The following is a 57,671-nucleotide window of genomic DNA, read 5'->3' as shown; positions in this document are numbered from 1 at the left end:
GCTCCTGCTATTAGCCTTTGAACCGTGGCTCTGCGATTCCGCGCACGCCCAAGCCGTGAACCGCCACCGTCATACCGGCTTCGTGTTCCCGGTGATACCGGCCCTTGAATGGCCGCGCCATCGAGGTGACGAACGCAATATCAAGATTGGGTCCCCCGAAACTGATGCTGGTCGAGGAGAAGACCGGCAGCCCGACCACCCGGTCGATGACGCCATCCGGATTGAAGCGCACCAGCCGCCCGGCATAGACCTCGACGCTCCAGACATATCCCTCGGAATCGACCGTGGCACCGTCCGGGTAACCTTGCAACTCCGCAAAACTGCCGAAGGCGCGCTTTGAGCGCACGTCGCCGGTCGCAGTGTCGTAATCATAGGCAAAGATAATCTTGGTAAAGCTGTCGGTGAAATAGAGTGTCTTGCCGTCTGGGCTGAAGCAGGGACCGTTCGAGCAGATGATCCCGGAATCGAGTTCACTCACCTTCAGATCGGGATCCAGCCGGAACAGTTTGCCCACCGGATCGCTTTCGCAATAGTCCATCGAGCCCGCGACGAAGCGCCCCTGCCGATCGACCTTCCCGTCGTTGAGGCGCGGCCGCAATTCGCCGGGCTGCGTTTCATTGATGCGCGTGACCTTGCCGCTATCGAAATCGAGAAAATGAAACCCGCTGCGCAGGGCAAGGACAGCGCCGCCCTGCTCACGCAAAGCCAGAGAGCCGATCGGCTCCGGCACCGTCCAGCTCCGGCGATCACCACCCTTGAGATCTGCGCGGTGAACAGTCGGCCCGTAGGAATCGATCCAATAGAGCCGCTCCTCCTTGACGTCCCATAACGGCCCCTCGCCAAGGGATTCTTTGCGGTCACTGAATATCTCGATACGCAGCATGGCATCCTCCTAGAACTTGACTCTTTCAGCACCCTTGAGATTCAGCATCGCGCGCGCCTCATCAGGTGTCGCGATTTCGAGACCCAGCCCTTCGATCAGCTTGCGCGCGGCCGTTACCTGCTCGGCATTGGATTTGGCAAGACGCCCCGGACCTGCCCAAAGCGAGTCCTCCAACCCCACGCGCACATTGCCGCCCATCGCAACCGACATCGCCGCAATCGGCATCTGGTTGCGCCCGGCACCCAGCACCGACCACTGATAGGCATCGCCGAACAACCGGTCGGCCGTGCGCTTCATGTGCATGACGTCCTCCGGGTGCGGACCGATGCCGCCCAGAATGCCGAACACCGTCTGCACAAAGAGCGGCGGCTTCACCAGCCCGCGCTCCAGGAAGTGGTGCAGATTATAGAGATGGCCCACGTCATAGCATTCGAATTCAAAGCGAATATCAGTGCTGTTGAGCGTGTTCAGCGCGTATTCAATATCCTTAAACGTGTTGCGGAAGATGAGATCGCGCGAATTCTCCAGCGCCTCCCGCTCCCAATCATGCTTGAACTCCTTGAACCGCTCCAGCATCGGATAGAGTCCGAAATTCATCGACCCCATGTTGAGCGAGGCGACCTCCGGCTGGAACGTGACAGACGGCATGATGCGCTCCTCGATCTTCATCCAAGGCGCGCCGCCGGAGGTGAGATTTACGATACAGTTCGAGCGCTGCTTGATGATCTTCAGGAACGGTTCAAAGGCCTGCGGCGTCTGGTCCGGCCGGCCGTCCTCTGGGTTGCGTGCATGGAGATGGACGATGGCCGCACCCGCTTCGGCAGCGCCCACCGACGCATCGGCGATCTCTTCCGCACTCACGGGCAAATAGGGCGACATCGAGGGCGTGTGGATAGCGCCGGTGACGGCACAGGTAATGATGACCTTGCGATTCTTCGCCATGTCGTTCATTTTCCTTATGATCCGATTTCGCCTGCGGCCTTGCGCTTATGGGCCGCCAGCGCCATCAACCGACGGTCCCGCCATGCCTGCCGCTTTTGCAAACCGGCCTCCGGTACTCGCGCACGACGTTCGTCTTCGACGGTGGCAAGCACAGGACCCGCCCAGTCGACGCGACGCTGCATGGATGGGAATAGACGTTCATAGACCTTCTGATAGCGCGCCACGTAATCTCGCACACCGCCCGGCGCGTTGAGGTCGATGGTTTCGAACGGCCCCATGAAGGACCAGCGCAGGGCGAGGCCTTCGCGGATACCGATATCGACATCTTCAACCGAGGCATAGCCGTCCGCTACCAGTCGAAAGGCTTCCTCCAACAACGCACCCTGCAGACGGTTCATGACGAACCCGTCGATCTCGCGCCTCATGACAATGGGCGACTGACCGACAGCTGCGAGCAAGCGACGCGTGCGATCGATGGCCTCGGGCGCGGTCCACGGCGCCGGCACGATTTCCGCCGCTGGGATGAGGTAAGGAGGGTTGATCGGATGGACGACAAGGCAACGTGCGCGACCAGCTAGGTCTGCGGTAAAATACGATGGCAGCAGCGCCGAGGTTGAGCTTGCCAGGATCGTATCGGGGGCCGCTGCGGCATCCAGCTGCGCAAACACCAGCTTCTTGCTGGCAAGGTCCTCCGGCGTGTTCTCCTGCACATAGGCTGCATCAACCAGAGCCGCCGCCAATGTAGGAACTGACTTTAATCGCGCCGCGACCTGTTCAACCGACTGGCCATCGAGCAGGTCTTCCACCGCCAAGGGCGACAGCGCTTCGGTCGCAAATTCCTTTGCCTTATCGGCGGCACCGACGAACGCATCATAGATGCGGACCTCATGGCCGGCGCGAGCAAAAGTGATAGCCCAGGCCCTACCAATGAGGCCGGCGCCGACGATTGCGATCACTGCCATGTCAACTTCTCCTAAAGTGTCTCGACGTTGCCATCGACGCCCAAAGACTGGCCGGACAGATTGTCCCCCATCGGCGACAGTAGGAAGGTGACCATGGCGGCAACGTCATGCGGTGTCACCATGCGGCGCAATGAGACTTTTTCCAGGTACCGCTCCTCCATCTCGTCATAGGGCAGACCAAGCTGTTCCGCACGCGCACGGATGACAGCATCCATACGGGGACCTTCGACGATGCCCGGTAGGATCGCGTTGACGCGGATGTTATGCGGCCCCAATTCCTTTGCCAAACTCTGGGTGAGGCCGATGACGCCGAACTTTGCCGCCGCATAGGGTGTCCGGAAGGCATAGCCATGCCGCCCCGCCACCGATGACATGTTGACGATGGCGCCGCCGCCCGCCTTCTTCAGCATCGGCACCGCAAAATGTGCACACAGGAACTGGCCGGTAAGGCCCACATCGATGCAGCGCCGCCAGTCGGCAGTGGCGATCTCCTCGATGCCGCCGGTCGGTCCGGCCACCCCGGCGTTGTTGATCAGCGCGTCTAGACCGCCGAGCATCGCCTGGGCTTCGCCAAAGACGCGCGCCACGTCGGCGTCGCTCGACACATCCGCCAGCACGGCGCCGTGACCCTGATGCTGTTTCTTGAAATCATCGAGCGAACCTTGCGCGACGTCGCAGATGAAAACCTTGGCGCCGTGCAGTATCAACATATCGGCAATGGCGCGGCCGATACCCGAGGCGCCTGCCGAAATGAACACGCGCAGGCCCGGCTTGATGCCGTCGATAATTTTGCGACCAGTGGGTGTCGCCATGTTCTTCTCCTAACCTTCTCGTTCGCGCAGGGTCACGACTGCCGCGAGGACAACCAGCCCGAAAATGATGATACGGGTGGCATAGGGCAGCATGGTTCCTGCCAGCAATGTCTGCAACGCGGTTAGCAGCAGCACGCCGCCGACCATGCCGACATAGCTGCCGCGCCCGCCGGTGATCAAAGTGCCACCGACCACCACCACCGCGATTGACGGCAGCAGATAGTCGTCACCCATACCGAGGCTTGCCTGGCCGGAGAATCCGGTCAGCATGCAGCCAACCAATGCCGAGCAGAAGCCGGACAGCATATAGACCAGCATGGTGGTGCGGTTGACATTGATGCCGGACAGTGCCGACACCCGCTCGCCATTGCCTAGCGCATAGATCCGCCGGCCGAAAGAAGTACGCTTGTGCAGTACCACCGCAGCGACCACGAACAGCAGGATGAAGATCACGACGGGCGTCACGAATTCCTCCTTCGAGGTCATGAACCAGCGCATCAGCGGTGAGGAAAAGCCGGCCGGTGTCCCTTGCGAATAGAGAAGCGCCACCCCCTGCAGGATCCCGTTCATGGCAAGCGTCATGACGATGGGCGAAATTCCTAGCATGGTGATGCCGAAGCCGTTCACCAATCCGATGGCGCAGCCAATCGCCAACACGATGGGCAGAGCGTAGATCAACGGCCCGTTTTGTCCGTTGACGATGCCGGCCAGCAGGATGCCGCACAGCGCTATCGTCCATGGCACGGAGAGATCAAGACCGCCAGTGAGGATGACCGTACCCTGCCCCAGCGCCAGAACCAGCAGGAAGGAGGACAGCACCAGAAGCGAATTGTAGTAGCCGCCATGGAACAGCGCGTTGCCCGTGACGAACTGCGTCATCAGCACGACGAGCACAAAGCAGACATAGGCTGGCAGAGCATAGCGGATCGTCTCGGCATGTCGCGCAGTGAAGGACGGCAGGGCACCAGCCGCTCTGCCGCCACCAATGCCCGGCAATACCAGTCGCTGCGGCAGACGATTGCTCTGGCCAGGCAGCGTTCCCGCATGGCGGGCCTTTAGGCGGGCGACGAACCGGCGTAAACCGCGCGCTGCCGGCGCATGACGCCCCAGCGCCCCCGCAAGCACGGCGAGGATCAGGATGCAGCCTTCGGCAACGGTGGAATAATAGGCGGAGACATTGAGCACGAGCAGGATATTGACCACGATCATCAGGATATAGGCACCGACGATCGAGCCCACCGCGCCGCCGCGCCCGCCCCCCAGCACCGTACCGCCGACGACGACGGCGCCGAACACCTGCAGCAACATCGAATTGCCAACCAGCGGATCGCCGGCGCCGGTCTGTGCCGAGACGAACACGCCGGCAAAGCCATAACAGCCGCCTGCAAGCACATAGACCATGAACTGCACCCAGCGCACGCGGATGCCCTGGGCGCGCGCCGCATCCATGTCGCTGCCGATGGCGTAGACTGAGGTGCCGAAGCGCGTGTTCTTCAGCCACAGCCAAAGCAGGATGAGAATACCCAGCACGACCACGGGCATCGGCAGGACATTCGGGATCGCATCGTAGACCAGCACTTCACTGAGGCCTGCCGGCACCATGCCGCCTGGCTTGTCGAGCACCAGGAGCGTGAGGCCCTGCGTAATGAACATGGTCGACAGTGTCACGACGATCGGCTGCAGACGAAAAAAGGCGATGAACAGGCCGTTGAACGCACCGATCGTCATACCGATTCCGATGCCAGCCAGCGACCAAAGGAAGATCCCCATGGGCGTGTCCGGCATGTTGGTGGCGAGCAGCACATTCACCAGCGAGATCGCGGCGCCCGCCGAGAGATCGAATCCACCGGTCAGGATGACCAGCGTTTGCCCGGCTGCGGCGATGGCAAGCGTCGCCCCACCGGTCGACATGAAACTGAATTCGAAATAGCTCATCGGCCCCGGGCTCATCAGATTGTTGAGCAGGAGTAGCAGCGAAAACACGATGAGTGCGATGATCAGGCCGCGATAACGGCCAAGCCTGAATGAACGGGGCCGGAACGAATGGTCGGCTGTCGCTTTCATCACGCGGCTCGCACGGAAATGTCGCTACCCAGGGCGGCGCGGACGATATTGTCTTCATTGAGATCCGCCATCGCGATCTCGCGCACGATCTGCCCCTGATAGAGCACGATAGCGCGGTCGGCGAGATGGACCAGTTCGGGAATTTCGGTGGAATAGAGGAGGATGGCACCACCCGCCTCTACATATTGCCGCATCAGGCGATAGAGCTCGTGCTTGGTGCCGACATCGATGCCGCGTGTGGGATCATAGAGCAGCAGCACGCGGCTCTCCGCCAGCAGCCATTTGGCAATCGCGATCTTCTGCTGGTTCCCGCCGGAGAAGGCGCCGGCCCTGGTCCACAGCGCACGATCGGCGATCTCGACGCGCTGGAACACATCGGCCACCGCCCGCCGCTCGGCATCAACGTCGATGAAACCATAGCGTGAAAACCGCTCAATCGACGGGATGGAGGCATTTTCGGTGCCGGACAGTTTCAGGAAGAGGGCCTCGGTCTTGCGATCCTCCGGTACCAGGCTGATGCCGATATCGGCCCGCACCGCATCGGCAGGCGAGGCGATCACAACAGGCTTGCCATCAACATAGAGCTGGCCTTTGGTGATTTCCGCCATACCGAAGCAGGAGACGAAGAGGTCGAGTTGTCCCATGCCCTGAAGCCCCGCCACACCCAGGATCTCACCCTTGTGCAGGCTGAACGAGGCGTTGACCAGCTTACCATCGGTGGCAAGATCCTCGGCGCGCAACACTTCGGGCCCCGATTGATGGGTGCGGACGGGACGCGCCGGAAACGCCTGGCCGATCGAGCGGCCGACGATCATGCGGATCACCTCCTCGTCGTCAAACTTCGCCACGTCGCCGCTGGCGATGTGTTGGCCGTTGCGCAGAACGGAGAGAGTATCGCAGAAATCGCGCACTTCCTTGAGCCGGTGCGAAATGAAGATAATCGTGACGCCCTTGGCTTTCTCGCGGGCAATGATCTCGCCCAGCCAGTCGACATCGCGCCCGGTCAGCGACGACGTGGGCTCGTCGAGGAGCAGCAGCTTTGGCTTGCGATAGAGGGCGCGTGCGATCTCGATCTTCTGCTTGATGGCGAGGTCGAGACTGGAGACCTCTTCCTGCAGGTCGATATTCTGCAGGCCCAGCGTCGCGAAATGCGCCCACACGTCCTCTTCGGCAGCGCGGCGGCGGATGAGGCCCAGCCCGTTGACCGGCGCATAGGGCATCAGCACGGATTCCAGTACGGTCAGATCGCGCACCAGCGTCATTTCCTGGAAGGCGGTCTGAATCCCGAGTCCATGCGCCGCGCGCGGCGATGCCAGCGCGGCTTCCGTTCCAAAGATACGGAACGATCCGCTATCGGGCATCAGCAACCCACTCAGCAGCTTGACGATGGTCGATTTGCCAGCGCCATTTTCACCCAATAGGGCATGGACCCGGCCGGCCCGCACCTGGAACGACACATCGTCGACGGCGATCGTCGCCCCGAAAGCCTTACGGACATGGTTGGCTTCGATGGCGTAATTGTCTTGCACAGTCACCTAGCGGCGCCCTCAGAATGCGATAAAAGCGAACAGCCCGAAGCCGTCGAACCTGGGTGATAAGAATTTGGCGCCTTCTGTCGCCAATCCCTTCACGACGGGCTCGCGCTGACCAGGACCGCCATCAGAAGCGCCGTCTCCTTGCCGCGATTGACCCACGCATGGTTGGTGCCGCGCTGCACGACGGCGTCGAAGGGCTTCAAATCGACTTCACCTTCGTCCAGCACCAGGGTGATCTCGCCGGAGAGCAGGATGATGTAATCAGTCGTCGGCGTCTTGTGCATGCCCGGATCGCGCGACGTATCGACCAGAAGATGCGATCCTTTCATTTCGGCGAACCATGCCGCGGCGGCTTGATAGCGTTCTTCTTTGGAGAGATGGGCGTTTTGCGACTCAGGTTCGATCTCGAAATAGCGGAACAATGTACCGCCGGCGGGTGGTTCCAGGCACTTCGAGAGCTCGGCATTGTCGACGTCGCCGGTGTTGTTGGCCGGCGATCGATCGGTGATCCAGAGCTCCGTCAGGACTGAAAATGTGTTGGTCGCATAGCCATCCTTCAGGATACGCGACCGCCCCGTCTTGTCGTTTGTTGTAACAATCCGACGTATCGGCCTTAGCCCCATTTAAACCTCCCAGAATCTCGTTCTTGCGCCTCGGACTATGTGACCGATAGCGCAGACGATTTTTTGTCATCGCGGGCATGACCATTGCCGCGCCCGCGATTTAGCCTTTTATTCTTCGGGTTGACCGACGAGCGCGGCGTTAAGCCCAACTTCCGGCGTGTCGGCAGAGAAGATCGAGGCAAACCAGCCTGGATTGGCAATGATGGCAGGTTGGAATACGTTGCAGCCGGCCTTCATCTCAGCCCAGGTGCCTTCGCTGCAAAGCTTGATGGTCTCGTTGGTGACGATGTTCTGCGGCACATCGGTCAGAGCTGGAATATCTTTGCCCTCGAGTTTGTCAACGGCAAGCCTAAGTGCCAGAGCTCCGGTGAAGTTCTGCGAACCTGAGGACCATCGCGGAGCGCCCATTGGTCGATAGGTTCCGCTGGCGCCTTCGGCTTCCGTTCCGACCGGCAGCATCTGGATTCGGCCACCATTCGAAGCCTCGCCTGCGCAAGGCAACAGCTTGTCATCTGCGATACCTGCTTCGCTTTGCATGGAGTTGGCCGTGTAGCAGCCAGCCTGCATCCACAGGCCATCGATCTTGTCCCAGGATTGGGTTGCCAGGACTTTGGAAAGTTCCGTCCGAGCGACCGCCTGGCTCCACATGCCGTTGGCCTCGGCGACAACATGGATACCGGGGTGCTTGGCGAATACTTCCTTGGCCCCTTCGTTCCGCAATGTGTCGACGGTCGTGCCCGGCACGCCCGTGACCATCACGACATTGCCTTTTCCGCCGAGCTTCTCAACCAACCATTCGGCCGATTTAACGCCCCAAGCCTTCTGGTCGATATGTACGTTGTAGGCACATGGTTCGGAAATGATTGAATCATACGCGATAACGATGACGCCCTTGTCACACGCATTCTTGACGGCCTGGTTCAGCGCTGTCGGCGAAATCGGATACACGATGATCGCCTGGGCCCCCGCCTGCACCATGGCGTTGATCTGCTGAATCTGTCGCTGCGCGTTGGGTCCGGCGACCTGGACCTGCAAGTCGACCTTGTCCCGATAAGTGGAACTGGCCGCCATCGCCTTTACCATATTGGCTGCCTCAGCCTGCCAATCATTGCCGATATAGCTCATGCTGAGGAAGATCTTGAACTTGTCGTCCGCATCCGCCGGGCCTGCGAGCAGGCTGCAACTCACCGCCACGACGGCCAAGGCGGTCTTCACTTTGCGATTCAGTCGAAACATCGTTTGCTCCTCCCAGGATTATCTCGTTCTGACCGCGCGTTAGCCGGCGTGCCAGCAGCCAATCCGTCTCGAAATGCGCCTTGTGGCCATCGCGGAACGAATTTTCTGAAAGGGCCCCTCATGAACCCCTCGAAAACTAATATCCCCGAGAAGTCGAAACGAGTCAACATCACGTATAAATTATCTGTGATCACAGATATCATCGATGTGATGTACGAAATTGTTCTTGCTGCGGGCGTGATCGCTATGTGACCAAGAGCCGGGTAACAAAGGGAATCTGGATCATGCGTTTCGTGACCCTTCGTCGGCGCGCTGCGAGGCATCGGCGCCTTGTCAGCTGTTGGCGCGGCGCGAGTCTTCCATGATCGACTTTCCAAAAGACTCCGGGGCGACGGCAGCAAGGACAGCCGACATGCAGATAGTTTCGCCGGGGTTTGGTCGTGACTACGGGTAAGGACACAAGTATGGACCATAGAGTCAGACCGATCGATATCAGCACGATGCAGGAGCGAGTCTATCAGGAGCTCCGGAATGCGCTCTATCAGGGGCGCTTCATGCCTGGCGAAGTGCTGACCCTACGGTCGCTCGCGATCGCTCTGGGCACGAGCCCAATGCCGGTTCGCGAAGCCATCCAACGCCTTGTGAGCGAGAAGGCACTTGTTCAGATGCCCAATCGCACCACACGGGTTGCGGAACTCACTGCCGACAATTTCGAACAGTGGACCAGAATCCGCGTGGAAGTCGAAGGATACGCCGCCCAACGCGCGGCCCTGCGCGCCACAGCGGGCCTTTGCGCAGAACTGCGAACGATCAACGAGCGTTTTCACGCAGCGGTGGAGGCCGAGGACGCAACTGGGATGCTCGAAGGAAACCAGCACTTTCATTTCGCTGTCTACCGAGCGGCCGAGGCCGACGAACTCTTGAATATCATCGAATCGCTATGGCTGCGTTTCGGGCCAATCCTGGCCTTTGTGCGCCGGCTGCCCGGTTCCAAGATCATGTTCGATCGCGGCGTCGCGGTACACGAACGGGTCATCGCCGCGATGGAGCGGCGAGACGCCGCAAGCGCCCGATTTGCACTTGCTCTCGACATTCGCGCGGCCGCCGCTTGGTTTCGTCGCCACTATCGGTTCGAAACGACCCCTGGCGGCAAGCCCTCTTCCTAGGCGTTTCTAGTGCCTGATCGGTGTCGGCAATAGCCATCGTCAACAGCGCTTGTCGCGCCATGCCGCTTGCTGACTTGTTCAACATCGATTGCCAGAACGGCTTTCCCTGTCACGTGGCGGATGCCTGGGGCTCACGTCATCAAAAATTCTGATTTGGCGCCCTTGGCGATCGCGATTTCATTTCCCGACAATTCGCTCTTCCGAGAGCCGCCTCTTTTCATCGCTCGGTTCCAATGATGAGGCCATTTTCCACTGGGAGTTGGAGAGAATTCTCAATAGCAGGTCACCAGCCAATCTCATTTGGTGAAATCCGTGGATCCTCCAAATATGACTTCGTCATTCGTAGCGACGATAGCAGCGCCTTCCGGACGGGTCTTTATGGTTAGAATTCGGGAGCAGAAACTTTCCAGAAGGCACTGATTGTGGCTGCCGATAAGAATGCTAGTGCCCGACTTTGCCATCTCATGAAATCGCCGCACGACACTCGCGGCATTGGTTGGATCAAGGGCGCTCGTGGGTTCGTCGGCGATGACGACAGCGGGCTCCGCCGCGGTCGCGCGTGCAATGGCGACACGCTGTGCCTGCCCTACCGAGAGATGAGGCACCTTCGTCCTAGGATTCAGGTGGCGAAGGCCAACCGTCTTCATGGCAGATGCCACCAACTCAGATGTCTCCAGCACTCCGGCAGCAAGAAGCGGCTCGGCAATGCATCGACCGATGTTCCAGAGTGGGTCGAGGGATGCGACGGGATCTTGATATATCATCCCGATATGGCCTGCGGGTGGCCTGCTACCCGCTCCGCCTGGTCTCCAACCGGCAATATCGACTGAACCGCTCTGATACGGCAATTCTCCCACTAGTACGCTGAGAAGTGTCGATTTTCCCGAGCCGGATGGCCCAACCAATCCTACGCATTCACCGGGAAGGACCTCCAGCGAGACGTCGCGGAGGATCGTTCTCGCTCCATAGCCTGCGGTCAGGTTTGTCACTGAAATCATGAAGAAGTAGCCGTATTGAGGTGGCAAGCAACGCCGTCAACTATCGCTGGTCGAACTCGGCAGGCCGGATGAACTCTGCGACAACGAGGTGCAAATGCGCAACTCGCGTCATGACTCAATAGAGACGGTGGCTCACCGGGTAGTTCCTGAGGCAACACGCCGCGGCGCGGAAGAGCGGCAAGGAGGACTTTGGTGTAGGGATGCCGCGGGGTATTGAGCAACCTGGCAATGGGCGCATCCTCGATAATTCGGCCGCTATACATCACGAGCACTCGGTCGACCAATCCGTCAACCAGATTGATATCGTGCGTGACCGTGACAAAGGTACTGCTACGCGCAGCAATCATGGACAGCATCTGTCGCGCCAATGGCGCATCGATGGCGCTGGTCGGTTCATCGGCAAGGACCACAATCGGCCGCAGCGCCGTCGCGCAGACGACCAAGGCTCTCTGCAGCATTCCGCCGCTCCAGGCCCTTGGCCGCAGTGCAAGGTAATGCTCGGCATTATCAATCCCGGCTTGTCCTAGAACACTGACGAGATCAGCGGATGAAATGCGCTCACCGTGGCAAGTCCACGCCAATTTCATCTGCGCGCCAACGCTGCGTAGTGGGTCGAAAGCCGAAAGTGGATTCTGCGGGACATAGCCCAGCTGGGTGCCACGGATCGCCTGCCAGCCTTTGCGGGACAGGTCACGTAGATTACCGGTTCCGTTGACTTCGATGGTTCCGGTCACCTTCGTCGCCGCAGGCAGAAGGCCTAGCAAAGCGCGCAGAAGGGTGGATTTCCCACAGCCGGATTCTCCAATGATGGCAATTCGTTCGCCGTCGGTAACTGTGAAACTGATCCCGCGGTTGGCATGCGCGCCATTCGCATAGATGACATTGAGATCGCGGCAAGCAATAAGATTCATTGCCCCGCCCTCGCCGCATGCATTTCTTCCGTCAGCAAGGAAGTTGCCAGTACTGCCCATGCAATGCCGGCGGCGGGGCCGAGCAATAGCCAGGGCGCCACCGTGAAGTACATCTGAGCATCGCGCAGCATCAATCCCCATTCCGCCGCCGGTGCTTGAGCACCCAGGCCGAGATAGGAGAAGCCTGCAAGGGCGGAGAGTGTGTAACCAAGGTCGAGTCCGGCGGCGATCGCCAGACTGCGCATGGCGTGCGGTAAGACGTGGTGAAGCAATATTGTACGCTCTCTGACGCCAAGGACACGGGCTGCCCGAATGTCGAGCGCCTTCACCCTCTGCTGCGCAAAACCGCGCGTAAGGCGAGCGTAATAGGGCCACCCAACGAGGATGAAGGCAATTATGAGATTGCCGAGCCCAATGCCAAGGAGGCCGACAACGACCAAGGCCATAACGAGCGAGGGAAGAGCGAGGGCAATGTCCATGAACTGGGTGAGGAGAGTACCGATTACACCAGGAAGACTGGCGGATATGCCGGCAAGAAATCCGATGGCCAAAGAGCCGGTGACGATAAGCAAGGAGGCCGACAAGGAGAGCCTGCCGCCCGCAAGGAGGCGCGCCAAGACATCCCGCCCATATTGGTCAGTACCCGCCAAGTGTCCCAGGCTCGGTGCCTGCAGGGTTGCAAGCAGATCCTGGTCTGTAGCGCTCGCTGGATAGAGCGAGGGTGCAACCAGCAGAATGGCCACGAGGAACAGCAGCAAGGCGATGCCGAACCGCCGCGAGCTGAGCGCCGATTCCGGCTCCCTCATCGCACCGCTCCCCGCCTGCTTGTGGACGGGGCCAGCAGGCTGGAGAGTGCATCGGTAAGCGCCGTCGAGGCAATGTAGAAGGCAACGGTCATCAAGGCAAAGGCCTGGACGATTGGCAGGTCGCGCCGTTTGATCGCGTCAATGACGAATGGCCCGATGCCGGGCCAGGAAAAGACATTTTCAATGAAAATCGAGCCAGCCAGCGTGCCTGCCAGGCCAATGCCGATGAAGGGCAAGAAGTTGACCAATGCATTGGGAATCGCATGGAAAAAGAGAAGGGCCTTCCAGTCCATACCTCTTGCCATGAGAACGAGCGCCCAATCGCTGGAAAGCGCATCTTTGACCAAAGCGCGAAACGGGCGGACCCAATAGGCTGTCAAGCCGAGCGCGCCGACGGCAGCGGGCATCGCGATGGTCCGTGCCGTGCCATCACCGATTACGCTACCTAAACCAAGCCCAACAGCAATGAAGCGGATTGCCAGCAGACCGAGCACAAAACTCGGTATTGCCGTCCCCAAAACGGCGATCACACGCATGATATGGTCGACGATGCCTCCAGGAACGGCAGCGGCGATGCCGCCGAATGCAATCGTCCCAAACGCACCCGACAAAAGGACAGCCGTGCCCAGGAACAAGGTTGCCCCCAATCTTTGTCCGATGAGCGTCGCGACGGGTGCCCCGGTCATCCATGAGCGCGAGAAGTCGCCCTGAATAGCGGATAGCAGCCAGGCCCCGTATCGCGCCGGCAAAGGGCGGTCGAGACCGAGTTCGTGACGCAGGGCGGTGATTGCTTCTGGCGAAGGGCGCGCGTTCCCCTTGCTCACCATCATTTCTGCTGGATCTCCCGGGAGTGCAGATAGAAGAAGAAAGATGATCATGCTGGCCACCCATAAGGTGGCCAGCATCCCTCCCAATCGCCGAAAGGCACCCAGGAGAATTCGCGTCGTCACGCTTCTGGCGCCATCTTTGCGTCGGCAAAGATGTAGAACGGGTTGAGCGCCACATGCTTGAAGCGGTCAGACAGAATGAAGCGCGCCTTGTCGTCCATGATGGGGAGCCAATAGGCATGTTCCCCATTGATTTCCTGCGCCTTCTTCATGGCGGCATCGATTTCGCTCTGGTCCGTGCTCTGCATGACCGGATCGAGGACCGCCTTGATGTCGTCGAAGGCCTTCACGCCGTAACCACCGCCAAGGACCGAAAACATAGTGCCTTGCGGATCGCCATTCAAACCAAAGCTCTCTGTATACATTGTGTAGATGCCGCCATCGACATTCTGTACCGCTGGGATATCGGAGTAGTGTTCGAACCGGCGAACCGTGGCCAGAAATCCGACTTTCTTCGCCATATCTGCCGATGCCGTGGCTACTCCTTCGCCAATCGCCGTATAGCAATAGAAACGCGCTTCGAGCTGCTTGCCGTCCTTTGCCCGGATACCATCGGCATCCTTCTTCCAACCGGCTTCTTCGAGCAGAGCCTCGGCCTTGGCTGGATCATGTACCACCCAGTCAACTTCCAGCGGAGATTCAGCTGGGAACCACCCCTTCATGGCCGTGCCCAGTCCCAACCCGACGCCCTTGGCAATGGCATCGTTATCTATCGCAAGAGAAAGGGCCTTCCGGACCTTTACATCGTCGAAAGGCGCAATGTGCGGCTCCGGGTAGAGGCCGATGAAGCCGACACCGTCGATGACGACATAGTTCGTATTGGGCATTCCTCTGGCCGCTGCGGCGAGGGAAAGCGCCGGGTAGGCCAGCACATCCGCCTCGCCCGCCGAAATCGCCTGAAGACCGGCTTGCTCGTCCGGAACCTGCTTGATCGTGACGCTGGCAAGGTGGGGTTTGCCGCCCCAGTAATTGTCGTAACGCTTATAGGTGATCTTCCCCGGCTCGATCGTCTCCCAGGTGAACGGCCCCGTGAAGATCCCCTTGTCGACGAGCTTGGACCAGTCACCATTCACCGCAGCAACAGCTTCCGGATCGAAAATGAGATAAGCGTAGTGCGCCGCTGCGAAGGGCAGGCGCGGAAACGGCTTTGGTAGCGTGAGATCGACACTGAGGCTACCGCTTACGTCTATGGAGGTGGGGTTTCCCATCAGAGCCGCACCGGGATCGCCCTGGTTCTCTTTCGATGTAAGATAGTAGTCGAGACAGCCTTTTAACGCCTTTGCGTCAAGGGGGCGCCCGTTCTGGAAGGTGATGCCCGGCTTCAAGGTGATTCGCCATTTGGTCGGTTCAAGCTGCTCGATCGCCTCCGCCAACCAGGGTTGCGGGCCTTCTCTGGTTGGTCGCATCAGAAACTCGGCATTGCCGTAGAGCGGTTCAATCTGAATGTCGTAGCTGCCGGGTGCCGGCGCGGCCTTCAAGACATAGTCGCTGACGAAGACAAGCGTGTCAGAATTGCTGTGGGCGAAAGACGCTCTTGGCGCGACGCCGGCCAAAATCGTGGCGCCAAGAAAAGTGCGTCGGCTGAAAGTATTCATGTTCATTTCGAAACCCCTGGTACTTAAGTAAGTGCGGTTGAAGTTGCATTGGAGACATTCACGATGGTTGCGCCTCGTTGTCGCTGTTCTCCCCAATCGATTGAGGCGTGATGTGGACTTTCCGGATGATCTGGTTTGGCTTCATCGGCGAAGCGCCAGAGCAATCGAGGTAATGCCGCTCTGGCGGCGTGCGGCCGATGATTTTCTTGCGAATGGTCGGCGGTCGATTTTTGACGGCGGTTTCGCCGTACGGGTGGCGCAACCAGGCTTCAATGAAGTCGCAAAGCGGCTCGGCGTCTTGGCGATCGTCCAATCCACCGAAGATGATGCTCCATTTGCCTCGGCAACTCACCGATACGCGACCACGACGGGTACAGGCGCCGAGGCACTCAAATGCCGAAATCTCAGCCATCGCAGCAAAATGGCGCCGGGATGCTGCATCGAGGATCGCCGCCAGCAACGCTTGCCCGCCACCTTGCTTGGCGCGGCGACGCACGGGGTCCGGATCGGCGCAACCGACGCAGACATGGAGTTCAAAAGCCGAGCGACCCGCAGCATTGCCCGATTTCAGGTTCGGTGCATTCCGCCCAACATCGAATATGCCAGTCACGAGATCGCTCCATCGGCGCGGCCGGATGCCAGATCAAAGAGGCGGTCGTGGTCGAGGATTTCAAAGAAACGAAATGCGCTCATTCTCAGAACACCTTCGCGCTGCAACTGGGCAAAGCCGCGCGACACGGTTTCCAACGTGATGCCGAGGAACTCCCCGATCTGGCGCCGCGTGACCTTCAGCGCAAAGGTCGATTGCTCGGAACTCTTTCGGGCAATCTTGTTGCCATAGTCCGTGGCATGGATGAGGAAGAAGGCAAGCTTCTGCAGTGCCGTGCCGCGCCCGATTATCGTGTTGCTTTGATAGAGCCGGCCAACCTGTTCGACAAGCTTCAACGCGTAGCGAGGGTCGTTGGCGACGCATTCCAGTTGCCCGCGTTCGTCAACAATCTTGAGTTCGACGACCGAGACGGCCTGGGCGGACGACATCTGCCGGCCGTGCCATGGCAAACCAACAAGGCTCCCTGGACCGGCAATCTCGACGATCTGGCGGCTGGATGAGTCGAGTGTCCGGTAGAGGAGAAGGGTTCCTGAAAGTACTTCGTAGATGGTGCCGGCCGGATCACCTTCTATGTAGATCGTTCCTCCGGCAGCAAAGCGACGAAGGACAGGCCGTCCCGGCCGGATTTTGCCAGTTTGCTGCGGCGCAAGGCGCGGCGCCTCTGTGTTTGGAATTTGCATTGTCAGCATCGGTGCCTCTCCCATCCCGACCCGGGGCAAACGCTTGATTCTGTCGACGCGCATCGATTTCGGCTGCCCGTCTCCGGTCTAAACCGTGTGGGCGCTTGCAAATCGACACCAGTCGACCGTCGGCCTTTGAGATGGCAAAGCGGTCAACGCGTCGGCGGTCGTCTTGATGTCAGGCTATGGGAGGGGCGCGGCCGAAGGGGACGGCCATCCAGCGACTGGGCTTATGCTGGTCTTGAGCGAGAGTGAGGAAGCTTGTTTCAAGCGTGAGAGAATCGAGAGTGCCGTCGGCACCTGGAGAGGGCAACAGCGCGCCATGCGCCAAAGGCAGACACATGGTGCAGATGCTGCCATGGACCGTGCCCTTTTTCTGCTCACCATCCTGCTCCGTCGTCGAAGCGCCATTGTCACGGACGCCCTCGGCCGAGCAGATCATGTCCCAAGGGGACAACGCGCCGCCGGTGCGCGCTTGCGCGACTGGCATGGCGAAAGCGCCGAGGACGTTGAATAAGACGAGCACGGCACCAAGAGCCACCGTCAGGAAGCGACGGAGCGGGGGGCCGGGCATCAAGAGTTTTCGGCGGTTTCTTGCCATCTACTCGTGTCTTCGTCTGTAACGGCAGCCTACGCGCTGCGCGTATCCTTCATACACTGCCCAAGGTCTTTCATGCAAACTTGATCCAAATCAACATGACGGTGAATTGTAGCTGTAATGTGAATAGGTTAGGTGCTCTCGACGGTTCTTCGATACCGTTGCCTCCGGCATCATTCGAGTTCGCGAGGCGGCTCAAAAGAGTTCTGCTCTGCACTTGATGCGAGGACGCATAAGTTCTGCTGTTGATTGCCAGTAGCGGGAATCCTGGTACGCAGGAGTCACCTGTTCAGGGCCTCTTCATCCACTTTGCGCCAGAAAACAAAAATTTAGTGGGCTTGTGAGCCTGTCCCTGACCTCAGTTCCAGCGATCGACATAGCCGCCCGGCGCCGAGACGACAGCCAGCGTACAGCGCGCTCTGTGGGTTGCGGTGTACGTGAACTTCACGCTGATTGCATGGGAGGGAGTTGCATAGCAGGGAGAACTGTCGTGGCTTGTGCCCTGAGCGCAGCGTCTACAAACCTTGAGGCCTGCGAGGACAGGGTATTGATACCAAGATGTGCAATCACAACGTCTGGTGATTCCTCAGTTTCAACCAGCGGCCTGCAAATCAGCGGCGTTCCGTCATAGCTGAAATTGGGCCGTGGCCTGACGCAGGAGAGCCCAACGCCCCAGCCACTAGCGATCAGACCTCTTTGTATCTCGAAACTTGGAACAAGTTGGACATTCCGGGGCTCGATCCCACGAATTCGGAACATCGCCAGAAAATAGCTGAGCGTTCGTGGAAAATCCTCGAGGATCAATCGTTCGCTCGCTAATCTGGCAAGAGGAACGTCTGCTCGCCCAGCAAGGGAATGCTCGACCGGCAGCATCGCGATCGGGGAAAGCCGGTCCAGCGAATCGCACTTTATACCGTGCGCCTTGAGATCGATATCGTAGGTGATGGCGATCTCGCACCGCCCGTCTGCGAGGTGCGCGCGCACCTCGTCGAGATCGCCTTCCGCCACCCGGAATGCTACCGCCGGAAATCGCCGCGCAAAGGGCGTAAGAAGCCGAGGTAGGTAGTACGCACCTAGATCGCGAAAGCAGGTAATCGTGACTTCGCCACTGATCCTGCCGCGCCTGGCGCCGCCGTCAGCTATGTTTCCCGCCGCGACCAGGGTTGCCCGGGCATGGACGAGCATGCGTTTGCCGGCTGGCGTGATGGCGAGTTTCTGGCCGGGGTAGCGACGGAACAACGACTTTCCCGTCAAAGCCTCCAGATCCCTGATCGCCAATGACACGGAAGGCTGGGCGACATGGCAGGCCGCCGCAGCCGCGGTGATGCTGCCGCGCTCTGCCACGGCAATAAGGTATTCCAACTGGCGAAGCGTAAAGGGGATAGCCACGGCCTATACTCGCATTGTGAAAATGTATTTCAGCCAAGTAGTCACGCTCCCCTAGACTCCTTTGCTCAGCAAGCCACTGATTAACCGAAGGAGTAGCTGGTGCCCAACCTGCACGAGAGAACCAACGACCAAGTCGAACGACTGGCAGAGGTCTTCGGGCCAAGGGTGATAGAGGATTTCCGGCGAGATGGTGTCGTGTGCGTCCGGGGCCTTTTGAACGCCCAGGAGATCGAGCGCTGCCGGGCGGGCATCGACGAGAACATGGCCCATCCGAGCGAACGGGCCAAGGTTGCGAGCCGGCCCGAAGATCCAGGCTACTTCATTGAGGATTTCTGCAATTGGCAGCACATTGATGCCTATCGCGACGTGATCTTCAATTCGCCGGCCGCCGCCGCGGCGGGACTCCTGATGGGGTCGCAAACTGTGCGGCTCTACCATGACCATCTGTTGGTGAAGGAGCCGAACACTCGTCAGAAAACGCCGTGGCACCAGGATCAACCCTATTACAACATCGACGGTTTTCAGAATTGCAGCATGTGGGCGCCGATGGACCCCGTGCCGAGGGCCGCGACGCTCGAATTCGTTGCAGGGACGCACAAGGGCCCATGGCTGATGCCGCGGTCGTTCATGTCCAATGAGGCGAAATGGTTTCCCGAAGGAAGCCTGAGCGACTTGCCGGATATCGAGGCCGATCGTTCGGCCTTCGACATTCTGGGCTGGGAGCTCGAACCGGGAGACGTCGTATTTTTCCATATGCTGACCCTGCATGCGGCAGGCGGCGCTCGGAGCGGGCGGCGCCGGGTTCTATCGGTCCGCTTTCTTGGTGACGACGTCCGTCATGCACCACGCCAGTGGAAGACGTCTCCGAGTTTCCCAGGACTTGAAGCGGCGCTGCCTGCCGGGGCGCCACTCGACCATCCGATGTTCCCGATATTGTGGGCGGTATCCTAGTCACGGCGTCCAAACCTTGTCTGCGAGCCATAACGCTGCTTCGTCAGTCAAGACATTGCCTTTCTCAGAAAATATCAGGCCCCGAGAACAGCTGGAATTGAATGCCCGTAGCCAAAATGCGGCAAGCTATCCATGGTCGCTCGCGCGGCACCACCCGGATCTCGCGCCATTCGGGAACTATTGTCGAGTATCATAACGCCTCTGCTGTCGCGGTCGAAAGGCTCCCAAGCCGGAAGCGCGGCGTTGCAAGGACTTCCGGTGCGCGCGAAGGCAGCCCAACTCGCCATCATTCTTTCAGTCATTATCTGCAAATCAGGGCCATCGCCCACGCAAGCGCTCGCGGCATTGGTCGTGCCGAAAATAAACGGCACTTCACACGTGTGCGGCGAACCCATTCGGCCTCCCTCGATTGGAGTTCGCCAAGAAAAGCAATAGGTAAACACCGGAGCGTTTGCCGACGCGGATTGAAGCTCTGCGATATGGTAGGTGTTCCGAGCAAACATGAAATCCGAGAAGCTGAGAAAAAGTAGCTGGCTTGGCGTTGCTGCCGGATATTCCGCGCGATACGCAGCAATGATCTCATCGACTTTTGCAGGTTCGATCTCCAGGAACCGCGCGAGGCGTCGTCGCACCTCGGCTAATTCAAGAGTAAAGTTCCGAGGATCACCGCGCATGTAGTAGGTTCCCTCGGTCAGGGTGTGGCCGATCATCAAGGGAATATCGCGGGCGGCGCTTGGTGCCGTATTCTCGTAGGGGTGTCGGTTGAAACTACGCCCGTCGATCATGCCGCGGAACGGCCCCTTCGCGAGCTTGGTCGCCGCGAGGATGTCATCCATCGACAATGATTGCATCACTTCCGGCGCGAGGTTTGCAATCCCGAGTGCTTTGCGCAACCCGTCAGCCGCGACCTTCGCCTCACTCTCGTCTGCGAGTTTCATGCCGCTGCCGCTGCTTTGCACGATCGCGCGATGGAACAAGCCCTCGGCGCGGCGCATAGCCAGAAGCGCTGCCACTTTCGATCCGCCGCCCGATTCGCCAAAGATGGTTACATTCGCCGGGTCACCCCCAAATGCCGCGGCATTGTCGCGCACCCAGCACAGCGCAGCGACGACGTCAAGCAGGCCGACATTGCCTGAATCGGCGAATACCTCGTTGCCCTCATCCAAAGCCAAATGGCCGAAAACACCGAGGCGATGATTAATGGCTATCACCACAACATCTTCGCCTCGCGCCAGGGCGGTACCATCGAAACCTGGCGCTGTGCCAGCATAGCAGTACCAGCCGCCGCCATGAATCCACACCATCACCGGCCGACGACCGCGTCGAAGCTCCGGCGTAAATACGTTGAGAAAGAGGCAGTCTTCGCTCGGGGTCTCGATTTGCGAGTACCAGGCAAAAAACGGATCGGTGTTTTCAGGGTATCGCAGTTGCGGGGCAGAGGCGCCCGGCCGCAATGCGGTTATGACACCCGCCCATTTCGGCGCCGGCTGGGGTGGACGAAAGCGGTTCTTGCCCGCGGTCGTATCGCCATACCTGACACCGCGGAAAGAATGGACGCCGCTGGCGAACACACCGCGGATACTTCCGTTACTCGTTTCAACGATGGACTCTTCGCGCACAGTCGTTGCCTTCCTCAGATCTGCCGGAATCACTGGACGGTAGCTCCGCAGGGATTTCGTCCTTGTTGCGAACGCTATGCGAGTCCTTGGGATGCGGTCCAATATCGAATATAAGACAACCTATTCGGCTGAGTTATACCGAGGCATGTTGACTACTTCACCATTGCCTTGCGTGCTGCTTCCAGTGCGTTAACGCAGTCCTGCACCAAGACAGATCGCTGACGCCCGGGAGGGAACAGGATCAGTACCCGAAATTGCAGCCTCGGCGCGAAGGGTTTCAGTATTAGGCCGCGCTCCACATAGCCGGGCGCCGTCAACGTGTCGACAAGCCCGCAGCCAACACCAGCCAAGGCCAATGCGCAGATTGTTGTCGAATAAGGCGTTTCGACGACAACGCGCGGGCTGGCGCCGGTTGCTTCGAAAAGTGCATCAGCTTCGCGCCGGGTCGTATCTTCGGGAGAGAGTGCAATGAATGGCTCGCCATCGAGATGTTTCGGTCGGATGACCGCTTGGTCGCGCAGGTGGTGCTTCGGCGGCAGCGCAATCATGGCCGTCACTTTGGCGAACTCGTGCGATTCGACGCCTGTTGCATCGATTTCATCAGACGCCAGGCCGAGATCGAACTGGCCGGATGCCACCAGATCTCTAACATTTGAGGAACTCTGCACCTGAAAAGTAATCGGCACCTTGGGGTGCTTGGCCCTGAACTGTGCAATCGCCATTGGCACCAACGATGTGCTGAACGCTGAAAGACAGGCAATCTTCAATTCGCCGGTGCCAAAGTCCCTGATCCGTGCCGCCGCCGTGCGCAAACGCGTGAGTCCGACGAAGGACTGTTCTACTTCTTTATAAAAAAGCTGCCCTTCAGGGGTCGGCACAAGGCGGCCTTTCACCCGTTCGAAGAGGGCGAAATGTATCGACCTCTCTAGCGCCTGTATCGCCTTGGTAACCGCCGGCTGAGAAATGTTCAAAGTCTCTGCAGCCCGAGATGCCGTACCGCAGAGCATGACAGTCCGGAATGCTTCGATTTCTCGTAGATTCATGATTTAGCTCTCCCCCGCCCCGTATAACCTTGGCGAATAGCGATACCATGAATCAATATTGGACTGAACATCCCACCCTCGCCATCCTGACAAAATTGTAAGACAGCGTGACAATCATGGATGATGAGAGCATTTGCGTAACACCCTCCAGCGTCAGTTTGGGTGGTTTTGCGAGTCTTGGACCCGCAACCTACCGCGCGTCGACGATCGTATTTGAGAACTCGGAGAGCTATCGTACGAGGCTGGACCGCGGCGACGACGGATATGTCTATGGCCTCTATGGAACGCCGACGACTCGATTTCTTGAGAAGCAGATCGCGGCGCTTGAGCGCGCCAGCCGGACATTTCTGGTCCCTTCTGGTCAAGCGGCGAACACACTCGCCATGTTGGCGGTGCTTGAACCCGGTAATTCGGTGCTGATCTCGGACAGCGTCTATCCGCCAGTGCGCGACTTTGCGAACAACGAGTTGAAGAAGCTTGGGGTCCGGGTCGCTTTCTATCCTCCAACCGATCTGGCTGCACTCAAGACTGCCATGGATAGCACTACCCGCCTCATTTGGGTGGAGTCTCCAGGTTCGACGACCATGGAAGTGCAGGATGTCCGGTCGATCGTGGCCTTGGCCCATGAATGCGGCGCGGTCGTGGGATGTGACAATACCTGGGCGACGCCATTTCTGTTCAAGCCGCTTGAATTCGGCGTCGACATCTCCGTCCAGGCACTGTCGAAATATGCCAACGGTCATTCCGACGTTTTGATGGGCTCGATCTCTGTTCGCGACCCAGTTCTTGCCGCCAAAATAAAGGGCACGATCTGGCGGCTCGGCATCGGCGTGTCGCCGGATGATTGCGCTCTGGTGCAGCGCGGCCTGCAAACAATGAGTATACGCCTTACCCATAGCGGCGCGGTGGCCACGCGAATGGCGACGTGGATTGCAACGCAACCAGCAGTCGCATGCGTTCTACATCCGGCTCTTCCCGGAAATCCGGGACACGCCTTCTGGGCGCGAGACTTCAATGGCGCAAGCGGCGTGTTTAGTGTGGGATTGAAGAACGAGGTGCTGCCGCGATTGGATGATGCGTTCGATTCCATGCGCATCTTCTCCATAGGTGCTTCGTGGGGTGGCACACGTAGCCTTATCGTTCCGATGAATGTGAACCGACTGCGCTCTACACCCCAATCCGGCGAGATAGAGACTTATCTGCGAATCAGCGTTGGCCTGGAATCTGAGCGAGAGTTGATGGCAGACATCCGCGAGCTCTTCGCCAAACTCCAACCCCCTGCGCCGGATGCGGTATCGGCTTAAGGCAAATCCAAACGAGAACCCGGAAAGAATGAGATGAGCATTCACGCTGTCTTGACGAATGTAGACGCAGATCTGGACGAGGCCGTCGAGCGCCTTTTCGATCTGATTCGTATCCCCTCTGTATCCACTGTTCCGGCCCATCAGGATGATTGCCGTCGCGCTGCTGAATGGTCTTGCGGCCAATTGCGCGCACTGGGGTTCACTGCGTCGGTCAGAGACACGCCCGGGCACCCCATGGTCGTCGGGCATTACGTTCCCGCTGCTCTCGCACCCTCAATCCCGCATGTGCTGTTTTATGGCCATTATGATGTCCAGCCGGCGGACCCCTTAGAGAGATGGGACAGCGCACCCTTTGAGCCCGTCCGACGTCGGGACAGCGATGGTCTTGAACGCCTCTATGGTCGCGGGATGTCGGACGACAAGGGCCAAGTCATGACGTTCCTGGAGGCTTGCCGCGCGTATCTGCGGGTCCATGGCGCATTGCCTCTGAAGATCACAGTTCTGCTTGAGGGTGAGGAAGAGTCAGGGTCGCAAAATCTGGCGCCATTCCTGAAGGATAACCGGGATGAGCTGGCTGCCGATGTCGCGCTGATTTGCGACACGGATATGTGGGATGCGCGGACGCCCGCCATCACGATGAGTCTGCGTGGGCTGATCCACGAGGCGATTACCGTTTCCGGACCCACTAAGGATCTGCATTCGGGCGTGTTCGGCGGCCCTGCGGTGAATCCCATTCGTGTCCTGGCAAAAGTTCTGGCGGGACTTCACGATGACGATGGCCGAGTTACCTTACCGAGGTTCTATGACGATGTGCCTGAACCATCAGCTGAGTTGCGCAGAAAATGGGCGGCACTTGACTTTTCGACTGAGGCATTTCTGGGTGGCGTCGGCCTGACCACGCCCGCAGGCGAAAAGGACTATTCGGCTCTTGAACAGATGTGGTGCCGGCCGACCGCCGAGTTCAATGGGATCTTTGGCGGTAACACCACGCCCGCGGAGCGCTCGGTGCTGGCCGCGACCGCCACAGCAAAGCTGACATTCCGTCTGGTCGGCCAGCAGGATCCAGAGAAAATTCGCGCGAGCTTTCGGCGCTATGCGGCATCGATGATGCCGCCGGATTGTCGGGTGTCATTTCGCGGTGAAGGCGGCAGCGGTGCCGTCGCCGTGGATGAGAATAATCGCTTCCTCACCGCCGTATCCACAGCATTGCAGGAGGAATGGGCGCGCGAGCCGGTCCTAAAAGGGTCCGGTGGCGCTATCCCGGTGGTGCGCTATATCAAGGAAATACTCGGCATAAACAGCATCATGCCAGGTTTTGCTCTTGAGGATGATGCGATCCATGCGCCCAACGAGAAGTATAACCTCGACAGCTTCCATCGGGGGATTCGTAGCTGGGTGCGCGTACTCGACAAGATTTCTCGCGAGGTCTCATAGCTCTGATCGCGCAAGAGACCCAAAACGGACGCAGCAGTGCATTTGCCGAAGTACTCAATACGCAAATGTGCCTGCGGCGATAAATCTGTTTATGAAAGGACTCTTCGGTACTTTGGTAGGCGGCTCGTCGATCGGTAGCCCTAATCTCGTGGATTCGCATTGTCTATGCTCCTCGAATTCGATGCAGCCGCAGTTGTAATTTGCCAGGTCCCGATGTCTCAAGCAGGTAGGGCACTGTTCGGCTCCTGCCGTCATCCCAAGCTTCTTACGTACCAAGCGCACGGCCAGCCTGCACGGCTAAGAGGTGGCGGCATTTGATCATCAGCCACTTCTTAAATGTCCAGGCAATAACTTGGATGAATTGACTGGCCTTGAATTGATATTGGACGGCATTCCCTGCTGCGCCATAGGCTTCCACTGACCCAAGCCGGAATACCGGCGCGTCAACGACAACAGGGAGCAACAAGATGACAATTTCCAAGACAGCCATCTCTGCCGTCTTGCTCGCACTGTGCCTTTCGAGCTCGGCGCTTGCAGACGGATTCGACACCTCCGGTATTGCCGTGAATCCCGACCTTGCCGCCCGTGTGCCTGCCAGGATCAGAGAAGCCGGGGTGCTGACAATCGGTTCAGACACGGCCTATGCCCCCTGGGAATACCTCAGCGAGGCCGATGGCCAGACGCCGGAAGGCATTGATGTCGATATCGCGAAGGCGATCGGACGGAAGCTGCGTATCAAGATCGATTTTCAGACTGCCGCTTTCGACGCGATCATTCCGGCCCTCGGCAAGAAATATGATCTGGGCATCTCTGCTTTCTCGATCACCAATGAACGAATGAAGGTCGTGAATTTCGTCAACTACTTTGTTTCCACCAGCCTCTGGGCGGTGAAAGCAGGCAACCCGACGGGCTTCGACTCCAAAGACATCTGCGGCACAAACCTCGCCATGCAGAGCGGCACCTGGCACGAAGAAACTGTCGTCAAGATCAAGGAGGAATGCACGGCGGCAGGCAAAGCCGCCATTAACATATTGCCTTTCGGTCTTCAGACCGAGGCGCTGACAAGGGTGGCCGCTGGTGGCGCGGATGCGACCGTTTCCGGTGACAGCCAGATTGCCTTGGCAGTCAAGCACTCGGAAGGAACGTTGGAGACGATGCCTGCCTTTGGTGTGCTGGGTGAAAGCGGTCCAAACGGTATCGCTGTGGCGAAAGCAGATATGGAACTCACGCAGTTGATCTCGGACACGATGAATGATCTGCTGGCCGATGGGACCTACGCCAAACTGATGGCTGAATGGGGCCTGACGGTGACGATCAAAGAGGCCAATATCAACCCGAAGGTCGACTACTGAGCCAATGGATATTGGGCTTGATAACCGGAGCGAGACTGGCGGCGGCGGCAAGCCCGCCGCCGCCAGGGCGGATGGTGATGCGCGGTCGCCCGTCATGAACGCCATCGTCCCGCCCCGTCGGCCCGGGCGCTGGATCGCTGTGGCTCTGCTGGCCATCTTTGCCCTGCAGATGCTCCATACGGTCGCCGTGAATGAGAACTTCCATTGGGGCGTCTTCTGGAAATACCTGTTCGCCGATCAGGTGCTGCGTGGGGTGATGTGGACACTGATCCTGACCGTTGCCGCAATGGCCGTGGCGGTCAGTGTCGCGATTACGCTGGTCATCATGCGCGACAGCGATAACTGGGTGCTGCGCAACCTGGCCTGGGTGTGGGTATGGTTTTTCCGCGGCACGCCTGCCTATACCCAACTTCTGTTCTGGGGCCTCTTCTCGGTTCTATTTCCGGTGCTATCACTCTCCATCCCCTTCGGGCCAACGGTGATTTCCGTTGAAACAAAATGGATCGTCACGCCAGCGATCGCTGCGATCCTCGGGTTGGGCTTCAACGAAAGCGCCTACCTTGCCGAGATTTTTCGGGCAGGATTCAGGGCCGTGGATCGCGGGCAGACCGAAGCGGCATTGGCATTGGGAATGACCAAGCCGCGCATCTGGCTGCGGGTGCTGATGCCCCAGGCGATGCGTACGATCTTGCCGCCTACCGGGAACGAAACCATTGGGATGTTGAAGCTGACCTCCCTTGTCTTGGCCGTGCCCTTTACCCTGGACCTGATGTTTGCCACCAGCGCCATCGCCAACCGAATCTATCTGCCGGTTCCACTGCTGATGGTGGCAGCCTTCTGGTATCTGTCGATCACGTCGATCCTGATGGTGGGACAATTCTGGCTGGAACGGCATTTTGGCAAGGGGCATGACGCCCCGATAACGCGGGGGCTGGCATGACCGTGGCAGTCAATCTGCAGGGCATCCACAAATACTTCGGCATGGTCCACGCCTTACGCGGGGTTGATCTCGATATAGCCAAAGGAGAGGTTTGTGTCGCCATTGGTCCGTCCGGCTCTGGCAAATCAACACTCTTGCGCTGTATCAACCAGCTCGAAATCGTGTCTGCTGGCCGGGTATTTCTGCATGGCGAGCTGCAGGGTTTTACGGAAAAGGATGGCTGCTTTCACCCGCTATCTGCGGCGCGCGTTGCCAGGCAGCGCCGGCGCACTGGCATGGTGTTTCAGCGGTTCAATTTGTTTCCGCATATGACCGCCCTCCAGAACGTTATGGAAGGACCGGTTCAGGTCAAAGGCGAAAGCCGGGCCATGGCAAGGGACCGGGCGCAAGGATTGTTGGCCCGCGTTGGCTTGGGCGCGTTGGGCGGTCGCTATCCCAATCAGTTGTCGGGCGGCCAGCAACAGCGCGTGGCCATAGCGCGAGCGCTGGCGATGGATCCCGACGTCATGCTGTTTGACGAGCCGACCAGCGCCCTTGATCCGGAATTGGTGGGCGAGGTGCTGGATGTCATCAAGGACTTGGCCCGTGCTGGCATGACCATGATGCTGGTGACGCATGAAATCGGCTTTGCCCGCGAGGTAGCCGATCACCTGGTGTTCATGGACGAAGGCGCTGTGGTCGAGGCAGGCGTACCCCGCGAGGTCCTGGCCAATCCGCAGAACGCGCGCACCAAGGCATTTCTGTCCAAGGTGCTCTGAACGATCAACGGGCTGCCGCCGCCCGCCAGAAAGAGCATGAAGCTATGCGCCGCATCTCTACGGATAACGTGGGTTATGTCTGCTTGGGTGATAGGCAAGCGCCGGTCAGCAGCCAATTTGTCGAACAGAGTTAGCTAAAGAAGTTCATCGTTTAAGTTCTTCACCCTTCAGCCCGAAATCTCCTTCGATATCTCTTTCACACGCCGGACCAGATGATCGGTGAAGGCGTTTACGATCGCCGACGGTAGTGTGCCCCAAGGGCGGTAAAGGCTGAGTTCAATATCGAGCCGGGGAAGAAAAGGACGGGCATCGACGGCGTGCCGCATTGCCCAGGCCGAGATGTCATCGACAATGGCGATGCCCATGCCTTTGGCGACAAATCCAAGGCAAGCGGAAGCCAGAGTGCATTCGATATGCATCATGCGCCGGATGCCCGCCGCGTCGCAGGCGTTGTCGATCTGCAATCGCAACGCATCGCCGTGGCCGAGCGAGATGAAATTCTGCCCCTCGAGATCGGCCGGCACAATTTCGGTCCGCGCTGCAAGCGAATGTGCTTTTGGCAGGGCGCAAACGGCTCCGGTTGCGGTCAGCGCCCGGCGGGTGACGGCGGGGTTTTCGATGGTCGAGGTGACGGCGACGCCGAGGTCGATCTGGCCGCGGCTGGCACGCTCGATGACAGTGCCCGAGGCGCGGATGTCTATCGTGATGGGAACGTCGGGATGGTCGGCCGAGAATTCCGCCACGATACCGGGCAGGATGGTGGTTCCAATCGCAGGTAGAGCGCAGATATTCAGCCGCCCATTGCGCAGGCTCCGGATATCGCGGGCGGTGCGCGAAATCTGCCGGGTCGATTCATAGGTGCGCTGAACCTCGGCATAAAGCATATGCGCTTCTTGCGTCGGGACCAGACGCTGGCGGTGCTTCTTGAATACCTCGAACCCGGCCTTCTGCTGGAATCTTGCAAGCGTCTTGCTGATTGCTGGCTGGGTCAGTTCCAGTGCCTCGGCAGCGCGGGTGGTGGTGCCAAACGTCATGATCGCGGCGAACACCTCGATCTCGCGTGGCTTGAAGTCTTCGTCGTTCATCCGCCCCCCCAACCAGTGACTTCATAACTTTCTGACGGGAAATTGCTGTTATTTGGAATTAGCACCGTAATCGTTCATAACTTAGCCTGATGTTATGAACAAGATCGACAGCAGCTCCACCGCTCGCGGCCCGTTATTTCGGCCGCTCCACGATACGGCCCCGCAGGTTCGGCTCGAGCTGGACGGCCAGCCCACTTTGGCTCATGCGCAAGAAACGGTGGCTGGCCTGCTGCTGCGCCTGGCCAGCCCAGAGTCCTTTCGCCCTTCTGACGTTCCAGGCGAGGCGCGCGCGCCCGTGTGCATGATGGGTATCTGCTTTGAATGTCTGGTGGAAATTGACGGGCAGGGCAATCAGCAAGGCTGCCTGGTCGCGGTGCGCGACGGCATGCGAATCCGGCGGCAAAGCAGGGTGCCGGTATGAGCGCGCTGGACCTTCTGATCATCGGTGGCGGGGCAGCGGGTCTTTCGGCGGCGGCCTCGGCACGGAAATTTGGACTGGCGGTTGCGCTGGTCGATGAACGTCCAGCACCGGGGGGCAATTTTTACGCGGGCATAGCGGGACCAAAGACGGATGCGGTCTTTGCTGCCGACCATGCCAGGGGTGCGGCCCTGCTGGCCCGCGCGCGGGCGGCCGTGATCGACAGCGCTACAACGGCCTGGCGCGTGGATCGGGACGGCCAGTGCTTTGTTCTTGGCGCAACCGGAACCACGCGTCGGATTATCGCAAAGCGAATACTGGTAGCGACGGGGGCCATGGAACGGCCTGTGCCTATTCCCGGATCGACACTGCCGGGCGTGATGTATGCCGGGGCGGCGCAAGTGATGCTGAAAAGTGCTGCCTTGGTGCCCTCTGGCCGTGTGGTCCTGGTGGGCAGTGGACCGCTTTTGCTGCTGGTCGCAAAACAGTTGGCAGCTTTAGGTGCACCGCCCGTCGCTGTGGTGGAAACGACTCCGCCGATGGGCTTGGGCGCGACTTTGCGCCAGTTGCCAGCGGCGATGAACGCGCCCGCGATGCTGGTAAAGGGGATCGGTCTGCAACGGGCGATCGGGAAGGCAGGTATCCGCAGGTATCGGCAGGCGGTCGGGGTGTCTGTCGCGGGGGACGTCTATGCCGAGGGCGTTAGCTTTAGCGATGCGCAGGGGCGGCACGACATTGCCGCCGATCTGGTGCTTTTGCATGATGGGGTCATTCCGAACGATCACGTGACGCGCCAATTGGGCTGCGCCGCGGTCTGGAATGCCTCGCAACACGCATTCGCCCCGGTCGTGGATCGCTGGGGGGAAACCTCGTTGGCAGGTTTCTTCGCGGCAGGCGATTGTACGGGTATCTGGGGGGCACAAGCGGCGGAACTGTCGGGCGAGATTGCCGCACTGGAGATTGCGCGGCAGCTGGGTTTCCTGACGAAAGGTGAGCGTGATCAGCGGGCTAGGCGCCCCTTGCGGCAGCTTCGACGGCAGCGCGCGTTCCGCCCGTTTCTGGAGGCGCGGTTTCCCCCGGTTCTGTCGCGAGCGGCAAGCGCCGCCGACAATACCGTCATCTGCCGTTGCGAAAATGTGACGACAGGGGAAATTCGCTTGGCGGTGGCGCAAGGGGCAACCGGTCCAAGCCAGCTCAAATCTTTTACCCGCTGTGGGATGGGGCCGTGCCAGGGGCGCAGTTGCGCAATGGCGGCTGCGGAAATTATGGCCACGGCACTGGGCCGCAGCATTGCAGAAATCGGCCGCCACGATATCCGCGCGCCGCTGAAACCAATCCCGCTGGGACGGGTCGCTGCCGCGTTGGAGGCCGCAGAATGACCAAGACACATGCGAGCATTGCCGTGATTGGCGGCGGCTTGGTGGGTGCCGCCGTGGCTTATGGCCTGATCAAGCAAGGCTGTCAGGTCGTGCTGTTTGACGAGGGCGATAAGGCGTTCCGTGCCAGTCGGGGCAATTTTGGTCTGGTCTGGGCCCAGGGCAAGGGCGCGCATCTTGAGGATTACGCACAATGGGCCTGCGAAGGGGTCGAGCTTTGGGCCGACTTCGCCGCCAAGCTGGAAGCGGAGACCGACATTGACCTTGAGCTCGAGCAGAATGGCGGCTTTGTCTTTTGCCCAAGCGAGGAAAGCCTGAAAGAACGCGCTGCCATGATGGAGCGGCTGCGCAAGGTCTGTGGGCTGGACTATGATGTGATGAAACCGGCTGGCATTGCCCGCTACATGTCTGGCGTATCCAGCGAAATCCCCGGAGCGATTTTCTGCAAAGTGGACGGCAGTGCGAATCCGATGAAACTGCTGCGGGCTTTCCATGCAGCCATCGCCCTGAATGACGGTAGCCTGCGCCGTGAAGCGCAGGTCGAACGGATTGAGTCTGTTTCTGGCGGCTATCGGCTTGCAACGACGAAGGGTAGTTTCACCTGCGAAAAGGTCGTGCTAGGGGCCGGGCTCGGCAACGTGAAGCTGGCCGAGAGCCTGGGTGTCCGCCTACCGATCATCCCCATGCGCGGGCAGATTCTGGTGACAGAGCGTCACGCGCCGGTCCTGACTGTGCCGAGCGAAAATGTCCGCCAAACCCGGGATGGCATCTTCCTCCTGGGCGGTAGCTGGGAGGATGTAGGCTATGACACGTCGACCACCTTCGATGTGACCAGCGATATCGCAGCTCTGGCGATCCGCTATTTCCCGTTTCTGGCCAGTGTGCGTCTGGTCCGCAGTTGGTCGGCGCTGCGCATCCTCGCCCCGGACAACGCACCCATCTATGACGAAATCGCCCCCGGGGCCTATCTGGTCACCTGCCACAGCGGCGTCTCGCTGGCGGCCATCCATGCCGCAAAGATCGCCGGATGGATCGCCAGCGGCGGATTCCCCGCTGAAATGACACCATTCAAGCTCTCTCGGTTCGACGCGCCGGAAAAGCAAGCAAGGGTCGCCCATGCCTGATGGATATGTCATGAAGGCGGTAGAAACCTCGCTCGCAAAGATCGCGAAAGACAATCACCTCTTTCGTGCGATTACCCATTTGGACTCGCAAAATGCCGGCGCGCGGGCGGCTGCAGTAGATGCCGCGCAGCCGCTGCATGGCCTGACCTTTGTCGCCAAGGATCAGATCGATGTAGCCGGTTTGCCCACCAGCTTTGGCTCGCGGCTGTTTCCCGATCAGCCCGCGACAAGGGATGCTGCCTGCATTCAAGCTCTGCAAGCAGCAGGCGCGGTCGTCATCGGCAAGGCGAACATGCACGAACTGGCCGTGGGGTCTGCCCGCAACCCGTGGTTCGGACAGGTGGTCAACCCGCTGTCTTCCAAACACGGCACCGGGGGCACCAGCAGCGGATCGGCAGCAGCGGTGGCAGCCGGATTCTGCGATTTCGCCTTGGGCACCGACAGCGGTGGTTCAATCCGATCAGTGGCTGCTGCCGTAGGGGTCTATGGATTCAAGCCGACCAATGGCGTGCTTTCGCTTGACGGCGTTTGGCAGGTGGCTCCGACACTGGATACACTGGGATTGCTGGCGCGAGATGGCGGCACCTTGGCCAAGGCCTTTGCCGCGCTGGGTGGCGAAACCGCCGATCGATCTGCGACGCTGGCCGGCAAGGTCATTGCCCATCCGATCGGGCTCTATGGCGACGTGGACGTTGTCGTAGAAGAAGCAATGAACCGCGCCCTGGATGCCATTCGTTCCGGTGGCGGGCGTGTGGTCGAGGTGAAGATCGAGGACTCGGCAGCCCTCGCCGAAGCAGGCCGCACGATCCTGCGCTATGAATTCGCCCTCGCGTACAGCGAGAATGTTGCCGCCAATCCCGCACGCGTCTCGCCTGAGGTGCTGGCCTTTGCCCACACCGCCAATAAGGTATCCTGCGCCGCCTATGACGCGGCTAAAAGCCTGATCCTCGATCATCGCGCCGTCTGGCACGACCTTTTGCGGGGGATCGATGCGCTGCTGGCTCCCGTCGCCCCCGGCCTTGCTCCACGGCTGATCGACGAACATACGGAAGTCAATGGTCAGTGGCAGCCCTACGGCCCGGCCGGGGCCGAGTTCCGCATGTGGGCCAATACGATTGGCATTCCCGCCGTCGCCATTCCTGTCCAGTGCGCGGGGCGTCTACCCGCCGCCATCCAGCTTGCCGCACGGCCCCATGCCGACGGCGCCTTGATCGACCTTTCAGCAGCGCTGGGTCGTGAGATCGAAAATCAACGCGCTGCAAAGAGCCAATAAGGGGAAAAAAGGATGAAAACGTTCATGCTTGGGGCCGCTGCTTTTCTGAGCCTTGGCCTTGCCTTCACGACGCCCGCCCTGGCCGAAGAGACGATCCGTTTTGGTATCGCCGCCGAGCCCTATGCGCCGTTTTCCGTCAAGGATGCGGCAGGCAACTGGACTGGCTGGGAAGTTGAACTGCGCGACGCAGTCTGCGCGGAAATGCAGGCGAAATGCGAATGGGTCGAAGTTGCCTGGGACGGCATCATTCCGGCTCTGCAGGAGAAGAAATTCGACGTCATCTGGTCGTCGATGTCGATTACCGATGAACGAATGAAGGTGATCAGTTTCACCGACAAATACTATTTTTCCCCGGCCGTCTGGGTTGGGGCAAAGGCCGACACGCGCGCACTCGATCCGGCCAATCCAGCCTCGCTGGATGGCGCAGTGTTCGGGGTGCAGGGCTCAACCACGCACCAAAAGTACATGGAGACCTATTTTTCCGGACACGCGGAGCTAAAACTCTACGATACGCTGGACAGCGAAGAAGCCGACCTGAAAGCAGGCCGCATCGACTATCTGATGGCCTCGGGCATTCAGATTTCCGATTGGCTCAAGACATCGGACGGCGCCGACTATGAAATCAAGCGCAAGCTGCCGAACGACCAGATTTTCGGCTACGGCGATGGCGCGGGTGTTCGCAAGGAAGACAATGAACTTCGCGAACGGCTGAATGTCGCCATCAAGGCTGTACGCGACAGCGGCAAATATGGTGAGATCACTAAGAAGTACTTCGATTTCGACATCTACGAGTGATCTCGTTCCCTTGATTGTGGCATGCCGCATTGGGCGGCATGCCACCTCCGCTTAAATGGGCCAGCTTATGATCGACTTCTCCTGGATCACCGGCCTAGCTTATGGCGACACCGGCTGGGGGGACGAATTCCTGCGCGGTGGATTTCTGACGCTGTCGATCTCGGCCTGCAGCTATGTGCTGGGCATCTGTCTGGGTCTGGTGGGTGCCGGCGCCAAGCTGTCGCGCAACAGATATGCCCGGACATTGGCCTGGTTCTACACCACGATGGTCCGGGCGGTCCCGGAATTGCTGCTGATCCTGCTGATCTATTACTCCAGCACCTCAACCCTGCGGCAGGTTGTTGTCGGTCTTGGTCTGGCCCAGGATTTTGAAGTGAATGGCTTTGTTGCCGCTTGCCTTTCGCTGGGTTTCGTACAGGGGGCCTACAGCACCGAAGTTTTCCGTGGCGCGATCATGACCATCCCCCTGGGCCAGCGTGAAGCTGCCGCCGCCCTCGGCCTGTCGCGGCGTCAAACCTGGTGGCTGATCATCTTGCCGCAAATGTTTCACAAGGCACTCCCTGGCCTCGGTAATCTGTGGCTCGTTGTTCTGAAGGAAAGTTCGCTGATCTCTGTCGTGGGCTTCAGCGAGCTGCTCTTCACTGCCAAGATGGCGGGCGGGGCCAGCAACAATTATCTGTTCTTCTTCTCTGCCGTTGCGCTGGCCTTCTTGGCGCTTTCAACAGGTTCGTCAGCGATATTCGGCGCCATGGAACGCCATGCCGGGCGATATGACCGGGGGCATGGTTGATGGACCGGGATTTTGCCACTCTTCTGGCCGGCAAACTTGTGGAGGGACTGTGGTCGACGCTTCTGCTGTTTGCGGTCTGTGCGGTTTTGGGCAATCTGTTGGCGATCCCGGTAGCTTTCGCGCGGATATCGGAATGCAGATGGCTGCGCAGGCCAGCCGCCTTCTTCATCCTTGCCCTGCGCGGAACGCCTGTCCTGGTGCAGCTTTACCTCTTTTATTACGGCCTGGGCGAGGTATTGAGTCGTGTGCCCGGCCTGCGCCATAGCATGTTCTGGCCTTATCTGCGCGAAGCCTTTGGCTATGCCACGCTCGCTCTGACACTGAACACGGCGGCCTATTGCGGTGAAATCTGGCGCGGAGCCCTCCAGGGGCTGCCGAAGGGTCAAGTCGAGGCTGCCAAGTCACTTGGCCTCAACTCCCGGCAGATCGGGCTTCTGGTGCTGCTGCCACAGGCCTTCCGCAACGCTCTGCCCGCCTTGGCCGGGCAAAACGTGCTTTTGCTGAAAGCCACCTCGCTGGCCTCGACCATCACTATTTTCGAACTGATGGCGGCGGCAAATCTGGTGCGCTCCCAAACTTTTCGCGTCTACGAAAGCCTGATCGGCTCGGCGATCGTCTACATCGTGCTGACGATGATTATCACCTTCGCCTTTTCGCTGGTCGAACGCCGGGCGAACTGGCCCTACCTCAGATAAAGTCGCCCTACCGAAAGGAACCACCAATGATCACCCGATTGCATAAGAACAGCCGCCTGTCGCGGGTCGTGATCCATGCCGATACCATCTATCTGTCGGGCCTGACCGCCGACCGGCTGGACAGCGACGTAGCCGACCAGACCGCACAGATCCTGGCCAAAGCCGACGCTCTCCTTGCTGAAGCTGGCAGCTCGCGCGCCAGTTTGCTGACGGCAACCATCTGGCTGAAGGATGTCGCAGGCGATTTTGACGCGATGAACGTCGTCTGGAGCCAATGGATCGATCCGGAAAACCCGCCTGCCCGCGCGACCGTCGAGGCGAATCTGGCGTTGGCCGGCATTCTGGTCGAAATCCAGCTGACCGGCGCAAAGGAAAGGTGAGGTGTCCCTGCTGGTCATCGATGCTGCCACGGTGCAGAGGCTGGTGTCCCCGGCAGAATGCATCGCCGTGACCGAGGCTGCCTTGCGCAAGACCTCGGACGGGCGCGTGCATCAGGACATCCGCCGCACCTTAGCCTTGCCGGGGGCCGACGGCACCTGCCTGTCGCTGATGTATGCGGCCATCGACGACCTTCCCCTCTTTGGTGCCAAGGTACAGTCGGTCTTTCCGTCGAACTTTGATCACGGCAAACCATCGCATCAGGGCGGCGTGATGTTGTTCGAAAAGGATCATGGCCGCCCCACGGCGCTGATCGATGCCAGCGCCATCACCAGCCTTCGGACGCCGGCGGCCAGCGCGGTCGCCACCCGCGCCCTGTCGCATGAAGACGCCCGCGAGTTGGCGCTCATCGGCTATGGCGATCAGGCGGAGCGGCATATCGAGATGATTTCGCTGGTGCGCCCGATTTCGCATATCCGCGTCTGGGGGCGCGATCCCGTCAAGGCAAATGCGTTTGCCGCGCGGCAACGCAATCTCGGCCGTCGGGCCGATGCTCTGCCAAGCGCCAAGGAAGCCGTTGCCGGAGCAGATATCGTCTGCACAGTCACCTCAGCCAGAACCCCCGTGCTGATGGGCGAATGGCTGTCCCCTGGCACACATATCAATGCGGTCGGCGCGAGTGTGCCCAGCCTGCAAGAGATCGACCTTGAATGTGTCATCCGCTCATCGATCTGGGTCGACTATATGGCCATGACGCTGGTCGCCGCCTCCGACATTTTTGGGCCATTGGCCAAGGGTCTTGTCCAGATCGCCGGCGAGCTTGGCGCAGTCTTGAGCGGCGCGTTGCCTGGCCGGGCCAATGCCGATGAAATCACCCTTTACCGCTCGCTCGGCGTGCCGGCGCAGGACATCGCGCTTGCAAATCTTGTTTATGAAAAGGCCAGAGCCACCGGCCTTGGCACCGACATTTCCTTGTGAGGGCAATGATGCTTCCCTGCCAAAAGCACCTCTTTGCAATCCCCGATGACGTCACCTATCTGGACGCCGCGTATATGTCACCGACGCCGGTTGTGGCGACCAACGCCGGAATGGCCGGGGCAAAAGTCAAGGCCGCGCCCTGGGATATGACGATCAACAACTACTACGACGAAGTAGAGCGCGCCCGTGAGCTGGCGGCATCCTTCATTGGGGCAAAGGCGGATGACATCGCCATCATCCCCGCCACCTGCTACGGCATAGCGCTGGCTGCACAGAATGTGCCCGTGCCCGCGGGGTCCGTCATCATCCTGATGGCGAACGAACATACCTCCCACCGCTATGCTTGGTATGAAATCGCACAACGGAGTGGCGCGCAGGTGGTGACCGTGACGCGCCAACCTGATCAACCCTGGGGCCAGGCGCTGGTGGCGGCGATCCAATCCTCGGACAGGCCGGTGTCGGTGGTGGCGGGGACCATCGTCCACTGGTTTGAGGGGATGAGCGTCGATATCGAGCTCGTTGCACATGCAGCACGTGTCGCGGGAGCCAGTCTTGTGATGGACGGCACGCAATGGGTTGGGGCCGTTCCCTTCGACGTGACCCGCGTGCGCCCTGACTTCCTGTCGTTTGCCACCTATAAATTTCTCTGTGGCCCCTATCGTCTGGCCTTTCTCTATGCCGATCCGAAGTGGCAAGCGAAGGGCCGACCGCTGGAGTTCCACTCCTGGAACCGGAAAGGCGGCGAACGTCCAGACTTCTACCTTGAGGAGATGCTCGACTACCTGCCCGGCGCTCGGCGCTTCGACATGGGCGAGCGGTCAGATTTCGCTGTGCTGCCAGTTGCCATCAAGGCGCTGGAGCTATTGCAAGGTTGGGGACTGTCTGCGGTCCACGAGCGGCTGACCTACCTCAATCGGTTGATCTGGGCGGAAGCCGAGGCCAGCGATTTGGGTGGCCCACGGGCCGACCTGCGCGCGTCTCATATCGCTGTCGTCGAACTCGGCACGCGATTCCGAGAAGATCTGGTGCGCCAATTAAGAGAAGCCAGGGCCTACATCACCGTCAGGGGCACCAAGATGCGGATCACGCCGCATGTCTATAATGACGAAACCGATATCCTTCGACTGTTCGACCTGCTTCGGCGCCTAAGTTCACAATAGTTCGCACCAAAGTGATGCAATAATCGCATTGTCAAGGTGCCTTGTGTTGGCGCACTTTTCGGCGCTTCTTCGTAGACCCGATCGAGGGTGTTCTTCGACGTTGCACCCCGCAAACTGCCTCACCTGATCTGCAATATACTTAAGATTATATTGAATTTCACTATGCGCAATATCGCATTGTCCTGCGAAAGGACACCATCGCATTCACCGCCCGTTAGGCGCCCTAGGCCAAATCGATATCGCCCACATTCTCTGAGGCCGACCACATCTTTGAGCTTCGTGCGACGGACCTGATCCTCATCGGCCCGCGTTCTCCCCGCCTCAGCCGCGAGCAATGCCACTCAACTGCAAGACAATTACATAGGTGCAGTAGGCTTTCGTTAAGCCAAGAGCCCGAGTAGGACTCCCAGACCAATTCCAGCCTAAGTTATTTCAATGACTTAGCGATTTCTTCGAGCCGTCAAAAAAACGGGCTGACTCCCAGAAGGTGGACCAGTGTGGTGGACCAGTCAAGCGCGAGGCGGGGCAAGGGCGCGTCAACAAACTTGGTACTCTCGAAACCACTGGAATTAAGTGGCCATGGATGAGGTGATCCCCTCGCATCTACAGGAAGTGGAAGACGCTGAAGGAAAGGCGCTCTTGGACGAGATCGCGTCTGCTAGTGGGATTTCTCACCAACTAAGAAAGGATTTGGCCTTGCATTCTATTCTATGTCACTGCCAATTCATTGGCGCAACATCTGTATTGTCAGAGAAGGGGAGCATTGGCTGCCTGTTCCATCGCGGAACGACTTGAGGAGCTCTTCCGATCTCTAACCCTTCTTCTAGGCGCTCGATAAGTATATCGCGGTTTAGATATCTCAATACAGCACTTGAAAATGCCATATCATCTAGAGCGACTAGCTTATCCCAAGGAGTAGAGCGCAGTCTACTTATGCTGAACTCACACAGCTTGAGACCAAATTTTACATCCCATAATGCGGCCCTGCGGAGCGCTCGCACGAGCGATCCGTCGGGGTTCGGATTCTCCAATAGCCTTACCTCCATAACCCCAGCGCGCAACCGTGAAAGATATGTCGCTTCACAGATCAACTTTCTCGATGAAACGTCAAAGACAATTGAGTCCCAATCGAAGAAAGTGCATTTCAACAGATCTTTGAGACTATGTACTTCCTTCAATCCAGCGGTATGCGCCCACGTATCTTCGATATGCCAAACATCCACTTTCCAAGTTGGAAACTTGAGCGCGAATCCACCAAAGCGGTTGGGCCTGGCACCAGACCGCGTCATCGCGTCATGAAAAGATGCCCTAGATCCATCATAAACTACAAAATCAAGGTCTGAGGAAAATCGGCGGCGCCCGCCTATTGCCAAATCTCTAATTGCTCCTCCAATCAATGCAGCATTTCCCAAAGCTTGAAGACGAGGCAGCACCAGTCTCGTTAACTCCGAAGGGTCATTGCTTTCGTTGAGCTTCAGAAGGCGCACCACCCGTTTCCGCAGAACGTCGACAGTACTCGCCATCTCAGTCATCAACTGCGACCTTTAATGAATCGCATAGCTCTAAGGCAAAACTGTCAGTCATTCCAGACACCATGTCTGTAAGCAATTGCATCTCGTGATATCTGATCGGCAATTTAGACGCCTTGGTCTCATGCTCGAAGTGCCATCGGTAGTTGGCACTGATCTTCGAATAAGCATATGCTGCCTGCGGTGAGGTTCTTTTCGAAGAACGATCCATAAATTCTTTACGCGAAGAAATGGCGTCCCATAGGATATCCATGACTTTGCTGATAACCTTTGCCCCTAGAAGCTCTACCTTAAGTACTCCTGAGCTATTGTAGGCATGGGTTCTAGCGAATCTCTTCAGTGCGTCAATCAAGTCCGATGCAAACGTGCCACATTCAAGTAGTGGTTTCTTTCGCTGGAAAGATAGAATTGAGTTTTGATCCTTTAAAAACTCTTCGGCCGCGCCGGTTATCACTTTCTCGATAAGTCGAGTTCTCAAATATGATATTTTCACCTCTTTAACTCGAGAGAGATCGGCCTTGATCGCATCAGCCTTCTCGAAATCGTCCTTGAGCTGATTTACCAATCCGCCGCCCTCCTCAGATTTCCTAAAGAGATTGTCAATATAGACGCGCAGATCTTCTGGGGAGACCAATTCCTTCTTCATCGCATCTTCGATGTCGAGAATGGAATAGGCCGTATCGTCGCAAGCCTCCATCAGCCAAGTCAGCGGATGGCGCTGTCCCTCCTTCAACCCTGTCTTTCTCCGGATCCAGTCGACGACATCATTCTCAGACGCAAAAAATCCATACTTCTTTGATGGTGCGCCATCCTCGTTTGTTGCATGAGATGGAACCGTGTATTTCATGAGTGCGGCGAGCGTCGCGGCGGTCAAATTTAACCCATTTGAGCCAGATGTACTTTGCAAACGAGCAAGTAATCTCAAAGTTTGTGCATTTCCCTCAAACTTCAAGAAATCATTGCGCAGCATGCTCGGTACGGGCTGTTTAAGCTTCTCTTTCCTGTCCCGTTCATGGAACTCAAATAGCACTTTATTCTGATCAAACCAGTTGCCAATGGCTCTCTCCCCTTGATGCCCAAATGGTGGGTTCCCAAGGTCATGAGCAAGGCCGATCGTTGCCATGATAACTGGGGCAACTTGTGAAAGATCCCCTACGCCTCCAAAGCAACTCGGGCTAGTCCGAAGGAGTCGATTGCAGATTGAACGAGCTAGATTTGACACTTCGTGCGAATGGGTAAGCCTGGTGCGGACACCATCGTTCCGTTCCAATGGAAAGACCTGAGTCTTGTCCGCAAGGCGTCTTACAGGAGTGGAGAACAATAGCCTGTCATAGTCGTGCTCGAATGGGATCCTCTTGTCCGCCGCTGCTTCTGGACGGCCTGGCGACATCCTTTCGGCACTCCAGAGGTCGATTGCATCTGACACACGGCCGGACGCGTTGTTGCTCTTCCTTGTATTCTTGCTGGACTTCTTTCGGGCCTTCCCCAACACGGCCATCGCCTCCCTCCCAACTATCCCCAAATACCCGTATCAATTTTTTATAGCTTGCCGAAGCTGACCATTGTCACGCTGTGAGCAGCAAAGGACAAAGATGGTGGTCGCCATAAGACAGCCTCTAAAACAATACAATTAATAGTACCATCCCGCCATTCAATTCATTGACGTATTTTTTGTCACCCCGTCCATTCCCGCCTACTTAGTTCCTTGCTACGGCCAGCAATACTTCACCCCTTTGCTAGACCAACCGAGCCCATCATTGTGGGCAGTTCTATCTGCTCTATCGCAGTGTTGCCTCAAGCTGCGCTTTCCGATCAGTCCAATCCGGCATAATCGTGTCAAGGAGGCGACGCCATCCTGCGCCGTGGTCTGGAAAGAACGCGTGCGCAAGTTCATGGCAGATGACGTAGTCAATCAGCTGCGGACTAGCGCGCACGAGATCAACATTGAGTGCGACGCGCCCGCCAGCAGTATAGCTGCCCCATCTCTTAGTCATGGCCCGAATGATCAGTGGAGGGCGTTTGAGGCCTTTGCGGATGAACGGCTCTATCACTACCTCAAATCGCTGCCGAAAGACCTCGCGTGCTCGAAGCATATAGAATACCTTAAGGAGGCGTCTGCAGTGAGATTGATCTTCCACGGAACGAGCATTGACCACCATACGGCCGCCATCCAATCTGACGTGAGGGTCATCCGAGTGCTCGATTGACAAGCGATACTGTCGGCCAAGAAGTAGATGCGTTTCCCCCGAAACGAATCTTCGCGTTGGCGTAACCTCTGGCCTTTTTCCGATCGCGTCTAGCTGACTGAATATCCAAGCGCTTTTCCTGCGCGCTCGGCGTTGAATTTCACTGCTTTCCTCGCCCGTTGGTGCGAAGATCACAACTTGCCCCGTCGGCTTGACTTCGATCCGCAGAACACGTCTGTTCATGCGAACTAATTCAGCGATAATCCGCCGTTCACCCCACTGAAGCTCAATATCTTCCCGTGTCAAATGAGTTTCGATTTCCTGCCTCATTGAGCGAGCCTCACTCTAGCCGAAGCGAGAACATCGTCGACGATACCGTCTAGGACGTATGGATCGATCAGTATATCGCGTCGACCACGCAGTTCCTCAAAAAAGAAATCGTCGATGTCATTGCGAATGGCGTTCTCGACATCGCGGTCATGTTGCCACCCTACTTTGCGACGGCGCTGAACAATCCGGCTGATCTCGAGCGCCATGTCCGCAGCCAGTTCTATATCATCCACACCCGCGTTTTCTAGATTGCGCTTCGCCAATCCCCAGAATGCCTGAGCATGAGTATCATCACGGAGGCGCACTGGGGTTGGATCAGATTCATCCTGTCGCGTCTGCACTCTGTCGCGCAAATCTTTCACTTTTGAAAGATAAGTCAGATCGTCGATCCGCCCTTTGTGGAAGTCGTCGATGGTATCGCGAACGAGTTTTGAAAATTTCTCGAAGAAAACTGGATCCTCGTCCCACTTTTCCTCGATCGACCGGGTTAGCTGATGCGCGATCGTGTCGGCAACTGACGCGTCACTTTCCGTTTTCTGCTGTCGGCGCCCGTCAATTGCGAAGTCGTCGAATATATTAAGCGGTTCGACCAGGGTAACTACCTCACGCGCGATCACATGCCGATCCAGCAATTGACGTATGCGCTTTTCATAGTCCCGCCAATCCACGCGCTCTGCGTAGCGCAAGCTTACTGCGGCGCGCAATGACATGAACCGGCCGAGATCCTCTTTCCAGCGCTTCAACAATTCCGGCTTCGTCTCCTCAACAAAAGCTGGAGAAGAAAGTGCGACGGAGAATGTGCGCGAGAAGGCGGAAAGGCGCTGATAAAAGTCAGCTCGAATCTCCTCATTCGCCAGAAGCCGGGCATAGGCTTCCGCGTCAAAGCTATTGGAGACCGATTTGAATACATCCAACAGCGCGGCATGAGCCCCCGGCACCTTGCTCGCTTCGTCTCGAATAGCCGAAATACTGCTTGCAATGTCTTCCTGATTGAAGCCTTGCAAGGCATCGTAACTGGCGAGTGCCGCCCCAAGGTCCTTGAGGACGCCAGTATAGTCGATAATGAAACCGAAGGGTTTGTCTGGCGCACCCTCTTCGTCAAAGACACGGTTGACGCGCGCAATGGCTTGCAACAAGCCATGCTCTTTCAGGCGACGGGCAACATAAAGTACCGTATTGCGTGGTGCGTCGAAGCCAGTGAGCAACTTGTCGACGACAATAATGATATCTGGATCGGAGGGCCCTTTGAACTGCTCCACGATGGTACGGTTGTAAGCGTCTTCGCCACCGTATCGGTCCATCATCCTGCGCCAGAATGTACGCACGATATCATCATCGGCTTCGTCCACTTCATCTTCACTTTCCCGCATCTCTGGAGCCGAGATAACTACCTCGGTGCTCACGACACCGAATTCGTCGAAAAGTTTCTTGAGTTGAATTGCCGCACGCTTCGACGGTGCTGCAAGCTGCCCTTTGAGCCCTGTACCTTTAAAGTTCGTAGAAAAGTGCTGGCCAACATCGAAGGCGATTGACTGAAGTCGCGAATCGACACGCTCGACCTCGCGCATCCGGCTCATCTTGCGCTTCAGATCGGCACGCTGGTCGTTGGAAAGGCCACGCGTATGCACGTCAAACCAGCGGTCGATTTGTGCCTCGTCGACATCGGTAACGACTTCGCGGCCCTCATATAGCAAAGGGACAACCGCCTGATCCGCGACTGCATCCCGCATGGAGTATGAAGGTTGAACAAGCTCACCAAATTTGGCGAAAGTACTTTTTTCCTTTTTTGCGATGGGAGTACCCGTAAAGGCAATAAAGCATGCATTGGGTAGCACCTCCCGCATGCGCGCATGAAGGCTGTCAAGATTGCCGTACTGACTGCGGTGGCTCTCATCCACCAGCACGAAAATGTCGGAAGAATTGTCGACGATGCGCCTTTTGTTGAGGCCCGCCTTGAATTTATGGATCAAGGTGGTAACGACGGGTGTCTTTTCTTCAATCAGTGTCAGCAGATTCTCGCCGGTCGCCGCCCGCTTCGGTTCTTGACCCGTGGCCCGGAAAGTCTTGGTGATCTGGTCGTCAAGGTCGGTCCGATCCGTCACAATGACGATACGTGCCTGTGGATGGGCCATGATGATAGATTTGGCCAACATCACCATTGTCAGGCTCTTACCCGACCCTTGAGTGTGCCAAACCACGCCCCCCTTGCGACGCCCCGCTGCGTCTCGATCCTGCGTGCGCTTCAGCAGGGTTTCGACCGTTGCAATTTGTTGATAGCGCGCGACCTTCTTGTGCGGCCCATCGAAGAGCATGTAACGGCGAACCAGCCGCATGAATCGCTCCGGCCGACAAAGCCCAACGATTGTTTCGTCCAGCGGCGCAACAAAGCGGTGCTTTTCCATCAGCCCGTCATGCCGCTTCTTATGTGGCGCAAAGTCGAGTGCTACGCGTTTGTCCTCGACAGTATCAAGTAGACGATTGACCACCTCCTCGGCAAAGCCTGGCGGATCTTCGCGCTCCTTCCAGGTACTCCAGAGCTTGCGCGGTGTTCCCACCGTACCGTAGCGTGGATCATAGCTATTTGCCGCCAGCAGCAATTGGGCAGAGTAGAAGAGCGCCGGAACACCTTCACCGACCTTCTGATTGCGAATCTGCTGACTGACACCCTGATCGGCCGCCACATTCGAAGCCTTGACCTCGATCATGCCAAGCGGGATGCCGTTCACGAACAGGACAAGGTCGACACGAATTGTCGGGCCGCCTGGTTCGCTCACGGTATATTCGCTCGTCACCTGAAATGTGTTGGCCCGCCAGTCGTTCCAGTCGATGAATTTGAAAGGCCATTCGCGCGAAGTCGCACCGATCGTTTGTGGTAAAGCAATCCCAAGTGTCAGGTCATCCGTCATCCGCTCATTGGCGCGGACAACCCCTTCCGGAATCCGATCGGCAAGCCGCCGAACCGCCGCATCAATATTAGCTTCCGAGAACGGATGCGCCCGCCCATCGACGTGAATGCGGTTGATTCGTGCCAAGTCTGCCCGGAGCTGGGTCTCAAGAAACGGCAGCGTCCGTCGCCCATCGCGCCACTGATCAGCCTCTGCCCGCGTCACGTAGCGCCAACCACAATTGATCAGCGTATGCAAGGCTTGAAGCTGTGCACCGCCAGCCTCGGAGGTGGTGAAGTCAGGTGAGTGGGTCATAGCCTCATCCCCACACTTTCGCCGAAGCAGCGTCAAAGAAATCAACTTTCAGCACGGGGTAGGTCTGGGGCCTGAAGGTTGCAATCTTTTCGACGTTGCTGCGGATCGCTTTGTTCGCGTTGTCGTTCGGATCGCCGTATAGGCTGACAAATAGGTGCGTAATCTTGCCGTAACCAATCATGTTGAGGACGTGAGCGTCGTTCTTGGCAAAGGAATGCCCATAGACGAACAGGGCAGTCCCATCCCGTGACTTTGGGCGACAGATACCTGCGAAGCTCTTGAAATTGTGATGCAAATAGGCGCTGTGCTGGATCTTCGTCAGCTTGCTGTTGCTGTTGCCCTCCGCAACGAAGACCGGGAACAGGTTTTTTTTGAGCGCTTCATTCGCCTGGTCCACCAGTGCCTTGCCCGTGTTCACCCAAGTGTATTTTTGAAGCTGATGTCCGGCGTCAAAGAGATGCAGGGCACCGTGCAAATAGTGAATGTTCTGACCATGCGCGGCGCCTTCGCCTTGCCATTCTACATAGGGTGCGTCGAAGTCGTCCTGATCCTTGCGGAAGCCGTCATCATGGGTAAGGTCGATTCGCGCGAATGCGTCGTCCTCTTCGTGCATCAGCGCCCAATAGAGTAGCAAATCGTAGTTCATCGTGTATATTTTGCCACCTACACCTTCGCCAACGAAGTGTGAAAGGAACCGGCGGCAAGCCGCATAACGCTCATCCGAGATGTCATTGGGCCGTGCGGGATGGCGCCCCGCCACCGCCTGAATCAAATCTGTCTTCAACTTCTCTGCGTCTTCCAGAAGCATCTTCTTCGTGGTGACAAACTTGGGCCTGTAGACGCCAACGATGGCAGCAGCGTGCTGAAGGGCGCGAATTACTTCTTCGAAATCCTGAGTCTTCATCGCTTCGAAGATCGCCGCAAGTTCGGAAGACATACTTTTCTTGGCTTCCTGAAAGAGCGACCCATAGGCAAAAATGTCTGGCTTGCAGGCGATGCTAAATCCGTTGCCCAGAAGAAGATGGCGCTTGCCGTACTCATTCGCCGCCGCAAGCGCTTTGTCGAAGGAGAGCAGCTTGAATGTCATGCTGTGCCTCCTGGCAGAACATTGCTAGTCATAAGCGCATTGGGTTCAAAGCGTTCATCAAGCCGCCAGGTGCCCGTGAGCAACTTCTGCATGAGGCCGAGCTTCTGCGTGCGGTAGAGTTCAGCACGCGCAGCGAGGTCCTCGATCATCATATCTTCTACGTCGAGTATTGCTGCAATTCTCTTCTGGGCATCGATAGATGGCAGGAAGATCTCGGCCTGCTCAATTGCTTCAAGCGTCAGGCCGAAACGTACAACTCCATTCGCCAGACGGCTGAATTGCCAGCGGATCGCTGGATGACGCATTGCTTGGGCAATAAATGGGCCATGGCCCACTCCCTCTCGTGGGCGCGCAATTGCGAGATGATAGCCACAGACGAGATTATCGATGTCTTCAGCAATAAGAGCAGGCTGAGCGATTTCTTCCGATGTCTCGGAATCTTTCGTGAAAACAACATCATGCTTGTGTAGACTGTTGACCGCGATCTGGTGCGGCGAAGCCGTCGCGTGCATAAAATCTAACTTCGACGTGATCCGAGAATTATGAAAAACGTCCATGTAGTTGCATAATCGGACGGCTGCTTCGCCAGCACGGGTTTTTTTGTCCACTCCGCTGAACCAAACATCTGCGGCTTCCAGCAGCGGCCGCTTGGGCAGATTTTCAAATAGCTTCTGAAACAAAGCGGCCTTCCGCCGTTGCTTGGCAGCGATGAGACATCCGGTCTGATTGATCGCCTGATCCCAAGCATCCAGCACGGCCACAATACGTTGCTGCTCGGGAACTGGAGCAAGTATAACGGGTAACGCAATAAGATGGTCCGTCGCCAGCCTGCCGGTTCCGTGGCCAGCTCTATCAACTCGCCCCATAACCGCACTGCGCATTGCGACAAGAGTATGTGCGAGAAAGCGTGCATTGACTCCGGAAATTGGATGCAATGCCTTTACATCCTGATTGAATGCCATCGCGCGCGAAGTGACCCCTACAGGGAAGTCCTTGAAGAGACCCATACCGCGAACGAGGATGAGAATAGTTCCGGCGGGAACCACATTGAGTTCTTCGGCACCAATTGCGGTCAGGTGCTCAATCGAATCCTTCAAGTCGAAGGACTTTAGGTCCTTCGCACTAATCCAGGGTATTTCCCCATTCCAAAAATTAGCAGTTGCTCGGCTTGGTGTTCCGCCCGACCTGAGGGTAACAATGGCGCCCAACTCCGCACGATCCCAACCTTCTGGTAAAATTACGGTCACGCTTCATCCTCTTTGCCGATGCGGCGCTTGCGCCAGTCGCCATAGCTCTGCCCAGTGGTGGCGTGTTTCCAGTAGCGATTGCCGTTGACATTGCCGCCGTAGACGATCCCGGCGGCACCCGAGGGTGAATCAAAGGCAGCGGCGGCCGCAAAGCGCAGGAACTTCGTATCGTCGACAGCCACGAGCACGCCGTCCGCGACGAGCTGCGCGCGGCGGCGCTTCAGCCCCTCACCGCAGCTCGGCACTTCCTGCCGTTTGGCAAGCGACCCGGCAAGCACGACGAACTCGTCGCTGGCCTCGCGCGCCTTAGCGTCGGTTCCCGCCTCGGTGAAAGTGAAGAAAGTGTCGCGGTCGGCTACTGCCGAGATTGCCGCCCCTGCCTCCTGACCAGCTGGTCGCAGGATATCGAACCCGAGCACCGGCAGTAGCACCTCGATCTCATCGAGCACACGTTCCATGTCAGCGATCTCTGGTTCAGGGAGCCCCTTGAACGGGGGCTCTGTCCCATTGACGAGCTTCGCCCGACCCGCGCCGCGAATGGCCGCGATGATCCGGCTTTCCAGATAGCGCCCATGCGCCTTGGTGAGGTTTTCGTCCTTTGAGACGATCAGCACCGCACGAGTGAAAAACTCCTTCGACTCGTCGGCATCATGCGCGGCCAATCGTGTTTTGACCTGATCGCCTTCACCGACATAGACAAGCTGCCGCCCTGGCAAATCAGGGTCCGGCCCAACCAGGAGATAGATACCCGTCCTCGCCGCCTCTTCCCGACGAATGAGGTCGGGCAGAGCCGTGCGGGAGGCAACGGCGGCACGCACCGAGGAGATACCAAGCTCGGCCGTGATGACGCCGGACGGCGAGCCATCGACCAGATAGAGCTTCAGGGTGCGGCCGCGCCGGGACATGGCGGCCAGGGGGGCGTCAGACATCGATGCCGAGCTCCTTCAGATAGACGTTCATCTTCGCCCTCGTCTCTGCGAGCTGAACTTCGAGATCGCGAATTTCGTTCTGCACGGCCTGGAGGTCAATTTCAGGTTCGGGTTCGAAGGTATCGACATAGCGCGGGATGTTGAGGTTGAAGCCGTTGATCTCGACCTCCTCAAAGGTCGCTTCATAGGAGTAGCGCTCGATCACCGCCCGGTTGCGATAGGTCTCCACGATCTTGTCGACGTTCCTGTCGGTCAATTGATTCTGCTTTTTTCCAGGCTCAAACTCACGGCTGGCATCGATGAACAGGATGCTCCGCTCATGCGAGCGCAGCCCACCAGCTTCACGCGCCCTGTCGAACACCATGATGCAGACCGGGATTCCGGTGGTGGGAAAGAGCTGCCCCGGCAAGCCGATGACGGCATCAAGTAGATTGTCGCGGATCAGCTTTTCGCGGATTTTGCCCTCGGCGCCGGAACGGAACAGGACGCCGTGCGGCGCAATCACCGCCATGCGGCCGACGGTCGGGCGGGTGATCGCCAGCATGTGCAGGATAAAGGCATAATCGCCGCGGCTTTTGGGCGGCATATGCGGCGTAAACCGCTTGTAGGGATCAGGAAGCGCGTTCCCCTCCGAATCCGTGTTGCCCCACCACTTGTCGAGACTGAACGGCGGATTGGCGACCACCACATCGAAGCGCATCAAGTGATCGCTCTCGATCAACGTCGGCGAGTTCAGCGTATCGCACCAATCGATGCGCGCACCATCCTGCTTGTGCAGCAGCATGTTGAGGCGGGCCAGAGAGCGCGTGCTGCCGTTCGATTCCTGACCGAAGAGCTGGAAGTTCCCATCCGGCACCTCCTCTCCGGCCCGCAGCAATAGTGACCCAGAACCGCAGGCTGGGTCACAGATTCGATCGCCGGATTTGGGGTTCGCCAGCTTGGCGACGACCTCGGACACTTTGCGCGGCGTGAAGAACTCGCCCGCCTTTTTGCCCGCATCCGACGCAAAGCGCTCGATGAGAAAGATATAAGCGTCGCCCAGGATATCTTCAGACGTGTCGGACAAGTCCAAGCCGGGTTTGGCAAAATCCTCCAGCAGCATCTTCAGTCGGCGATTGCGGTCCTTCGTTTGGCCAAGGTTGGATTCCGAATTGAAGTCGATCGCACGGAACAGGCCGCCGAGCTTGCCTTCATTGGCTTTCTCGATGGCATCCAGAACGATGTTGATCAACTCGCCAATATTGTCCCGGCCCCGACGCTCATGGAGGCTATAGAAGTCGCCCAAAAAGCTCTCTTCGACTTCGTTGGTTTTGCTGTTCTTGAGCTCAACCATGGGCAGCTTGAAACGCTCACGATCGAGGCGGCGCTGGATACGAAGCTCATCGTCACCGTACTCCCGGCGGAATTCGTCGACATGCTTGCGGCGCACGTCGCTGATATATTTAAGAAAGAGTGCGGTCAGCACATAGTCCTTGTATTGGGTGGCATCGACCGCGCCACGGAACGTGTCGCAGGCGCGCCAGACCGCGGAGAGAATGTCGTCTTGCTGTAGTGTGGGCATGGTTTCTCCTATGAATTCGAGCTTGTGGCGGCAGCACGAATTGCACGTGCAAGGGCCTCACGGCCAAGAATTGAATTGAGAGTTTCAAGGCGCTGCAGCAGCTCTGACTCCTCATGAAAGGAGCGTGCCAGTCTGGCAATCAATCGCTGCCTAGGCATCGGCGGAAGCGGGATGGCGAGTTTGTCGAGCGCGTCTTTTGGAAGCCGAGCGAGACCGCTGCCCTGCTTGCTGCCAGACAAAGTCGCCTGCGTGGCAGGAAGATCGAGAAAAGCCGCCAGGTATCCTGGATCAACTTTCGATGAATCGGGGCGGACCAGGTATAGATCGAGCGATATGAAGGCGCCGAACAATGACTCAGTCGCGAGACATATGTCAGTTGCCGCGCCTCGTGCGCCGATGATCAGATCGCCTTCTTCTATCGGCAATGCTCTGGCAACTGCTGAAGGTTCTCCAGCAGTGAGTGTTGGGGCACGGCCCGACTTCAGATCGGACAGATCGGACAGGCGGACGAAACGCGCCGACCCCTCGTCGCCCTCTTGGATTGCCAGGCCGGAATAGATGCTGGATATTTCTCTGAGTTCGAGCATGTCTCAAACTAATAAATAGCTTATAAAGAGTCAATTTTAATTCGAGCGTGTCTCTAAGTTTTTTCTTGCAGCTTAAGCCCATTTCCTCTCATTGGTAGATAGAGTAGATATTTTGTATTCTTCGTGCTACATATTTTGCCAATCTGTAGCACCAAGGTGGCATATGCCAACACCCCACACTCCTCCGGCTGCTGTTCGACGGGCAATACGCAAGCTTGGGGCAGACATTCACGATGCCCGCCGTCGCCGACGGCTGCCCATGGCCGTCGTTGCGGAGCGCGCCTTTACATCTCGCTCAACCCTTCAAAGGATTGAAGCTGGCGACACCAATGTCAGCATAGGCATCTATGCGGGCGTCCTTCAGGCACTCGGCCTGCTCGATGGGCTTGCTCAGATTGCTGACATCAGCAATGACGCTGTTGGGCAAGCGCTGGCCAGCGCCGAACTTCCAAAGCATGCCCACCTTAAGCGTACAGCCGGATCCGCCAGCGATGGCTGATTTCGAGGTGCATATCCATCTGGATGGCCAAACCCGTCCTGTTGGCCTCGCGCGAAGCAATCGCGTTCGCGGCACGGAAACCATTCTGTTTGAATACGATCGCGCTTGGCTTGAGAATCCCGATCGATTTTCTCTGGAACCAGCTCTTGCCCTAACCCGCGGCACCTTCGCTCCTCCTGCCGGATTGGCGACGTTCGGCTCCATCGGCGATTCAGCACCGGATACCTGGGGCCGCCGCCTTATGCAGCGCGCAGAACGTCGCTTGGCGGAAAGGGAAAACCGCGCCGTTCGGACTTTGACGGAAAGCGATTACCTTCTAGGCGTTGCTGATGAGACACGTCTTGGAGCACTCAGATTCCGCTGGGTCGGCCAAGAAGTCTTTCAGGCACCCATCCGCAGCGGTGTACCCGCTCTGATCGAACTCGGACGACTGCTCCAGATCACAGAGCGGATTCTTCGGGACGAGGAAACAGATGAGGACCTGCAGCTTATCTTTGCCCCAGGCTCCTCGCTTGGCGGCGCGCGTCCGAAGGCGTCGGTCATCGATCAACATGGCCACCTGTCCATCGCCAAGTTCCCGAAAGAGACCGACGAATACAGCGTGGAGACCTGGGAAGAAATCGCGTTACGACTTGCCAACCAAGCTGGCATCACCACTCCGCAGCACGAGTTGATCCAGGTAGCGGGCAAAGCAGTCATGCTATCACGACGCTTTGATCGTGACGGCGCGATCCGCATCCCATTCTTGTCGGCGATGGCGATGATGGGTTCCAAAGACGGTGAGCGCGGCAGCTACCCAGAAATGGTAGATGCTCTTGCCCAGCATGGTGCCAAGGGAAAGGCAGACGCCCATGCACTCTATCGTCGTGTTGCATTAAACGTGCTTATCTCGAATGTCGATGATCACCTGCGCAACCACGGCTTCCTTTGGCAGGGAAAATCTGGATGGTCACTTTCTCCAGCCTATGACATAAACCCCGTACCCACCGATCTCAAGGCGCGGGTGCTGACGACGAACATCGACCTGGACGAAGGCACTTGCTCGATCGATCTCCTGGAGGCCGCTTCGGAGTTTTTCGCACTCACCCTGGCGCAGGCCCGCGCGATCATCAAAGAAGTTGCGACCGTGACGACAACCTGGCGCGATACCGCAAAGACGGTTGGCGCCCGCTCGACCGAGATCAATCGAATGACAAGCGCGTTCGAGCACGACGACCTCAGGCGCGCTCTGGCACTATGAGACGCATTCCGTCAGACATCATTCATTTCATCGATGGCCGAAACGAGATGATGCCCAAGTTGCCGAATTGGGACGACACCTGCGCCACTAGACGATGACCCAAGCGCAACGCTTAAACTGAGATGTGAAACAGAAAAATGGAGAGTTTGGACAGAGTTCGATTTTTTTGTTTCAACTCTCAATTTTTCTGTTTCTGAAATGCGGAGTAATGGGGGGACGAGGACTCGCGATAGCTGATGCCTACTAACTTTGCACCACAGTGACCTTTCTCTTCAATGAGCATGTGTCCATTCACAGCAACCTCATCGTGGTCGCCATTAGTAACGTCGGCACTCAATTACGATAGGCGATCGCGCAACGTAGACATCCACTGGGGGCCACGTGAATGAAGGCGTTGTCCACAGGTTTCGCGGATGCCTTCGGCGCAGACAGTCGGCCACTGCGGCCAAATCATGAGGGAACTCTGGCGTCCGACGATCAGTCGCTCACGTCGCTCCCGGCGCAGCAAATAACTCGTGAAGTGCAACCGATACTTCGAGAAGTGAAACAGAAAAATTGAGTTTGGTAACGAAAGCTTCGCGATGTGTAACGAATGAGGGCAATTTGTTTCGAGGTAAAATGCATTGCCGGTAAGTGATCTCACATTTCTGGCGATGTGTTCGACACTTAGTGTACATGCCCAGTACGCTTTGTCGGGTTGTCTGCAATTGATCACCATTTCCCAGCAATGTGCGCTACCTGAAAGATAACGTGCTTCGACGTGTGGACATCCTCGCTGTAGCGACGACAGCGCATTTGAGGAACACTGTTCCGCTGGTGAGCCAGCCTCGCAATCCCCGCCGCGTCGTTGCCCGACGTTGGCTTTCCCTTGGGCGTTGAAGCAAATTACTTGAGATGTGCAGCGCAACAATGGAGATCCGCAACGAATTACTCGAGAAGTGCAGCGCATGTTTCCAGAGGTGTAATAAAAGATTTGAAATTTGCAGTCGTTAACGGCGCGGTGCTGAGGCTGTGGCTAAACGATCGCACTCCCTCGGATTCTCTGACCGCGTCCACAGTTTTGGGAATTAGATCCTTTACAGAAGACTTGGATCTGAGCACGCTTCTCCAACGAACTGATTTGGAGACCGGCATGTCTATCTTACCCGACCAATATCTTGCGCTCTGGAAACGCCTGACTTGGCGTGCCTACAGACACGGGTTCACCCGCTCCGAGGCCGAGGACTTGGCGCAGGAAACCCTGATGGCGGCCTTCATTCATGTGCCGCATCTCGAAGGACGGGATCTACGTGCCTGGCTGAACACAGTCCTGCGCAATAAAGCGCTCAATATCATTCGCAGCGTCGCACATCGTGAGATGCGGCAGAGCCTTTCGCTGAGCGATCCTGATGCCGACCATCTCCATCCGGTGCAGTCGCCTGCCCAAGATCACGCCGTCTTCTTGCGCCAGACGCTGACCGAGATCGAAGCCCTGCCGGACCGCGCCAAGCGTCTCATTACTCTCATCGTCATCGAGGGGCGATCCTACGATGAGGTCTGCCGCATGCTCGCGATTCCGATAGGCACCCTCAAGAGCGCTTTGTCTCGTGCGCATGCTGAGTTGCGCGAGCGGCTAAAAGACCGCCCGGCTCCCCGACCAGCCTAACTTCACACCTAAATCTCCCGGAGTTATCCATGACGACCATTGCGATCGCCACCACGCGTGGCGCCGAACTGGCGCGGCTGGCCGATGTGCTAGCTGCCTTTTATGGCCTGCTCAAAAAGTCGACGACCTACATCGACCCGATGCGTGAAGCAGAGACATCGCTTTTTTCCCGACCGCCCGACACTAACGAATACTTGCTGGCACATGTCGAAATCACCTGTTCGGATCCGGCCCAGATTAACCGCGAAATCGCGGCAACCATCCGCGACTGCCAAAGGTTGGATGGCACGATCATCCTTAGCCTGCCCTGCTATGCCCAACATCTTTCGGCCGATCTGCTTCAGCTAATCGACGTCTTCTTGATTCAAGCGACCCCTGCTCAGGCCAGCATGACCGATGCGATTCGTCTCCTCTCAGAAATCCAAGAGCACATCACGAGCCAGAAGCTCGCGGTACGTCCCTGGATTTTGGGAGCCGGATGTGCAGGTGGCCCCGCGATCGCGGCCCGCCTGAGAGCGTCCGCGGCTTTGGTCCTAGCACGGGACGAACACAGCTCGCTACGATCGGAAGATCTGCCCATATTGCAATGGGGCATGCCATTAATTCACTGGAGCGGGTGGGATCATCTCTCCGGTCTCACACCGAGGAGTGGTAAGGCACCTTCAGAGTATTTTGGACGAGCGTGCAACACGCTCTATCGACAGGTGCTTTTGCTCGCGCAACATCCCGACAAAGCGCCGACCATTGACGAATTGGCTGCGGATTCGCCGTCCTTCTTTGAGCCGTGGCTACGCCACGACACGCGCGGCACCGCGCAGAGGCACCTGGATTTGGCGGAAGACCTGTCACTTATTGAAGTTGGCTTGGGCCCGATCCCAGAGGATTTTCTCAATGCGCCTCATCTCGATGAATGGGCCCCCACCACACGCAATTTCAGAGCGCTGAAGGGCACCGTTTCGGACCATCCCGAGCAACCAACGGGGGACTGGATTCGAACCTCGGAAGTCGTGAAGTTTGGACCGAACAAGACGTGGGCTCGCACGGTGTCGCGGTTCTACACACTTGGCACGCCTGCCGAAGACGAACCAGGCGCACCGGATACCATGTGAGATTGGCTCGTGAAGAAGATGCGTCGCACTCCCGAGCGACAGGGCTTGCCCGCCCATCTGGCCTATCGACTGAAGAGGCCCTTGAGCTGGTGGCGCCATACGGTACTCCTAAAGATGGGCAACGAGGATCTGCCCAGGTTCCAGCGTGCCCTCGAGCAAGGCAGTAAGGGGAAACTCACGTCGGAGCAAATCCAGCGCGCCCTGCATGATGGCGATGTCGCTCTCCAAGTCGCGCTCGAGCTCCATCCAGGAGTAGTGCTGCCCGCAGACGATCTGGCAGACCTCGCCATTTCCTGGGCTGCAATGGCCGTTCACCTCGGCAAGAAGGTCGCCGCTCTGCTGGTTGCCGAAGCCCTGCGGCAGAATTTGGAGAGGCTCGACGCGCAACCGTGGCAACTTCCTGTAGACGCCACAGACATATCTCGGATGCGGCGCCGAATGCATGCATGGTTTGATATTTTCCCGATCAACAATGCCTTTCTGGAGGCGCGTGAGGGCGTCGGGTTGCTTGGTCACGCACTGGGCCATATGAAGATCGGAAATGGCCACAGCCTGATTCCAGTCCGGTCGATCCCTGGAGGCGGGAAATGGGGAAGAGAGATCGCCCTCCGCTATGAAGGGCTGACAAAGCCGCTACCACTGAAGCTGCCGCAGTTGAGTCCCGACCATCTCGAAATGAAGCTGCATGAAGAGATGCCTAGCTTTGCATCTGTGACTGCGGCTATTGCCGATGACCTGCGATTCCAGATGGCAGGAACGCTTCCAATCGCGCGGTTCCGGCCATTGCTTCTTCTGGGTCGGCCGGGTATCGGGAAGACGCGCTACGTGCGGCGGCTTGCGTTCTTGCTCCGTCTACCGTTCCGTATGATCGCGGGTGCGGGCGCCCAGACGCCTGATCTCACGGGTCTGTCGCGGATCTACGACTCAACGCAGGCAGGTGTCGTCCCACGCACGATGCTGGAGACGGGTATCGCGAACCCTATCTTGCTGGTCGACGAGATCGACAAAGCTCGTGCCCTGGGGCGGGAGGTGCGCCTCCAGGACGCTCTGCTTGCGATGATCGATTCGGAAACGGCGAGGCGTGTTCCGGACGAATGCCTCGCGAGTACAGTCGATATGAGTTGCGTCTCGTGGATCCTCACGGCGAACGACGTTGGTGGGCTCTCGTCGCCGCTGCTGGACCGGGTGCGGGTCTTCAACATTCTGCCGCCGGAGAGTGTCCATCTCCCCAGAATCATTCAGGGAATGCTTGAGGACATCGCGATGGACTTCCATATCCCGCCCGAAGAGATGCCGGAACTGCCGGAGCAGACGATGCTGGCACTCGTTGGCGTCTACCGTGCTGGTGCTTCCGTCAGAGTAGTGAAGCGCGCCCTCATCGCGGCGGTCTCCGTAGCGATGCGGAGTTTACCCGACCATTAAAATCATGGCCGCTGCTCGGCTTGTTCCTTGCAAGACCTCGCTGCAGCTTAACTGGAGTAGCGCCTTTATTCACTACTATCCACTACTACTCGCTACGACCAATTACCACCCGACAAGTTTGTGAAAGGAATTATCATGCGACGACAGACCATTACCCGTGACCAGGTGTTCGAAGCGGCCGACCAAATTGTGGACATGGGTCTCAATCCAACTCAGAACGCGATCATCCGACGCGTAGGCGGCAGCTTCACCACGGTCGGGCGATACATGGAAGAATGGCGCCGCGAGAGGCGCGCCGCCAACGAAAACCCGGCAACCGTTGCACCCGATCAGTTGCTCGGAGCGGCCAAGACGTTTGCCGAAGAGATCTGGGGCAAGGCTCTGGATCTCGCCACTGCTAGGCTGAGTGAGGATCAGCGGCGCCTGAAAGCTGAGCAAGCAGTGATCGATGAGGATCGAGTAGATATGCTCAACCAAGTCCAAGATCTGGAGGAAGTCGCGGCAACTCAGGAAGCGCGGATTACCACTCTTGAGCAAACAATCCGTGAAGCAATTTCAGAAACCTCCGTCCTGCAGGACAAACTAGCCAGGGCAAATGAGCGGGCTGGCGTCGCCGAAGCGCGCCTCGCGGATGCCAATAGGCGCATTGATGAGCTGCTTGAAAGCGTCGTTATCGCGAATCAACGTAATGCCGAGCTCTTAGATGCCCTGCTGCCCTTTCGACATCGCAAGCCAGTTGGCACGAATCGGCGTTCTCATAGCAAATGACAATGGGAGGCTCATTTGATCATTTTAAATTAGGAAATGACGAAAGATGGCCGTGGCACGTTAGGTAGCCCGGCTATTCCGGCAGAATGGTTCTCCTTCAACCTTCCACTTCGGTATCGACCTTTGGCTACCTTCTTCCTGACTTCGGCATGAGGTGACTAA

General features: G+C 58.1%; 53 protein-coding genes. 23 read left to right on the top strand and 30 right to left on the bottom strand.

What is annotated here, in order from left to right; genetic code table 11:
* Positions 1-10: 10 nt before the first annotated feature.
* The 8 genes from ACE3OA_RS00265 to ACE3OA_RS00230 form a co-directional block, all read right to left on the bottom strand.
* On the bottom strand, positions 11-883 hold the full coding sequence (locus ACE3OA_RS00265) for an SMP-30/gluconolactonase/LRE family protein (protein ID WP_374306574.1): 873 nt from the start codon (positions 881-883) through the stop codon (positions 11-13).
* A 9-nt stretch (positions 884-892) separates the two neighbouring features.
* Positions 893-1,825, bottom strand: coding sequence for a 3-keto-5-aminohexanoate cleavage protein (locus ACE3OA_RS00260; RefSeq protein WP_374306572.1), 933 nt, complete (start codon positions 1,823-1,825; stop codon positions 893-895).
* Positions 1,826-1,839: 14 nt separating this feature from the next.
* Positions 1,840-2,787 (bottom strand): 3-hydroxyacyl-CoA dehydrogenase, encoded by a 948-nt coding sequence (locus tag ACE3OA_RS00255; RefSeq protein ID WP_374306570.1) that lies wholly within the window; start codon positions 2,785-2,787, stop codon positions 1,840-1,842.
* An 11-nt stretch (positions 2,788-2,798) separates the two neighbouring features.
* Entirely contained in the window at positions 2,799-3,599 is an 801-nt protein-coding gene (locus ACE3OA_RS00250; protein ID WP_374306568.1) for an SDR family oxidoreductase, read from the bottom strand.
* Between the two features lie 9 nt (positions 3,600-3,608).
* Entirely contained in the window at positions 3,609-5,663 is a 2,055-nt protein-coding gene (locus ACE3OA_RS00245) for an ABC transporter permease (RefSeq protein WP_374306566.1), read from the bottom strand.
* Positions 5,663-7,198 (bottom strand): sugar ABC transporter ATP-binding protein, encoded by a 1,536-nt coding sequence (locus ACE3OA_RS00240; RefSeq protein WP_374306564.1) that lies wholly within the window; start codon positions 7,196-7,198, stop codon positions 5,663-5,665. Before ACE3OA_RS00240 ends, ACE3OA_RS00245 begins: the two co-directional genes overlap by 1 nt.
* Positions 7,199-7,290: 92 nt before the next feature.
* Positions 7,291-7,821, bottom strand: a complete 531-nt coding sequence (locus ACE3OA_RS00235) for a cupin domain-containing protein (RefSeq protein WP_374306561.1) — start codon at positions 7,819-7,821, stop codon at positions 7,291-7,293.
* Between the two features lie 108 nt (positions 7,822-7,929).
* On the bottom strand, positions 7,930-9,015 hold the full coding sequence (locus ACE3OA_RS00230; protein ID WP_374309182.1) for a sugar ABC transporter substrate-binding protein: 1,086 nt from the start codon (positions 9,013-9,015) through the stop codon (positions 7,930-7,932).
* A 506-nt stretch (positions 9,016-9,521) separates the two neighbouring features.
* Here ACE3OA_RS00230 and ACE3OA_RS00225 point away from each other — a divergent pair.
* The gene (locus tag ACE3OA_RS00225) at positions 9,522-10,223 is read left to right on the top strand and encodes a GntR family transcriptional regulator (RefSeq protein ID WP_374306559.1); all 702 of its coding nucleotides are present in this window, start codon (positions 9,522-9,524) and stop codon (positions 10,221-10,223) included.
* Positions 10,224-10,519: 296 nt separating this feature from the next.
* Here the strand turns inward: ACE3OA_RS00225 and ACE3OA_RS00220 are convergent, their stop codons facing one another.
* The 9 genes from ACE3OA_RS00220 to ACE3OA_RS00180 all read right to left on the bottom strand — a co-directional run bounded on the left by ACE3OA_RS00220 (position 10,520) and on the right by ACE3OA_RS00180 (position 18,697).
* On the bottom strand, positions 10,520-11,221 hold the full coding sequence (locus tag ACE3OA_RS00220) for an ABC transporter ATP-binding protein (protein WP_374306557.1): 702 nt from the start codon (positions 11,219-11,221) through the stop codon (positions 10,520-10,522).
* Positions 11,218-12,132 (bottom strand): oligopeptide/dipeptide ABC transporter ATP-binding protein, encoded by a 915-nt coding sequence (locus ACE3OA_RS00215; RefSeq protein ID WP_374306555.1) that lies wholly within the window; start codon positions 12,130-12,132, stop codon positions 11,218-11,220. Before ACE3OA_RS00215 ends, ACE3OA_RS00220 begins: the two co-directional genes overlap by 4 nt.
* A complete protein-coding gene (locus ACE3OA_RS00210) occupies positions 12,129-12,938 on the bottom strand; it encodes an ABC transporter permease (RefSeq protein ID WP_374306553.1) in 810 nt (269 codons plus the stop codon). The genes ACE3OA_RS00215 and ACE3OA_RS00210 overlap by 4 nt, the downstream gene beginning before the upstream one ends.
* Complete coding sequence (locus ACE3OA_RS00205; RefSeq protein ID WP_374306551.1) at positions 12,935-13,888, bottom strand: ABC transporter permease; 954 nt, start codon at positions 13,886-13,888, stop codon at positions 12,935-12,937. The genes ACE3OA_RS00210 and ACE3OA_RS00205 overlap by 4 nt, the downstream gene beginning before the upstream one ends.
* Positions 13,885-15,426, bottom strand: coding sequence for an ABC transporter substrate-binding protein (locus ACE3OA_RS00200; protein WP_374306549.1), 1,542 nt, complete (start codon positions 15,424-15,426; stop codon positions 13,885-13,887). Before ACE3OA_RS00200 ends, ACE3OA_RS00205 begins: the two co-directional genes overlap by 4 nt.
* Positions 15,427-15,478: 52 nt before the next feature.
* Entirely contained in the window at positions 15,479-16,030 is a 552-nt protein-coding gene (locus ACE3OA_RS00195; protein WP_374306547.1) for a DUF1636 family protein, read from the bottom strand.
* Complete coding sequence (locus tag ACE3OA_RS00190) at positions 16,027-16,719, bottom strand: Crp/Fnr family transcriptional regulator (RefSeq protein WP_374306545.1); 693 nt, start codon at positions 16,717-16,719, stop codon at positions 16,027-16,029. The genes ACE3OA_RS00195 and ACE3OA_RS00190 overlap by 4 nt, the downstream gene beginning before the upstream one ends.
* A 169-nt stretch (positions 16,720-16,888) precedes the next feature.
* A complete protein-coding gene (locus tag ACE3OA_RS00185; RefSeq protein WP_374306543.1) occupies positions 16,889-17,284 on the bottom strand; it encodes a DUF2946 family protein in 396 nt (131 codons plus the stop codon).
* Between the two features lie 468 nt (positions 17,285-17,752).
* Positions 17,753-18,697, bottom strand: coding sequence for a LysR substrate-binding domain-containing protein (locus tag ACE3OA_RS00180; protein ID WP_374306541.1), 945 nt, complete (start codon positions 18,695-18,697; stop codon positions 17,753-17,755).
* Positions 18,698-18,796: 99 nt separating this feature from the next.
* Here ACE3OA_RS00180 and ACE3OA_RS00175 point away from each other — a divergent pair, with 99 nt between their 5' ends.
* Complete coding sequence (locus tag ACE3OA_RS00175) at positions 18,797-19,648, top strand: phytanoyl-CoA dioxygenase family protein (protein WP_374306539.1); 852 nt, start codon at positions 18,797-18,799, stop codon at positions 19,646-19,648.
* Positions 19,649-19,722: 74 nt separating this feature from the next.
* On the opposite strand, the gene ACE3OA_RS00170 is transcribed toward ACE3OA_RS00175, so the two are convergent.
* Both ACE3OA_RS00170 and ACE3OA_RS00165 read right to left on the bottom strand, forming a co-directional pair.
* Positions 19,723-21,267, bottom strand: a complete 1,545-nt coding sequence (locus ACE3OA_RS00170) for a carboxylesterase/lipase family protein (protein ID WP_374306537.1) — start codon at positions 21,265-21,267, stop codon at positions 19,723-19,725.
* Between the two features lie 152 nt (positions 21,268-21,419).
* Complete coding sequence (locus ACE3OA_RS00165) at positions 21,420-22,310, bottom strand: LysR substrate-binding domain-containing protein (protein WP_374306535.1); 891 nt, start codon at positions 22,308-22,310, stop codon at positions 21,420-21,422.
* 116 nt (positions 22,311-22,426) lie between these two features.
* On the opposite strand from ACE3OA_RS00165, the gene ACE3OA_RS00160 reads away from it, so the two are divergent.
* Together ACE3OA_RS00160 and ACE3OA_RS00155 are read left to right on the top strand one after the other, a co-directional pair.
* Positions 22,427-23,614 carry a PLP-dependent aspartate aminotransferase family protein gene (locus tag ACE3OA_RS00160; RefSeq protein WP_374306533.1) on the top strand — a complete coding sequence of 396 codons (1,188 nt, stop codon included), beginning with the start codon at positions 22,427-22,429 and terminating at the stop codon, positions 23,612-23,614.
* Between the two features lie 33 nt (positions 23,615-23,647).
* Complete coding sequence (locus ACE3OA_RS00155; RefSeq protein ID WP_374306531.1) at positions 23,648-25,048, top strand: M20/M25/M40 family metallo-hydrolase; 1,401 nt, start codon at positions 23,648-23,650, stop codon at positions 25,046-25,048.
* A gap of 265 nt (positions 25,049-25,313) precedes the next feature.
* Here ACE3OA_RS00155 and ACE3OA_RS00150 read toward each other — a convergent pair whose 3' ends face one another.
* Positions 25,314-25,529, bottom strand: a complete 216-nt coding sequence (locus tag ACE3OA_RS00150; RefSeq protein ID WP_374306529.1) for a hypothetical protein — start codon at positions 25,527-25,529, stop codon at positions 25,314-25,316.
* Here ACE3OA_RS00150 and ACE3OA_RS00145 point away from each other — a divergent pair.
* Genes ACE3OA_RS00145 through ACE3OA_RS00135 form a run of 3 tightly spaced genes read left to right on the top strand, consistent with a single transcriptional unit; the run spans position 25,516 to position 28,098 of the window.
* Entirely contained in the window at positions 25,516-26,400 is an 885-nt protein-coding gene (locus tag ACE3OA_RS00145; protein WP_374306527.1) for an ABC transporter substrate-binding protein, read from the top strand. The genes ACE3OA_RS00150 and ACE3OA_RS00145 overlap by 14 nt on opposite strands.
* Before the next feature lie 4 nt (positions 26,401-26,404).
* The gene (locus tag ACE3OA_RS00140; RefSeq protein ID WP_374306525.1) at positions 26,405-27,340 is read left to right on the top strand and encodes an amino acid ABC transporter permease; all 936 of its coding nucleotides are present in this window, start codon (positions 26,405-26,407) and stop codon (positions 27,338-27,340) included.
* A complete protein-coding gene (locus tag ACE3OA_RS00135) occupies positions 27,337-28,098 on the top strand; it encodes an amino acid ABC transporter ATP-binding protein (protein ID WP_374306522.1) in 762 nt (253 codons plus the stop codon). Before ACE3OA_RS00140 ends, ACE3OA_RS00135 begins: the two co-directional genes overlap by 4 nt.
* 167 nt (positions 28,099-28,265) lie before the next feature.
* Here the strand turns inward: ACE3OA_RS00135 and ACE3OA_RS00130 are convergent, their stop codons facing one another.
* Entirely contained in the window at positions 28,266-29,183 is a 918-nt protein-coding gene (locus ACE3OA_RS00130) for a LysR substrate-binding domain-containing protein (RefSeq protein ID WP_374306520.1), read from the bottom strand.
* Positions 29,184-29,277: 94 nt separating this feature from the next.
* Here ACE3OA_RS00130 and ACE3OA_RS00125 point away from each other — a divergent pair, with 94 nt between their 5' ends.
* From ACE3OA_RS00125 to ACE3OA_RS00080, 10 genes are all read left to right on the top strand, one after another.
* The gene (locus tag ACE3OA_RS00125; protein WP_374306518.1) at positions 29,278-29,604 is read left to right on the top strand and encodes a (2Fe-2S)-binding protein; all 327 of its coding nucleotides are present in this window, start codon (positions 29,278-29,280) and stop codon (positions 29,602-29,604) included.
* A complete protein-coding gene (locus ACE3OA_RS00120) occupies positions 29,601-30,980 on the top strand; it encodes an NAD(P)/FAD-dependent oxidoreductase (protein WP_374306516.1) in 1,380 nt (459 codons plus the stop codon). Before ACE3OA_RS00125 ends, ACE3OA_RS00120 begins: the two co-directional genes overlap by 4 nt.
* Before the next feature lie 23 nt (positions 30,981-31,003).
* A complete protein-coding gene (locus ACE3OA_RS00115) occupies positions 31,004-32,101 on the top strand; it encodes an NAD(P)/FAD-dependent oxidoreductase (protein WP_374306514.1) in 1,098 nt (365 codons plus the stop codon).
* A 10-nt stretch (positions 32,102-32,111) separates the two neighbouring features.
* On the top strand, positions 32,112-33,374 hold the full coding sequence (locus ACE3OA_RS00110; RefSeq protein ID WP_374306512.1) for an amidase: 1,263 nt from the start codon (positions 32,112-32,114) through the stop codon (positions 33,372-33,374).
* Between the two features lie 12 nt (positions 33,375-33,386).
* Positions 33,387-34,169: a transporter substrate-binding domain-containing protein gene (locus ACE3OA_RS00105; protein WP_374306510.1), complete on the top strand. Its 783-nt coding sequence runs from the start codon at positions 33,387-33,389 to the stop codon at positions 34,167-34,169.
* A gap of 67 nt (positions 34,170-34,236) precedes the next feature.
* Entirely contained in the window at positions 34,237-34,959 is a 723-nt protein-coding gene (locus ACE3OA_RS00100; protein ID WP_374306508.1) for an ABC transporter permease, read from the top strand.
* Positions 34,959-35,654 (top strand): ABC transporter permease, encoded by a 696-nt coding sequence (locus ACE3OA_RS00095; protein WP_374306506.1) that lies wholly within the window; start codon positions 34,959-34,961, stop codon positions 35,652-35,654. Before ACE3OA_RS00100 ends, ACE3OA_RS00095 begins: the two co-directional genes overlap by 1 nt.
* Positions 35,655-35,680: 26 nt before the next feature.
* The gene (locus ACE3OA_RS00090; RefSeq protein WP_374306504.1) at positions 35,681-36,034 is read left to right on the top strand and encodes a RidA family protein; all 354 of its coding nucleotides are present in this window, start codon (positions 35,681-35,683) and stop codon (positions 36,032-36,034) included.
* A gap of 1 nt (position 36,035) precedes the next feature.
* Positions 36,036-37,010 carry an ornithine cyclodeaminase family protein gene (locus tag ACE3OA_RS00085; RefSeq protein WP_374306502.1) on the top strand — a complete coding sequence of 325 codons (975 nt, stop codon included), beginning with the start codon at positions 36,036-36,038 and terminating at the stop codon, positions 37,008-37,010.
* Between the two features lie 5 nt (positions 37,011-37,015).
* Positions 37,016-38,170: an aminotransferase class V-fold PLP-dependent enzyme gene (locus ACE3OA_RS00080; RefSeq protein WP_374306500.1), complete on the top strand. Its 1,155-nt coding sequence runs from the start codon at positions 37,016-37,018 to the stop codon at positions 38,168-38,170.
* Positions 38,171-38,883: 713 nt separating this feature from the next.
* Here ACE3OA_RS00080 and ACE3OA_RS00075 read toward each other — a convergent pair.
* From ACE3OA_RS00075 to ACE3OA_RS00035, 9 genes are all read right to left on the bottom strand, one after another.
* On the bottom strand, positions 38,884-39,702 hold the full coding sequence (locus ACE3OA_RS00075) for a hypothetical protein (protein WP_374306498.1): 819 nt from the start codon (positions 39,700-39,702) through the stop codon (positions 38,884-38,886).
* Positions 39,695-41,089: a dGTP triphosphohydrolase gene (gene dgt, locus ACE3OA_RS00070; protein WP_374309180.1), complete on the bottom strand. Its 1,395-nt coding sequence runs from the start codon at positions 41,087-41,089 to the stop codon at positions 39,695-39,697. The genes ACE3OA_RS00075 and dgt overlap by 8 nt, the downstream gene beginning before the upstream one ends.
* 388 nt (positions 41,090-41,477) lie before the next feature.
* A complete protein-coding gene (locus tag ACE3OA_RS00065) occupies positions 41,478-42,215 on the bottom strand; it encodes a M48 family metallopeptidase (protein WP_374306496.1) in 738 nt (245 codons plus the stop codon).
* Entirely contained in the window at positions 42,212-45,415 is a 3,204-nt protein-coding gene (locus ACE3OA_RS00060; RefSeq protein ID WP_374306495.1) for a type I restriction endonuclease subunit R, read from the bottom strand. The genes ACE3OA_RS00065 and ACE3OA_RS00060 overlap by 4 nt, the downstream gene beginning before the upstream one ends.
* Before the next feature lie 4 nt (positions 45,416-45,419).
* The gene (locus ACE3OA_RS00055) at positions 45,420-46,502 is read right to left on the bottom strand and encodes a DUF4917 family protein (RefSeq protein ID WP_374306493.1); all 1,083 of its coding nucleotides are present in this window, start codon (positions 46,500-46,502) and stop codon (positions 45,420-45,422) included.
* Complete coding sequence (locus tag ACE3OA_RS00050) at positions 46,499-47,749, bottom strand: restriction endonuclease subunit S (RefSeq protein ID WP_374306491.1); 1,251 nt, start codon at positions 47,747-47,749, stop codon at positions 46,499-46,501. Before ACE3OA_RS00050 ends, ACE3OA_RS00055 begins: the two co-directional genes overlap by 4 nt.
* Positions 47,746-48,678: a DUF4357 domain-containing protein gene (locus tag ACE3OA_RS00045; RefSeq protein ID WP_374306489.1), complete on the bottom strand. Its 933-nt coding sequence runs from the start codon at positions 48,676-48,678 to the stop codon at positions 47,746-47,748. Before ACE3OA_RS00045 ends, ACE3OA_RS00050 begins: the two co-directional genes overlap by 4 nt.
* Positions 48,671-50,239, bottom strand: a complete 1,569-nt coding sequence (locus tag ACE3OA_RS00040) for a type I restriction-modification system subunit M (RefSeq protein ID WP_374306487.1) — start codon at positions 50,237-50,239, stop codon at positions 48,671-48,673. Before ACE3OA_RS00040 ends, ACE3OA_RS00045 begins: the two co-directional genes overlap by 8 nt.
* 8 nt (positions 50,240-50,247) lie before the next feature.
* On the bottom strand, positions 50,248-50,826 hold the full coding sequence (locus tag ACE3OA_RS00035) for a restriction endonuclease subunit S (RefSeq protein ID WP_374306485.1): 579 nt from the start codon (positions 50,824-50,826) through the stop codon (positions 50,248-50,250).
* Positions 50,827-50,989: 163 nt separating this feature from the next.
* On the opposite strand from ACE3OA_RS00035, the gene ACE3OA_RS00030 reads away from it, so the two are divergent.
* The 6 genes from ACE3OA_RS00030 (at position 50,990) to ACE3OA_RS00005 (ending at position 57,509) form a co-directional block, all read left to right on the top strand.
* On the top strand, positions 50,990-51,325 hold the full coding sequence (locus tag ACE3OA_RS00030; protein WP_374306483.1) for a helix-turn-helix domain-containing protein: 336 nt from the start codon (positions 50,990-50,992) through the stop codon (positions 51,323-51,325).
* Complete coding sequence (locus ACE3OA_RS00025) at positions 51,318-52,565, top strand: type II toxin-antitoxin system HipA family toxin (protein ID WP_374306481.1); 1,248 nt, start codon at positions 51,318-51,320, stop codon at positions 52,563-52,565. Before ACE3OA_RS00030 ends, ACE3OA_RS00025 begins: the two co-directional genes overlap by 8 nt.
* Before the next feature lie 1,132 nt (positions 52,566-53,697).
* A complete protein-coding gene (locus ACE3OA_RS00020) occupies positions 53,698-54,210 on the top strand; it encodes an RNA polymerase sigma factor (RefSeq protein ID WP_374306479.1) in 513 nt (170 codons plus the stop codon).
* A 29-nt stretch (positions 54,211-54,239) separates the two neighbouring features.
* A complete protein-coding gene (locus ACE3OA_RS00015; RefSeq protein ID WP_374306478.1) occupies positions 54,240-55,319 on the top strand; it encodes a DUF6634 family protein in 1,080 nt (359 codons plus the stop codon).
* A gap of 18 nt (positions 55,320-55,337) precedes the next feature.
* A complete protein-coding gene (locus ACE3OA_RS00010; RefSeq protein WP_374309178.1) occupies positions 55,338-56,741 on the top strand; it encodes an AAA family ATPase in 1,404 nt (467 codons plus the stop codon).
* A 135-nt stretch (positions 56,742-56,876) separates the two neighbouring features.
* Complete coding sequence (locus tag ACE3OA_RS00005) at positions 56,877-57,509, top strand: DNA-binding protein (RefSeq protein WP_374306476.1); 633 nt, start codon at positions 56,877-56,879, stop codon at positions 57,507-57,509.
* Positions 57,510-57,671: the final 162 nt, after the last annotated feature.

The sequence above is a fragment of the Dongia sp. genome (assembly GCF_041906375.1).
Taxonomy (GTDB): domain Bacteria; phylum Pseudomonadota; class Alphaproteobacteria; order Dongiales; family Dongiaceae; genus Dongia.
The sequence above is the reverse complement of the archived record's forward strand: the minus strand, read 5'-3'. Positions and strand labels throughout refer to the sequence as shown.

Coding starts and splice junctions, on each gene's coding strand:
- ACE3OA_RS00265 (WP_374306574.1), bottom strand. CDS start 883: ATGCTGCGTATCGAGATATTCAGTGACCGCAAAGAATCCCTTGGCGAG.
- ACE3OA_RS00260 (WP_374306572.1), bottom strand. CDS start 1,825: ATGGCGAAGAATCGCAAGGTCATCATTACCTGTGCCGTCACCGGCGCT.
- ACE3OA_RS00255 (WP_374306570.1), bottom strand. CDS start 2,787: ATGGCAGTGATCGCAATCGTCGGCGCCGGCCTCATTGGTAGGGCCTGG.
- ACE3OA_RS00250 (WP_374306568.1), bottom strand. CDS start 3,599: ATGGCGACACCCACTGGTCGCAAAATTATCGACGGCATCAAGCCGGGC.
- ACE3OA_RS00245 (WP_374306566.1), bottom strand. CDS start 5,663: ATGAAAGCGACAGCCGACCATTCGTTCCGGCCCCGTTCATTCAGGCTT.
- ACE3OA_RS00235 (WP_374306561.1), bottom strand. CDS start 7,821: ATGGGGCTAAGGCCGATACGTCGGATTGTTACAACAAACGACAAGACG.
- ACE3OA_RS00225 (WP_374306559.1), top strand. CDS start 9,522: ATGGACCATAGAGTCAGACCGATCGATATCAGCACGATGCAGGAGCGA.
- ACE3OA_RS00220 (WP_374306557.1), bottom strand. CDS start 11,221: ATGATTTCAGTGACAAACCTGACCGCAGGCTATGGAGCGAGAACGATC.
- ACE3OA_RS00215 (WP_374306555.1), bottom strand. CDS start 12,132: ATGAATCTTATTGCTTGCCGCGATCTCAATGTCATCTATGCGAATGGC.
- ACE3OA_RS00210 (WP_374306553.1), bottom strand. CDS start 12,938: ATGAGGGAGCCGGAATCGGCGCTCAGCTCGCGGCGGTTCGGCATCGCC.
- ACE3OA_RS00200 (WP_374306549.1), bottom strand. CDS start 15,426: ATGAACATGAATACTTTCAGCCGACGCACTTTTCTTGGCGCCACGATT.
- ACE3OA_RS00190 (WP_374306545.1), bottom strand. CDS start 16,719: ATGCTGACAATGCAAATTCCAAACACAGAGGCGCCGCGCCTTGCGCCG.
- ACE3OA_RS00185 (WP_374306543.1), bottom strand. CDS start 17,284: ATGCCCGGCCCCCCGCTCCGTCGCTTCCTGACGGTGGCTCTTGGTGCC.
- ACE3OA_RS00165 (WP_374306535.1), bottom strand. CDS start 22,310: ATGAATCTACGAGAAATCGAAGCATTCCGGACTGTCATGCTCTGCGGT.
- ACE3OA_RS00160 (WP_374306533.1), top strand. CDS start 22,427: ATGGATGATGAGAGCATTTGCGTAACACCCTCCAGCGTCAGTTTGGGT.
- ACE3OA_RS00155 (WP_374306531.1), top strand. CDS start 23,648: ATGAGCATTCACGCTGTCTTGACGAATGTAGACGCAGATCTGGACGAG.
- ACE3OA_RS00145 (WP_374306527.1), top strand. CDS start 25,516: ATGACAATTTCCAAGACAGCCATCTCTGCCGTCTTGCTCGCACTGTGC.
- ACE3OA_RS00140 (WP_374306525.1), top strand. CDS start 26,405: ATGGATATTGGGCTTGATAACCGGAGCGAGACTGGCGGCGGCGGCAAG.
- ACE3OA_RS00135 (WP_374306522.1), top strand. CDS start 27,337: ATGACCGTGGCAGTCAATCTGCAGGGCATCCACAAATACTTCGGCATG.
- ACE3OA_RS00130 (WP_374306520.1), bottom strand. CDS start 29,183: ATGAACGACGAAGACTTCAAGCCACGCGAGATCGAGGTGTTCGCCGCG.
- ACE3OA_RS00125 (WP_374306518.1), top strand. CDS start 29,278: ATGAACAAGATCGACAGCAGCTCCACCGCTCGCGGCCCGTTATTTCGG.
- ACE3OA_RS00120 (WP_374306516.1), top strand. CDS start 29,601: ATGAGCGCGCTGGACCTTCTGATCATCGGTGGCGGGGCAGCGGGTCTT.
- ACE3OA_RS00110 (WP_374306512.1), top strand. CDS start 32,112: ATGAAGGCGGTAGAAACCTCGCTCGCAAAGATCGCGAAAGACAATCAC.
- ACE3OA_RS00105 (WP_374306510.1), top strand. CDS start 33,387: ATGAAAACGTTCATGCTTGGGGCCGCTGCTTTTCTGAGCCTTGGCCTT.
- ACE3OA_RS00100 (WP_374306508.1), top strand. CDS start 34,237: ATGATCGACTTCTCCTGGATCACCGGCCTAGCTTATGGCGACACCGGC.
- ACE3OA_RS00095 (WP_374306506.1), top strand. CDS start 34,959: ATGGACCGGGATTTTGCCACTCTTCTGGCCGGCAAACTTGTGGAGGGA.
- ACE3OA_RS00090 (WP_374306504.1), top strand. CDS start 35,681: ATGATCACCCGATTGCATAAGAACAGCCGCCTGTCGCGGGTCGTGATC.
- ACE3OA_RS00080 (WP_374306500.1), top strand. CDS start 37,016: ATGATGCTTCCCTGCCAAAAGCACCTCTTTGCAATCCCCGATGACGTC.
- ACE3OA_RS00075 (WP_374306498.1), bottom strand. CDS start 39,702: ATGACTGAGATGGCGAGTACTGTCGACGTTCTGCGGAAACGGGTGGTG.
- dgt (WP_374309180.1), bottom strand. CDS start 41,089: ATGTCGCCAGGCCGTCCAGAAGCAGCGGCGGACAAGAGGATCCCATTC.
- ACE3OA_RS00065 (WP_374306496.1), bottom strand. CDS start 42,215: ATGAGGCAGGAAATCGAAACTCATTTGACACGGGAAGATATTGAGCTT.
- ACE3OA_RS00060 (WP_374306495.1), bottom strand. CDS start 45,415: ATGACCCACTCACCTGACTTCACCACCTCCGAGGCTGGCGGTGCACAG.
- ACE3OA_RS00055 (WP_374306493.1), bottom strand. CDS start 46,502: ATGACATTCAAGCTGCTCTCCTTCGACAAAGCGCTTGCGGCGGCGAAT.
- ACE3OA_RS00045 (WP_374306489.1), bottom strand. CDS start 48,678: ATGTCTGACGCCCCCCTGGCCGCCATGTCCCGGCGCGGCCGCACCCTG.
- ACE3OA_RS00040 (WP_374306487.1), bottom strand. CDS start 50,239: ATGCCCACACTACAGCAAGACGACATTCTCTCCGCGGTCTGGCGCGCC.
- ACE3OA_RS00035 (WP_374306485.1), bottom strand. CDS start 50,826: ATGCTCGAACTCAGAGAAATATCCAGCATCTATTCCGGCCTGGCAATC.
- ACE3OA_RS00030 (WP_374306483.1), top strand. CDS start 50,990: ATGCCAACACCCCACACTCCTCCGGCTGCTGTTCGACGGGCAATACGC.
- ACE3OA_RS00025 (WP_374306481.1), top strand. CDS start 51,318: ATGGCTGATTTCGAGGTGCATATCCATCTGGATGGCCAAACCCGTCCT.
- ACE3OA_RS00020 (WP_374306479.1), top strand. CDS start 53,698: ATGTCTATCTTACCCGACCAATATCTTGCGCTCTGGAAACGCCTGACT.
- ACE3OA_RS00015 (WP_374306478.1), top strand. CDS start 54,240: ATGACGACCATTGCGATCGCCACCACGCGTGGCGCCGAACTGGCGCGG.
- ACE3OA_RS00010 (WP_374309178.1), top strand. CDS start 55,338: ATGCGTCGCACTCCCGAGCGACAGGGCTTGCCCGCCCATCTGGCCTAT.
- ACE3OA_RS00005 (WP_374306476.1), top strand. CDS start 56,877: ATGCGACGACAGACCATTACCCGTGACCAGGTGTTCGAAGCGGCCGAC.